The sequence below is a fragment of the Funiculus sociatus GB2-C1 genome, from assembly GCF_039962115.1.
GTDB classification, from domain to species: Bacteria; Cyanobacteriota; Cyanobacteriia; order Cyanobacteriales; family FACHB-T130; genus Funiculus; species Funiculus sociatus.
Window position 1 is genome coordinate 1 of sequence record NZ_JAMPKJ010000034.1, and the last position, 57,671, is coordinate 57,671.

The 57,671-nt window shown below is 46.3% G+C and carries 42 protein-coding genes and 1 pseudogene (1 of these 43 running past the window's edge); 16 read left to right on the forward strand and 27 right to left on the reverse strand.

The features are described 5' to 3' along the window. Positions 1–1,345, reverse strand: a 1,345-nt coding sequence (locus NDI42_RS16470; RefSeq protein ID WP_190450750.1) for a hypothetical protein, incomplete at its 3' end; no start/stop codon positions are given. A 1,306-nt stretch (positions 1,346–2,651) separates the two neighbouring features. Here NDI42_RS16470 and NDI42_RS16475 point away from each other — a divergent pair. Next, the gene (locus tag NDI42_RS16475; RefSeq protein ID WP_190450752.1) at positions 2,652–2,882 is read left to right on the forward strand and encodes a hypothetical protein; all 231 of its coding nucleotides are present in this window, start codon (positions 2,652–2,654) and stop codon (positions 2,880–2,882) included. Between the two features lie 55 nt (positions 2,883–2,937). Here the strand turns inward: NDI42_RS16475 and NDI42_RS16480 are convergent, their stop codons facing one another. Then, the gene (locus NDI42_RS16480; protein ID WP_190450753.1) at positions 2,938–3,129 is read right to left on the reverse strand and encodes a hypothetical protein; all 192 of its coding nucleotides are present in this window, start codon (positions 3,127–3,129) and stop codon (positions 2,938–2,940) included. Between the two features lie 198 nt (positions 3,130–3,327). On the opposite strand from NDI42_RS16480, the gene NDI42_RS16485 reads away from it, so the two are divergent. The 7 genes from NDI42_RS16485 to NDI42_RS16515 all read left to right on the forward strand — a co-directional run bounded on the left by NDI42_RS16485 (position 3,328) and on the right by NDI42_RS16515 (position 11,644). Beyond that, the gene (locus tag NDI42_RS16485; RefSeq protein WP_190450755.1) at positions 3,328–3,918 is read left to right on the forward strand and encodes a ParA family protein; all 591 of its coding nucleotides are present in this window, start codon (positions 3,328–3,330) and stop codon (positions 3,916–3,918) included. Then, positions 3,915–4,163 carry a hypothetical protein gene (locus NDI42_RS16490; protein ID WP_190450757.1) on the forward strand — a complete coding sequence of 83 codons (249 nt, stop codon included), beginning with the start codon at positions 3,915–3,917 and terminating at the stop codon, positions 4,161–4,163. Before NDI42_RS16485 ends, NDI42_RS16490 begins: the two co-directional genes overlap by 4 nt. A 351-nt stretch (positions 4,164–4,514) precedes the next feature. Continuing rightward, a complete protein-coding gene (locus NDI42_RS16495) occupies positions 4,515–4,913 on the forward strand; it encodes a GIY-YIG nuclease family protein (protein ID WP_190450758.1) in 399 nt (132 codons plus the stop codon). Positions 4,914–4,994: 81 nt separating this feature from the next. Further along, a complete protein-coding gene (locus tag NDI42_RS16500; protein WP_277876781.1) occupies positions 4,995–5,093 on the forward strand; it encodes a ribbon-helix-helix domain-containing protein in 99 nt (32 codons plus the stop codon). Between the two features lie 156 nt (positions 5,094–5,249). After that, entirely contained in the window at positions 5,250–6,845 is a 1,596-nt protein-coding gene (locus NDI42_RS16505) for a helix-turn-helix domain-containing protein (protein WP_190450762.1), read from the forward strand. 359 nt (positions 6,846–7,204) lie between these two features. After that, entirely contained in the window at positions 7,205–7,363 is a 159-nt protein-coding gene (locus tag NDI42_RS16510; RefSeq protein WP_190450763.1) for a hypothetical protein, read from the forward strand. A 492-nt stretch (positions 7,364–7,855) separates the two neighbouring features. Continuing rightward, positions 7,856–11,644 carry a plasmid replication protein, CyRepA1 family gene (locus NDI42_RS16515; RefSeq protein ID WP_190450765.1) on the forward strand — a complete coding sequence of 1,263 codons (3,789 nt, stop codon included), beginning with the start codon at positions 7,856–7,858 and terminating at the stop codon, positions 11,642–11,644. 4 nt (positions 11,645–11,648) lie between these two features. Here NDI42_RS16515 and NDI42_RS16520 read toward each other — a convergent pair whose 3' ends face one another. Both NDI42_RS16520 and NDI42_RS16525 read right to left on the reverse strand, forming a co-directional pair. Then, positions 11,649–11,915 carry a hypothetical protein gene (locus tag NDI42_RS16520; protein ID WP_242017447.1) on the reverse strand — a complete coding sequence of 89 codons (267 nt, stop codon included), beginning with the start codon at positions 11,913–11,915 and terminating at the stop codon, positions 11,649–11,651. Between the two features lie 10 nt (positions 11,916–11,925). After that, complete coding sequence (locus tag NDI42_RS16525) at positions 11,926–12,021, reverse strand: transposase family protein (RefSeq protein ID WP_348231436.1); 96 nt, start codon at positions 12,019–12,021, stop codon at positions 11,926–11,928. 301 nt (positions 12,022–12,322) lie between these two features. On the opposite strand from NDI42_RS16525, the gene NDI42_RS16530 reads away from it, so the two are divergent. Continuing rightward, a complete protein-coding gene (locus NDI42_RS16530) occupies positions 12,323–13,291 on the forward strand; it encodes a tyrosine-type recombinase/integrase (RefSeq protein ID WP_190450767.1) in 969 nt (322 codons plus the stop codon). An 87-nt stretch (positions 13,292–13,378) separates the two neighbouring features. Here NDI42_RS16530 and NDI42_RS16535 read toward each other — a convergent pair whose 3' ends face one another. The 3 genes from NDI42_RS16535 to NDI42_RS16545 are packed head-to-tail and all read right to left on the reverse strand — an operon-like array spanning position 13,379 to position 20,702. Then, on the reverse strand, positions 13,379–16,267 hold the full coding sequence (locus NDI42_RS16535) for a pPIWI_RE module domain-containing protein (RefSeq protein ID WP_190450769.1): 2,889 nt from the start codon (positions 16,265–16,267) through the stop codon (positions 13,379–13,381). A gap of 20 nt (positions 16,268–16,287) precedes the next feature. After that, a complete protein-coding gene (locus NDI42_RS16540; RefSeq protein ID WP_190450770.1) occupies positions 16,288–19,500 on the reverse strand; it encodes a pPIWI_RE_Z domain-containing protein in 3,213 nt (1,070 codons plus the stop codon). Positions 19,501–19,502: 2 nt separating this feature from the next. Beyond that, entirely contained in the window at positions 19,503–20,702 is a 1,200-nt protein-coding gene (locus NDI42_RS16545) for a restriction endonuclease-related protein (RefSeq protein WP_190450771.1), read from the reverse strand. 198 nt (positions 20,703–20,900) lie between these two features. On the opposite strand from NDI42_RS16545, the gene NDI42_RS16550 reads away from it, so the two are divergent. The 3 genes from NDI42_RS16550 to NDI42_RS16560 all read left to right on the forward strand — a co-directional run bounded on the left by NDI42_RS16550 (position 20,901) and on the right by NDI42_RS16560 (position 23,779). Further along, on the forward strand, positions 20,901–21,035 hold the full coding sequence (locus tag NDI42_RS16550; protein WP_348231437.1) for a hypothetical protein: 135 nt from the start codon (positions 20,901–20,903) through the stop codon (positions 21,033–21,035). A gap of 122 nt (positions 21,036–21,157) precedes the next feature. Beyond that, positions 21,158–22,120, forward strand: coding sequence for a XamI family restriction endonuclease (locus tag NDI42_RS16555; RefSeq protein ID WP_190450772.1), 963 nt, complete (start codon positions 21,158–21,160; stop codon positions 22,118–22,120). A gap of 12 nt (positions 22,121–22,132) precedes the next feature. Next, the gene (locus NDI42_RS16560) at positions 22,133–23,779 is read left to right on the forward strand and encodes an Eco57I restriction-modification methylase domain-containing protein (RefSeq protein WP_190450773.1); all 1,647 of its coding nucleotides are present in this window, start codon (positions 22,133–22,135) and stop codon (positions 23,777–23,779) included. A 7-nt stretch (positions 23,780–23,786) separates the two neighbouring features. Here the strand turns inward: NDI42_RS16560 and NDI42_RS16565 are convergent, their stop codons facing one another. The 20 genes and pseudogenes from NDI42_RS16565 to NDI42_RS16660 all read right to left on the reverse strand — a co-directional run bounded on the left by NDI42_RS16565 (position 23,787) and on the right by NDI42_RS16660 (position 49,401). Continuing rightward, positions 23,787–23,966: a hypothetical protein gene (locus NDI42_RS16565; protein WP_190450774.1), complete on the reverse strand. Its 180-nt coding sequence runs from the start codon at positions 23,964–23,966 to the stop codon at positions 23,787–23,789. 806 nt (positions 23,967–24,772) lie between these two features. After that, positions 24,773–25,042: pseudogene (locus tag NDI42_RS16570) on the reverse strand (serine/threonine protein kinase); the annotation flags it as partial. Positions 25,043–25,563: 521 nt separating this feature from the next. Then, positions 25,564–28,500 carry an NHLP bacteriocin export ABC transporter permease/ATPase subunit gene (locus NDI42_RS16575; RefSeq protein WP_190450777.1) on the reverse strand — a complete coding sequence of 979 codons (2,937 nt, stop codon included), beginning with the start codon at positions 28,498–28,500 and terminating at the stop codon, positions 25,564–25,566. An 11-nt stretch (positions 28,501–28,511) separates the two neighbouring features. Further along, the gene (locus tag NDI42_RS16580; protein WP_313930563.1) at positions 28,512–30,740 is read right to left on the reverse strand and encodes an NHLP family bacteriocin export ABC transporter peptidase/permease/ATPase subunit; all 2,229 of its coding nucleotides are present in this window, start codon (positions 30,738–30,740) and stop codon (positions 28,512–28,514) included. Beyond that, on the reverse strand, positions 30,727–32,172 hold the full coding sequence (locus NDI42_RS16585; protein ID WP_190450779.1) for an NHLP bacteriocin system secretion protein: 1,446 nt from the start codon (positions 32,170–32,172) through the stop codon (positions 30,727–30,729). Before NDI42_RS16585 ends, NDI42_RS16580 begins: the two co-directional genes overlap by 14 nt. 577 nt (positions 32,173–32,749) lie before the next feature. Further along, a complete protein-coding gene (locus tag NDI42_RS16590) occupies positions 32,750–32,998 on the reverse strand; it encodes a hypothetical protein (RefSeq protein WP_190450780.1) in 249 nt (82 codons plus the stop codon). Between the two features lie 280 nt (positions 32,999–33,278). Next, positions 33,279–34,373 (reverse strand): cyclic nucleotide-binding domain-containing protein, encoded by a 1,095-nt coding sequence (locus NDI42_RS16595; protein ID WP_190450783.1) that lies wholly within the window; start codon positions 34,371–34,373, stop codon positions 33,279–33,281. Between the two features lie 70 nt (positions 34,374–34,443). After that, entirely contained in the window at positions 34,444–35,610 is a 1,167-nt protein-coding gene (locus NDI42_RS16600) for a DUF7005 family protein (protein WP_190450784.1), read from the reverse strand. A gap of 43 nt (positions 35,611–35,653) precedes the next feature. Continuing rightward, the gene (locus NDI42_RS16605) at positions 35,654–36,427 is read right to left on the reverse strand and encodes a MinD/ParA family ATP-binding protein (RefSeq protein ID WP_190450786.1); all 774 of its coding nucleotides are present in this window, start codon (positions 36,425–36,427) and stop codon (positions 35,654–35,656) included. 134 nt (positions 36,428–36,561) lie between these two features. Continuing rightward, complete coding sequence (locus NDI42_RS16610) at positions 36,562–38,295, reverse strand: Nif11-like leader peptide family RiPP precursor (protein ID WP_199310913.1); 1,734 nt, start codon at positions 38,293–38,295, stop codon at positions 36,562–36,564. Between the two features lie 258 nt (positions 38,296–38,553). Then, positions 38,554–38,886, reverse strand: a complete 333-nt coding sequence (locus tag NDI42_RS16615) for a Nif11-like leader peptide family natural product precursor (RefSeq protein WP_190450788.1) — start codon at positions 38,884–38,886, stop codon at positions 38,554–38,556. 425 nt (positions 38,887–39,311) lie between these two features. Further along, entirely contained in the window at positions 39,312–41,045 is a 1,734-nt protein-coding gene (locus tag NDI42_RS16620; protein WP_190450790.1) for an ABC transporter ATP-binding protein/permease, read from the reverse strand. Positions 41,046–41,275: 230 nt separating this feature from the next. Next, a complete protein-coding gene (locus NDI42_RS16625; protein WP_190450792.1) occupies positions 41,276–41,581 on the reverse strand; it encodes a PLDc N-terminal domain-containing protein in 306 nt (101 codons plus the stop codon). Positions 41,582–41,769: 188 nt separating this feature from the next. Further along, the gene (locus NDI42_RS16630) at positions 41,770–44,028 is read right to left on the reverse strand and encodes a TOMM precursor leader peptide-binding protein (protein ID WP_190450795.1); all 2,259 of its coding nucleotides are present in this window, start codon (positions 44,026–44,028) and stop codon (positions 41,770–41,772) included. A gap of 267 nt (positions 44,029–44,295) precedes the next feature. Next, a complete protein-coding gene (locus NDI42_RS16635; RefSeq protein WP_190450796.1) occupies positions 44,296–44,622 on the reverse strand; it encodes an NHLP leader peptide family RiPP precursor in 327 nt (108 codons plus the stop codon). Between the two features lie 460 nt (positions 44,623–45,082). Next, positions 45,083–45,889, reverse strand: a complete 807-nt coding sequence (locus NDI42_RS16640) for a hypothetical protein (protein ID WP_242017449.1) — start codon at positions 45,887–45,889, stop codon at positions 45,083–45,085. A gap of 88 nt (positions 45,890–45,977) precedes the next feature. Continuing rightward, positions 45,978–46,487: an NHLP leader peptide family RiPP precursor gene (locus NDI42_RS16645; RefSeq protein ID WP_190450798.1), complete on the reverse strand. Its 510-nt coding sequence runs from the start codon at positions 46,485–46,487 to the stop codon at positions 45,978–45,980. Positions 46,488–46,849: 362 nt separating this feature from the next. Continuing rightward, the gene (locus NDI42_RS16650) at positions 46,850–47,662 is read right to left on the reverse strand and encodes a response regulator transcription factor (RefSeq protein ID WP_348231438.1); all 813 of its coding nucleotides are present in this window, start codon (positions 47,660–47,662) and stop codon (positions 46,850–46,852) included. Between the two features lie 108 nt (positions 47,663–47,770). Further along, on the reverse strand, positions 47,771–48,142 hold the full coding sequence (locus tag NDI42_RS16655; RefSeq protein ID WP_190450801.1) for a response regulator transcription factor: 372 nt from the start codon (positions 48,140–48,142) through the stop codon (positions 47,771–47,773). 584 nt (positions 48,143–48,726) lie between these two features. Then, complete coding sequence (locus tag NDI42_RS16660; RefSeq protein WP_190450802.1) at positions 48,727–49,401, reverse strand: PAS domain S-box protein; 675 nt, start codon at positions 49,399–49,401, stop codon at positions 48,727–48,729. A gap of 417 nt (positions 49,402–49,818) precedes the next feature. Here NDI42_RS16660 and NDI42_RS16665 point away from each other — a divergent pair, with 417 nt between their 5' ends. From NDI42_RS16665 to NDI42_RS16680, 4 genes are all read left to right on the forward strand, one after another. After that, entirely contained in the window at positions 49,819–50,103 is a 285-nt protein-coding gene (locus NDI42_RS16665; RefSeq protein WP_190450804.1) for a hypothetical protein, read from the forward strand. A gap of 55 nt (positions 50,104–50,158) precedes the next feature. Beyond that, positions 50,159–52,606 (forward strand): two-partner secretion domain-containing protein, encoded by a 2,448-nt coding sequence (locus NDI42_RS16670; protein ID WP_190450805.1) that lies wholly within the window; start codon positions 50,159–50,161, stop codon positions 52,604–52,606. Positions 52,607–52,796: 190 nt separating this feature from the next. Next, positions 52,797–56,780, forward strand: a complete 3,984-nt coding sequence (locus NDI42_RS16675) for a two-partner secretion domain-containing protein (RefSeq protein WP_190450821.1) — start codon at positions 52,797–52,799, stop codon at positions 56,778–56,780. A gap of 176 nt (positions 56,781–56,956) precedes the next feature. Further along, positions 56,957–57,671 carry the start of a CHAT domain-containing protein gene (locus NDI42_RS16680; protein WP_190450807.1) on the forward strand. 1,946 nt of this gene lie beyond the right edge of the window, so the window shows 715 of its 2,661 coding nt (coding positions 1–715); the start codon lies at positions 56,957–56,959; its stop codon lies off the right edge, out of view.

Consider the following 57,671-nt stretch of genomic DNA (forward strand, 5'->3'; position numbering starts at 1 on the left):
ACTCCTCAAGCAACGGATAAACATTCGCTGGAAGCTCAATAATTCGTTTCTGACCATTCTTGCAGTAGCTGTCTCCAGTTTTAAAGTCAGCAGCAGTGTGTTCAACGAACCACTTACCATCCCGATTAATTAAAGTTCGTCCTAGCTCCAATTCCCGAATCGTGCGTCCCCGGTCAGGGAAAAAACTTAGCACCAGAAAAATTAAAGCGACTTGATTACATTGAGCCACAGTGCGCTCCGAACGTTTTGTACCGCATTTAGTTCGGGGTGCACATTCTTCTAACAAACGCTGTACACAAGCTTTAAACGTCGGCCATGTTATCCATTTTTTCGACTCATCTGATTTGCGAGGCGTATTATTAACCCGCACCATAATATCACATTCCAATCGGCGCAATTCCTCAATAATTGGAATATCTCTGTATCCAACCCGCTTGTTTGAAACCTCGTCGCGAGATTTGCATTTAGATTCCTTATGATAGAGAAACTTAGCGATTGCCACACTAGCTTCCACAACTTTTAATTCAGTATTTGGGGATGCCTCGCGAGTCTCTCGTAACCATTGCAGGTGTTCGTCGAGCAAGTCCATTGTTTTATCGATAGTCGCTTCATCTCGCTGACCATCAGGCATTAAGCCACTACCAGAAACGAGCTGTTTAAGGTTTAACTCTTCCAGGAGTACGCCTTTGTAATAATGAAGCCAACCCAACAATCTTTTGGCTGAATTAACGTGACCTTTAGCGCTACCTTCACGTAGGGGTCCATCTTGGCGTTTGCGAGTGCCAATCACGCTGGTCTGAAACTTAAAAAAATCGTTAAGAGAGGCTTGTAATTCCCTGGGAATTTCCGGGTCTTTTAACCCATAAGAAAAGTTAGGAGAACTAGGCGTTAGCTTTTTATTAGTGACCCGAACATTATCGCCGACTCGACCTCTGCTGATCCGAATGGGGGGACAATATTGGTGAGCATCCGTTTTAGCAGAAACTTTCCACCAAGACTGCTGATGGCACCAATCCACCATTCTTTTTAGATGCAAGCGATAAGTACGAGAGCTACCAGGATTGCCCAAACTGGCAAAAACTTCTTGTTGGTACTCAAGAGCATGATTCAATTCATGAATAGGAACCTGTTTCATAAAATCTAAACCAGCGTTAACATCTGCTTGTGTGAGCTTTTTCCGATTCGGTAAGGGAAATCCCCATTTAGGTAAGGTAAAGCGAATTAAAGCAGTACGAGTCGAAGCAGTTACATCAGTTTCCTTATCCAAATGTTGCGATTTAAGAGCATCGGAATAAAGCTGATAAGCATCGGCGAGAGTTTGCGGGCGGTTGATTAAGAGATCCATTTTGTTTTCTCCGAGAGTGGTTATTTGTAACGTATTGGGATAAATCGTGTGGCATTCAATTTATCCGAACTTTCTCTAACTTTTGACTGACAAGAAAGCTGGAAAAGCTTTGAGGATATCAGGTTGAAGCTACAAGGCATTTGTCCTCCGTAATAAATATTTGTTAGCAATATTTATTACGGCTATTTAGGCTAACTTCCTAACTATTTGATAGAAATTTATTTAGCCCAAAAAGCAAAAAGGGCGGCTCAATACAGAGTCGCCCTTTTTGGGATTGGATATTTAATTAGTGCTGCTATAGAGCATAACCTTTAGCCGATTAAAGTGTCAAGGGCTTGTTTGCCCGGAGATTTTTCTATCATTAGGATGGAATGCCTCGCTAACTCTTCTGACTGTTCTTTGACTCCATATTTACCGCTACCCACTCAACTTGCTTTGTAGGAAGTAGTTATACAGCTCATAGATATGTAGCGACCTGCAAGTTTACTGGCAATTGTTTGGATTTCACTAACATTTTTAAGCGTGCATAACCTTAGTGGACAACCCCATTAAGCGGCCCGGTGGAGTTTGATCTACGATGTTTATATCAGTGCGAGCGCTCACACAATAATCTACCCATCTGCACCGGGTGCAATCCCAATGTACTAAGGGTGGCTTCTTCATCTCAAAGGGCATTTCACAGCAGGGACTCCTGTCCGTAAACATTGGGTGATAATCCAGCACCTCTAGCTTTAACTCTGGCGTGAATCGTTGCCAACTTATGTCCACTGGTCTGCCGCCATAAGTTGGTTGTTCTAGCATGGGATCATCATTAGCAAACCTTATTCCCTTTTGTGCCCACAGTTCATGAGGTTCAACAGAGGGTTGAAAGTCGAGATAGCGATCTCTAGCTAGACTTCGGTGCTCCGAAGTCTAGCTTCACCTGCTAGGAGGGTCGGAAGTCGAGACAGCGATCGCTATCTAATCCCGTGGAATACACGGCACACATTATCAAAGGATTGCGAAGATTGAGCTGGCTGCGATCGCGCTCTAGCAAATTCTCTAGAACTGGGCAGATTACTGCTTCTCCAGATCCTTGGCGGTGTCAAACCGTTTAATCAAATCTGTAATGATACGCGGGAGTCTTTAAGCCCAGCTCTGGCTCTGTGCTTGTGATATCTGAAGGCAAAAAGTTGGACTTCTGGGCAGTCCATGAGCGATCGCCTAAAGGTGACAAACGCGATCGCGCTTCAACATCTGAGCGATCGCGCCTCACTCCGCCCTAAGTGTCTCTTTCGATTCCTTTGGTGTTTTCTCAAAAACTTGGATGTTTGGCTCCAGTAGCACAAAGCCGTTTTCACTCGTTTGGCCCATCCTTCCAGCGATCGCCAGTCGGGATAGGTACATTTCTCGACCGGCGATCGCCCTAGTGTCCGATCCGTTTCTACATCGTCATACACTGATTGAGCGTCCGGTTCTCAACCGCTTCAATGAAAGGGTCATTTCCTTGAAGCTTTGCCTGCCAGCAGTTGGAGACAACGAAATAGAAAGCAGCTAGATGACCCCAGTAAGCTTTCTGATCTTCTGTCTGAGCATATTTCAGAAGGCTTTTACTAGGAAAGTACATCAGGTACTTGGCTATAGATGGTTCGAGACTGGATGAGAAAGGGTTCATCTTTAAGAAGTGGTTTAAAGTTCAGAGTCAAGCGTCTTGAAGTGCGAATTGAAGCGGCAGTCTCGGCGGCTATCTTGCCGTGCGATCGCTCCCTGTTGCGACAGTCATAGGGACAACAATTTTTAAACATCCAAACATTTAAATCTTTGGATGTTTAAATGCTTTTCGCTTTGAACTGCGATAGAATCTCTCCATCAGGACTCATTGCCGCATCCCATGATTGTGACAGTGGCTCTAAGCTTTTAAACATTCAAGCATTTAAGCATTTAGATGCTTTTCACTTTGAACTGCGATAGAATCTCTCCATCAGGACTCATTGCCGCATCCCATGATTGTGACAGTCGCTTCATTTAAAGGAGGGGTGGGGAAAACAACCACGGCTTTACATTTGGCTGCCTACCTCCAACAGCATGCTCCAACTCTTGTGGTAGATGGGGATCTTAACCGCAGTGCTACCGAGTGGGCTCGTCAAGAAAAATTGCCGTTTAAGGTAGTGGATGAAAAGCAGGCAATCCGCTTTGCCAAACAGTATGAACATATTGTGATTGATACACCCGCTCGACCTGCTCCAGAAGAACTTAAGACCTTGGCATCAGGCTGTGACCTACTGGTTTTGCCCACTTCGCCTGATGCGCTGGCTCTGAGTGCCATGCTGCAAATGGTGGCGGCGCTGCATGCCCTTACTTCCAACTACCGAATTTTGCTAACTCTGATTCCTCCTCATCCCAGCAAAGTTGGAGTAGAAACGAGAGCTACGATTGAAAAGGCCTCTTTACCTATCTTTAAAGCGGAAATTCGACGGCTAGCAGTTTTCCAGAGGGCTGCCTTAGAGGGGGTTCGTGTGTGTGATGTGAAAGACCCCTATGCTAAAAATGCTTGGCGCTGTTATACCGCGGTTGGGAAGGAGATACTGCCATGAGCCGTTTTGACGAGCTATTCAATGCCGCTAAAAAAGTACCTGCGCCTGAGGCCGAGCAGACCAAAAGTACCAAACTATCTAAAAGCAAAGACCCCAACTATATCCGTACAACTGTTTACCTTCCCAAGGAATTACATCGACAACTGAAGTCTGTAGCGGTGTCGGATGAGCAGGAGATGAGCCAGATTGTTGAAGAATCCCTTGTCCAGTATCTAAAATCCCGCTCGACTCATCTAGATGTTTAAATTCTTGTGCGATCTCGCCACTACGTCCTGATAGCGGCGATCGTAGCTACCAGCGCCTATTTTTCTGCCTCATCTCCCCGAAACAGCTATTAAGCCAATTGGTATATTAATGTTCTACTAGCTGGATTTCGGACTTTTCCTGGTGAGTCAGTAGTAGTGAGAGCGCTACAGATAGGCTATAGACAAATTTGGGGAAGCAAGCACGGAACAAACATATCTCCTTTGAAGGCAGATAGCTCAGTTCTGAGCGGTCATTAAACTTCTGGCACGAATCAGGTAGAAAATGGCTTTCATTAGATCAGAGTGAGGAATCACCCATGACCTACGAACACCTCAAAGACCTAAAGCATAGTGCCTTCAAGCGACGAAGTGGCATTAATGAATCCAGCAATGATTGACCCACTAGCTCTCCCCTCACTACCACTGCTTGAACATCGTCATCTACCCAAGTATCCAGCTATTTACTTTGCTCTGAAAGGCAATAAAGTTCTATCGCTCTTGTGTCACTTTCGGGAAATTCGACGAGTTTATGTTGTATCAGCCCACGAAAAATCAAGGTTTCATCCCAGTTTGACAGAAAAGCGCTACATTGGCAGAGCTAACAATCTCTATCGCCGCTGGCTAGCTCATCATCGTTGGAATCAATTTCAGAGTCTAATAATTACTGAAAACATTCAGATAGCATGGCTGGAGTGCGATGACACCAACTTACTACCGGAGATTGAGAAGGCGTTGATTAAGTATTTTTAGCCACGCATTAACGGCGCTAAAAATCGCCTCATGCGTCGAAATCCCAATGCCTCATATGTTTGTACATACATAACCCATGAAATGGAAAAAGAGTTGGAAGAATGGGCAAATGAGGAAGAACGCTCTATGTGTTGGCTTGTTGCCAAATTGATTGAGGAAGCGCTTCTTAGGCGTCGGTAACAGAAGCGCCAACAATCGTCGAGACAAAGTGAGAAGTAGCGATGCCTGTGACCCGAACTACGCACTCCTGACCCCAACCTAGGCAGAACGTAAGCAGGTTTTCAAAAGAACTGTCCAGCACAAATTAGATGTAGTTTAGTAAAAAACTGGATATAAATGTTAAGAAGCAGACGCACTCAGATTAAAAATTCTGCTAAACAACTCCAACAAGAAAGCGAGTTGCAATCCCCGGCTTTATTAGAACTAGCTAGAATTCTTTATGCTCGTTTAAACGAGCAAGGATTTGAATTTCCCAATGAAATCAAAAAAAGCTATCCAGAATTAGAAAAGTTTTTAACCACTAAGCTAGCAACATTCGCCGCCGAAGCCTTGCTGGAGCAGATTAATTTTAAAGACCTACCTGTAGAGGATATAACTGCTCTACTAGGAATTGAAAAAAAACCGATACCCGTAACAGAACCCAAGCTGTCAACCTTAGAAGAGATTCCTTCCTCATCTCCCTTCAGAGTAGGAGTAGAATCTTGCTACCGAACTGATAAATGGAAAAATAGCCCTGACAACTGGGGAGTTTTTGAATCTCCTTGCAAAAATAAACCTAGCAATAGTGTAGAAGTTTATATATCAGGGGGAAATGATGGCGAAATATTAGCGCTTGAAGCCGCCTTGCAAATCATCGATCTAATTGGCATAGATGCAGCAAAACTTCAGTTAGTTTTTGCTTCGCATCTACTTAATCAGCCTAACCCTTGTCTTGCTAAGTTTTCTTTGAAAGGAACCGAAGTCATCAAACAAATAGGCTGGGATAAAAAACATCGGTTAACCATTTCTGAAAAGCTAGCTCAACTTGCCAGCATTTCCTTCCATTTAGGAAGAATGCTGATGAGCTGTACGTGGGTTGAAGGAAAGCCCAAAGGCAATAAAGTTAATGCCAGTGTTAGCGTCTCTCCTCTGTGGGTTGTTAAGACAGATGTGATAGGGCAAAAGAACTTACTTACAGGGAAAGTAGAGCAGCCTGATGAGGTTTATATCACTGTAAGCCCTGGCCCTTGGGTTGATAGCTGGTTAAATCGGGTTGGAGCAAGAGCTGGTACGGCGTTATGTCAGTTTGGTTGGCTAGCTACGAAAATCTTGAAAATTGACCCCTACCACGATGAACTTGCTCTCAAGCTGGCAATTCACCTGACCATGTTAAGCCGGATCAAGGCTAGGGATATAAAACCCTACGGACATAAAGTAGGTGAGCTTTTAGAGGCGGTAGAACTGGAAGCCCAAATTAACACAGCTCGTTCTGATAGGGATAAAGCCCGTGACTTAAAAAATTGCTGGAATAATGCCCTGAGCCTGCTGATGAGTCTGGGTTGGCAAATCATTTTTGACGATGCCACCTACCCGGACTGGATAAGACCCAATAGCAAAGCTGAAAAACCCTCTGGCTGGAAAGACAAGAAAATCATTGATTGGCTGTGGGAAGCCAAACTGACGATTATACCACCAGAGCCAATTCCAGCCCTGCTAGCCACCAAAACGGAGCCTAAGCAACTAAAGCCAGCCCCCAAGCTCGAAAAGCTATCACCTCTCACACCATCTCAAGTGCGGCAAGTGCGGCAGGCCAAAGGATGGAGCCAAGCTAAACTAGCGGGATTTCTGGGAGTGTCGCAATCGCTAGTGACCAAGATTGAACGCGGCGAGCGTCCGATAAATCCAGAACTAGAGACTAAACTGCGAAAACTATTGGACATTCTCCAAGGCTAGACAACGTTCCAGAGCCTAAAACCAGCCCTTTTGTGGGCTGGTTTTTTTACTAGAGGTTAATACGAATTTGTACTATAAAAAATTACCCTAGAAAATAGGCTTCAAGCCTTTACAACATAAGGCTTTCAGCTTTAGTACAAAAATGCCCCATCGTCCCACCAAAACGCCCCATCGTCCCACCAAAACGCCCCATCGTCCCACAAGGCTTTTTTGGAACCATTGCCCTATAAAGCTTTCAGCGTTTTAGTACATCCCGATCAGTTTGAGAAGTTTGATGGGCGTACAGCCCTCCTTGAATCCGGGCTGGCATAATTAGGAAAAGAAAAAACAGCGCCGCGTCGCGAAAAAAACCACCGCTGATGGCAAGGCACAAAAACCACCAAAAATCAGCCGATGGCAAGGCTAAACAGCAGCAGATGACGACTTGGGGAAACCCAAGAAGCCAGCTAACCCTTGACGCAAAACTTAGCCCATTGCCAGTCAATGTGCTGGAAGACGCCTTAACCCAAAAGCATTAGGCGATCGCCTAGTTGCCCTAAAGTAAAAACACACCTATTTAGAGGATTGTTTATGAGGTTGCGAAAAAAGCAGCCATAGTCAAAACCCTAAAACAACAACACCCCCACTCAAACGAGTAGGGGTATCGTGCAGACCTGTTGGTCTGTGGTCATCTTAATAAACGGAGCAAAGTCGCTCAGACAGTCCAATTAGGGAACGCTCTTTATCTTGGCGGATACTCGTTCTCTATCGCACTGGCTGGAACGCGGTTTTAGTGGTCTTCGATGCCTTGTAGCTATAAATTGGCATTCGTAGCTACAAATTGGCTTTGGGTAATTACCATCTAGCTTATCTCGAAATCCAAAGCCAGCGCAACACGCACGCGCCACCACAAACCGCACGACTTTGGCTCCTACAAACCCCACTATGTAAGGAGTTTAGCTCGTGCCACTACAAATATTGGAGTTATTAAAGCGCGTGTGCCGCTGTCAACCTCACTTAGAGGTGGCAGCATGAGTCAATTCAAACTCTTTAAGCGCGGTAGCTGCCCCATCTGTAACGGTCTTCGGAAAGACTGTCGCGAGAACGCTCACACCCAGATCGTCCACTGTCGAGCTGATGTTGTTTCAGCGCCAGGGTATCGCTTCATCAAGCAAGACACCTGGGGCTTCAATATGTGGGCTGTTGACCGGGGACAAGATTCTTGGAACGAGCAAGAGTGGGAAACCCACCGTCGTCAGCTAGCAGCCGGACGAGAGCGACGACTGCAAGAAGAAGCCAAACACTTTGCTTCTCTGCTTAATGTTGAAGAGCGCGATCGCCAAATCCGCAAGCTTCACCAACAGCTAGGGCTTTCTACAAAACATCGGCAGAAATTACGCGACCGAGGGTTAACAAATGCCCAAATTGACGCAGGATTGTTCTTCAGCATTGCACCTTGGCAAGAAATCAGCGGCATCAATGCGAGACTCGCCGGGGTGGATTTGTGGGGTAAAAAGCTGCTAATTCCTGCTTCTGGCATTGGATGTCCGGTAAGGGATGAATTAGGGCGTTTAATCGGCTTCCAGACCCGCTTTGATGATGCCACTGATAGCAAGTACAAGTGGCCCACCAGCCGCACAGCCAAGCGTCCAAACGGTGCCACTTCTCACCTGCCAAACGGAGAGTTACCCATCAGCTGTTGCCGTCCCGCCACGACGGGCGAGATGGGCAGAAGTTACCTCACCACCTCATCCCCCTGCTCAACTCAAAGCATCGGGTTAGCAGAAGGCTTCCTCAAATCTTACATTGCCGCCCAAAAGCTCAATTGTGTGGTTTTGGGTGCCGCTGGGGGGAACTTTACCGCCAGCCGTCAACAGCTAAAAGAAATTCTTGAGAAACTAAGAGCTGAACTCAGCACTCACACAGTTAACTTGTACCCAGATGCGGGAGCCGTTGCCAATCCCGCTGTGATGCGGCAATATCAGCTGACGATTGAGTTAGTGCAATCTTTGGGTTATGAAGTACAGGTAGCTTGGTGGGGTCAGCTGACCAAAGAATCGCCTGACATTGACGAGCTAGAAGACCTGGAAGCGATCGCTATCATTACCCCAGAGGAATTTTTAGCTAAAAGCCAATGCCAGAGACAATCCAGCATCAATCTTCCATTGGAAAATGCTCTAGAGAGCGAACCCGACCCTGAAGAATACGCCGCCTATGTGCAGCGGGAAGCGGCAGAGGAAGCCCTAGAAGCCGCACAAGCAGCCCAACGGGAACAGCTTCAGAAGGAGCAGTACGAGCAGCGCCTAGCAGCCGTACAAGCCCAACTGAGCGCTCTATCTTATCCACCGACACTTTCCCTCAACCAGCGTTACTTAGGGAAAGACATTTGGGACAAGTTACCCAACCTCAAAGGTTCTATCTGTGGCATCAAGAGTCCCAAAAACACTGGGAAAACTTGGGCATTAATCGCGCTTGTAGAAGCCGCCAAGAGAAGAGAACAGAAAGTCTTGCTGATTTACCATCGGCGGATTTTAGGACGTGAAGGTTGCCTGAAAGTCGGTGCGGACTACATTGACGACATCGGTGTAACTGGCAATTATGCGCTGTCTATTGAACTCTTGGGGCATAATCCCACCTTGGGGCTTTGCTTTGACTCCCTGTGGAAATTAGATCCCTCTGACTGGGAAGGAGCAATTCTAATTCTCGATGAAGTCGAGCAGTCCTTAAACCATCTGATGATGTCTACTACCTGTGAAGAGAAGCGGGGACTACTTCAACTGAAGTTTGCCAAAATCATCGAAACCGTACTGTCCACCGGAGGACAAATCATCGCCTTAGATGCCGATTTAACCGATTTGTCGCTCAACTACATCAAAGCCTTTGCTCCGGATACTACACCAGTACATTTAGTTTTAAATACTGTACTCGCTCCATCTTGGAAGGTGCAATTCTCTACGAATGCCATGAAATCAGGCATCGAAGCCACAATCATTCACTCTGTGTCCGCAGGTAAGAAAATTGCTGTGGCGGTGGATTCCCAAAAAGAAGCCGAAGCATTAGAGCGCGACATTCTCAATTCTTACCCTAATGTGAAAGTGCTGCGGATTGACCGCAAGACATCAGAACAGGAATTAATCAAGGATTTTGTCAAGCGCCCTAACGAGGGCTTGCAGGCGCTTGAGCCACAGGTCTTAATCTACACTCCCACAATGGGAACTGGTGTCAGCATCGACATTCCCTATTTTGATGTAGTGGTGGGAATGTTCTTCGGACGCATTACTGACCCCGAAGCACGGCAGATGCTGGGACGAGTGCGAGCGCCAGTCCAGCGGCTGGTATGGTGTAAGAAGTTTGCCTCTGACTCTGGCGTAAGTACATCGCCACTTCCCGATGTAGTTAAGCGTACCTGCCACCAGTTCCACAAAAGCACCTCCCGGATAGTCAATTTGGCAGCTGCACTAATTGAAGCTGAGGTTGACGCTGTTGAATTGTTTGAAACAGCGGCGGCACTCCTTAAAGGGAATAACTTTAATTGTCCTCATTTTGATATGTGGGCATCTTTGCAAGCGCGGCGTAATGGGTCTTTGACGAATCTTCAAGAGAGGTTAATCGCCGGGCTAAAAGCCGAAGGGCATGATGTTGAAGTGGTTAATATCGGTCAATCAAAGGAAACAGCTCATACCATCAAAGGTATTAAGGAGGAATTAGAGTGGGAAGAGGCGACAGCACTCGCCACTGCCAAGGACATTCCCTTAGAGGAAGCCAAGCGAATTCTTAAGACTGACCGCTCTACTGAGGAGCAACGCTTTCAGGCTCGTAAAGCTGTCTTGAAAGACAGATTACCAGGAATTGAGCTGACACCGGAGTTTGTTTACAAAGCAGCAATCGCCGAACATGGTCAATGGTTGCGTCAAATCAAGCTCTACTGGAGTTGTCTCAATCCCGATAAAGTGGCTTTGTTGGACAAAAAGACTTGGTTTTATCATTTAGCGAAGATTCTACCCTTCCTGCCAGACATCCGTACTTACAGCTTTCAAGTGAAGGTATTGCGAGATTTGAGACTGTTGGAGTTAATCGAGAGTGGGGAGGTGTTGTCAAATTCTCATCCCCAGGTGCAACAGAGCGCACAAAGGGCATTTAAAGACAGACGCCGAATCAAAACTGCCCTCAACCTGACAATCAAGCTGAGAAAGCCGGGAGACGCTAAGAGCAAAGGGCAGACCCCTATGCAAATTGTCAGCCGCTTGCTGGAAAGGCTTGGGGTGGAACTTGAGCAACTGGGGTACGACCACAAGCAGGAAGAATGGCTTTATGGGATTAACGAGGAATTTTGGCACGACAGCGACCGCAATGGGGTGTTACGGGCGCTGGATGAGAAATACGCAGACTTAACGGCTCAAGTGCCTGCTGCGTCTAATCTTCGGGCGGAGGAGCCAAAACAGCGCGATCGCTCGGCGCTTTATATAAATAATATGGAACGAGGCGATCTACCACAAAGCTATATAGAGCAGGCAGTCCAGACCTCAGACAATGCAGTTTTTGTTTCGATGAGAGCGGTTGAGGAATTTGGCCAATTTGAGCCAGAAGACGGATATCACATCTCGATTAAAACCTGTGTTCAATTGCTTCAGGATGCTGTTGAGAAAGGCATTGATGCCATCAAATCCCTACTTAAGCCCTGGCGCTCAGAGAGACGGTGGGGAGCTGTGCTATTGCTGGAAAGGCTTTCAGAGGAAGCTTTTAGGCGGTTAGAGCAGATGTCTCCGGATTTCTATAACTGGCTCGATGAGTCCTTTTTGCCCCTAGAAGGGGTGGGATAGCGATCTACGGAACGGAGTAACCCACTCCAATAATAGACATCTTGCATGAATCAATCTTCATCCCCACATTTGATAGGGCTTTCCGAGTAACCATCTGTGTAAATCTCGTGTACCCTACGGGAAGGCTTACGTCTACATCTGTGTAATAACCTTGGTGTTTTTTTGGGCGCTCGATTGGACTTTCAGTTACATCGACGACCACGACGCTCCAAGTGTAAGCATTTTGGTACAGTTGCTTTTTACCAGGCAGTCGGAACTTGCCAGATTGCATTAATAAGGTTTCAACCTTCTTTCCTCAAGCGACATACCGCAGATTCTCTGATTTCCCAACTGGTTGCAATGTGAAATTGAGTACGATACTCCCGCCAATACTCCATCCAACACTAGAAGTAATTGGTCTTCGACACTCAACTTTGCCTGCCCACCTCGTTTGCCGGTGCGGTCTAACTGAGGGTGCAACACTTCTACCATCTGCTCAAACGTTTCACGCTCTCACGCCACACCTGCGTTTGAAAGCACTAGGTTTAAGGAATTTGAGTTGCTCGTAGGTCATTGCTAATCCTCCTTAACCCACTTCTAACTGTCTTTTTCCTATTCACGCCAGAGGTCTATTGGCTTGAATGCACCGCCTGATGGACAATTGGGAGTAATATTTAGAAATGCTATTCTGATAAATCTATGCCTCGTCTCAAGCCAGAGGTGGCGGCAGAGCTGGTACTGACTTCCCCACTGCCACTCACTTCTCATCCAGCAGCGGTGTACCTTTCTCTTTTGGCACCCGGATCTCGACCGACGATGCGCCAGTCTTTGGATGCGATCGCGTCTCTGCTCACTCAGGGTCAGTGTGACGCGATGACGCTCAATTGGGCGGCGTTGCGGTATCAGCACACGGCAGCGGTGCAGGGAGCGTTACTGGCCTCGCGAAAGCCTGCGACGGCTATAAAAATGATGTGCGCCTTAAGGCGGGTACTCAAAGAAGCGCTGCGACTGGATTTGATGGATGCGACTGCTTATGCCAAGGCAATTGATTTACCTCAGATTCGGAGCAATCCGGAACTCAGGGGCCGTGCTTTAAGCGAGGATGAAATTGCGGCGTTATTTGAGGCGTGCCACAATGACTCGACGCCTGCGGGTGTTAGAGATGCGGCTTTGATCGCGATTCTTCGGGTGGGATTGCGTCGGGCTGAGGTGGTGAAATTAGAGTTGAAAGATTTTAAGGCGAGTACGGGAGAACTGAAAGTACGGGGCGGTAAAGGCGGGAAAAACCGCACGGTGTACCTTCCAAGCGATGCTATTGTACTGGTGGAAGATTGGTTGAAGGTGAGGGGACGATCTCCAGGTGCGTTGCTGTGTCCTACTTGGAAACAGGGTCGCATCCATATCAGGCCTCTAACGCCCCAAGCGGTGCTGATGATTCTTCGCAAACGGGCACTGGAAGCTGAGGTCGATCTGTTTTCTCCTCACGATTTTCGGCGGACGTTTTGCTCGGATTTACTGGATGCGGGGGTTGATATTGTGACGGTGGCTGCTTTGGCGGGACACTCTTCGCCTGAAGTGGTGGCTAAATATGACCGTCGGGGAGAGGAAACTAAACGAAAAGCTGTGGAGAAGTTATCAATTCCTAGCAAAGGGCGAACTACCAAATAGCGCAGTACTATGGCAGGCTCCCACGCTTTACGAGGCGTATGTCGGGAGTTACTCACCCGCTGCGAGAATGCATTTGTTCGAGATACATCAGTTATCAGATGCGTCATCATCGTCATCTAGCATGAGGACATAATCAGCCATCTGTTTAGCGTAATGAAGGACTCTAGGCACTTCCAAGAAGTCCTCATATTGCAAAACTCCATGACGGGATTCGTGAGCGATCGCAGCTAAGTCTAGTAAGTTATCCTTGTCATCCTCTTGATAATAGCCTATGGCAATCTCCACAAGAGAAGGATGTACCCAAGGTTTCCCAGGCTGCTCTATCCTAGATAAATCTTTGGGAATGTCACTCATCGTCGAAGACTTATTACCAAGACTAAAAAATACACGGTCATTGTCTAGATTTTTGAATAGACCAGTAATAAATCCAGATACTTTTTCCCCATCCATCCCAAACCACTCTGATGTTTCATCCCCAGAGCGCAGCCGGATAACACGCAGTCCAGCGAATTCCTCAAAAACGGGTTTGTCTCGCTCGGCAAACGATAATCCCTTGACTGAAATTTGTGTATCCTGTAGCCACGTCCATTGCTGACGGATATTCTGAGCTAAACAGTACAGTAATGTCGGCTTGCCCCTTAACTCTTTCTTGTTGAGAGTCTCCTGAATAAATGTTCGGATTTTAGCTTTACCTTTATCGTCATTGGTAAAGCCTTCTCCCTCCTTGTTTATGCGGGTCAAGGCTTCATCATAGGCTATCCATGATTCTAGACCGGGAAAAATAGCACTAATTTCAGCAGTCAAAGAAGACATTTTGACAAGGACGGGAATTGTTTGGGGTTTCCCATCACCGCTAGTTTCGGAAGTTCGATTGACTAGCCATAGTCCTACTTCATTGATAGGGGTATCTTTGTTTACCTTGGGAAGTGTTATGTGAGATGGAGCCATTCGCACTCCTAAAGAGCGCAACAGGTCGATAAAGCTACAGATAGCTTTTTGGCAATAATTTTTTTGTTCGGGAGTAATAAATTGGCTGACAAGTCCCTCATCAGCAAAACCAAGTCGAATAGAACTTTTGGGGTCTCCCCAAGGTGCTAGCAAAGGTTTTTTTTCATTTTCTTTACCCTCTTTATCTTTTTCTACAAATTTCCAATAATTTTTCTCATAAAGTTCAAACCAAACTCCCACTTTTCCAAGTAGTTTAGATTTAACAGGCTGCACAAGAGCAGCTATCTCATCCCTTCGCTTCTTTATAGCTATTCCTCGCTCTGTACTGTTCGGTTTGGATTCCGGAGATAAATCTAGGCGCTGTGCTAAGCCAGCAACTTCATGTACGCAGATAGCCACTGTTAAACCTTCCGGAAAGGAGTAACTTCCCGGTGCTGCCTCTGGCAACCCTAAACAGTATTTTATAGCTTTGAGACGTTCTACCAGATTCTCTTCATAGATGTACCAAATCCAAACTGTTAAATGTTCGCCAACGGATGAACGAATTGCACGCCGCAATGCTGCTTGTTCGCTACTACCTTCTTCATAAAACTGCTCCAGCCTCAACTGAAAAGCCTCTTCCGTTTCTTCAGGTTGTGGTTGCCAGCTAAGACTCTCTAACTCCTGTTTTGTCAAGAGTTCTTCGCGACGCAACTGGTAATCTGATTCTGACTCTCTTTTTTTCTTAACACATTTCTTCAGTTCGGTTTCCTGTTTGCGTAACAGTCTTTTTTTTCTGGCTGCAAATTGCTTATCCGTTTCGGCTTTTTTCCTGAGAATAGGCTCGTCAAAATTTTTTTCTGGCTTTTTCAAGTCAAAGAACTGACTTGACTGCTTGTTTGTCTTATAATCTTTACGTTGACAATCTATTGGTTGCCAATAGTCCTTTAATACATCAGCTATTTGGCTTAAAAGTTGGTGAGTATTGGCTGTCGGTAAACCTTTAGCTACTTTATGCTTGGGTTTCATCCCTTCTTTATAGGTAATGCCAATGTTAGGATTACCTATTAAAGCTTCCGAAGAATTAGCCAATATTTGTTGCGGAGTCACCGAAAGAATATCTAATTTTTTCAGCAATATAGCTAAGTTTTCATCCCAGTCGGCTACACGGTTCTTTAATACCATCCGGCAAGAGAGGAAATATTCTGTCAACTCATCAGGATTTAGTGCTTTTCCCCAATTTAGTTGGGTGCGGATGTAGGCGTTACTGCCGTGACTCTTTGACAACTTAGAATCCTTGATACTAAGCCAGCGTCTGACGCTTGGCTTAACATCTAGTCGGGGATAATGTAAGTCAGGCTCCTGCACCATCCTCAATTTTAAAACTATTGAATAATAGTAAGTTTGTCCGTCTTCTGTGTAATTTAATGGCTGCCAAGATATTAACTCGGCTCCTTGTCCACTTGATGGTATAGTTCGGTAAAATTGAATTTTTTTGCCATCCACTTCAAACTCTAGTCCTGGTTTGGTTAGTTCTGTCGCTAGAATGTGAGGCAACGAAATAAAATCATTGCCAGAGAGGTTAGCAGTTCCATTGGGATGAGTCAAAAAATGATTTGTATAGGATACCTCTCTCTTTTCCCAAACCAATTTGTCAGCAGACAGATAACTCATTGCCAATTGTCGTTCCTGAGCAGTGATGCCAATTTTCCTTCTATTGCAAGGTTCGTCGGGAAATTCTGTATCTATCCAATAAGACAAGATTGCTGACAAATATTTTTTGGGTAGTTGGTGAGGACTGTATAACCAAAAATCCTCTGGTTTGGGTGATACTTTGCCAATGTGAATTAAACCAGGAACTAGTCTTAATCCTTTATAAAGGGACTTAACAGGAAGAGCTGTTTTATCAATGGGTGTCTTATCCCTTTTGGCTGTAATCCGTCTGATGACTTCCTTTGCTTCTTCAGGGAAATTCATCACATAAAATCCTTGCAGGGGTAAGTCAGATTTTAATCTGAAAGCGCATAAACGAATTTTTGGATATACCATAAGGGATAACCTATCAGTAATTAGAGATTGACTTGGGGTAAACCAGAAAGGTTTTTAGTTTTTGCGATCGCATGATAAAAAGGACGATAGAGAGATTGCACTACCAAGCGATCGAGTAGGGGAATTTGCGAGTCATTTTCAAAATAAGGACGCAGTAAATTTACAATCCCGACAAGGACACTGGTAGCAGCAATATCTTCTTTACCATCTTGGTTTCTAGCGGTATTTATTCCAAACTTGGCGTCACACCAAAAAACTTGTGCATTGGCATTACCACGAATCAGACGACCGATTACCTGCCAAAGAGAAACAAGAATATCCCAATGCACAGCCTTTCGATCCTCTTCGGGTAGAGTCCTTAATTTCAGCGAGAGGTGCAGCAGGTGAAGCCATTGACGATACGCAGCGTCGCGAAACTCCTTACCTAGTTTCTTTAATGTTTCCCCTGTTGCTGTTTTATAATTGTCGATTGCCCAACGGTTGATGGAGTGAATCGCATAAGATAAATCGTCAGGAACAGGGTGAGGTAAAACTAAAAAGTAAGCCGCTCCAATTACCGCGATTCCATTCTCATCAACAATATTATGCCCTCGCTCAAATGCTTTGATTGGACTAATCAGAATTGGTTCAGGTCTTGTAGCAAAATCCGGCGAACGCCCCCGTTGCAACAACTTATAATTCTCTGGGTTGTCGTCCCAAATTTCCGAGTCTTCATCATCCGGAGAAAGAGCTACGATATTATCTTCCCAGCCTAAATTTTTTAGGCAATCATAAACCAACCTAACTTGTTTATAGCTATTAACCATTAATGAAATTTTCCTACCCTTCAATTCTCTGATATTGTCATTTAGATAGTCTTCTTTTACTAAATTGGTAACAATTTGTTCTAGGTTACGATGCTTATTATCTCCAGCTCCCGACACAGAGATAGGGTTTTGATGCTTATCAGAAAATTTTAAAAACTTTGAGGTTATGACTATTTCCTTTGATGTATCTGGTACAAGCACTCCATAGACAGGTACATCAACATGATAGGCAGGGGATTTCCCCGCCCAACTTGTTCCCGACATCAGCAAGAGGTGGGGACTGGCAATATTATCTCCTTTGAATAATTCATCAAAATGCAGTAACAACCAACGTCCAACGCCCGTGCAACGGAAAAACTGTAAGCTGCCTAATGACTCTCTATAGGATTTGTGGTACTGAAACGCCAATTGATTCCCCATTGGCATTGCTGGAATAATCGCGTTAAAGTCTAGTGGGGGAGCATCAAACCACATTGAATCTGATGTATTCAGATTGAGGATTCCTTGCACCTGTCGCCATTTGCTCATCATAAAGGAGAGCTTGCTTTGCAGAACACAGACTAGCAAGGCAAACTCTAGTTTTACAGCAATTTCCTTGATTTTTTCCGGGGACAAAGGAACAGTTGCAGTTTGCTCAATCCATTTCTGAATAGCTGCACGTTTTTTGTCTTTTTTAGCCAACGGAAATAAGGGATTATGCTCGTTGTCTAAATTTCTGATGTATGGCTCAAATGTACCCTTCATTAAGGCATCGCATTGTTGAGATTGTTCGGCATTATCCGGGTCTGTTATTGTTAGTAACGTAGCTACCTCTCGCAACAATAGCCAGTCCGTAAAATAATGCTTGGAGTCTCGCCATTTAGCTAAGTCATTTTCATTGCTCAATAGGTGGTATATTTTATCGGCTGTTCCGTTGGCTATACGGCAAGCGTCCCACCAATCTGAGACAATCTCATTCTCAAGAAGTATTGACTTTTCATGCTTCAATTTGGCTTCAACATAATCGTGAAGCTTGTTCAACCAAGCATCTCTAGCAGGCCTGCACAATGTCTGATCGGGGCTAGATGCTTTATCCAGATAGGCCTGGTGTTGGTCAACTTCATCCACGATGACCAAATCGCTGCGCCTACAAACCAATTCAAAATACAGGATGCTCTCTCGGTTTATTGCTTGTGGAACCCTGCTATAAACTAAGCTTCCTGGTGTGGCAATCCAGATCGAGGCGTTAACTGGATCGCAGTCTTTTTTATGAGAGGGACATACACCGTAAGCTGGACAAGCTTTGTTCTTGGATGATGGCTTTGATTCTTCTTCATTGTTTGTCTCTATAGGTTCCAAGTTAAAACATGGCTGCGTACCAATTTCAAATGATGTAGTCATCTCAGGCTTCACTGAAGGTGTCAATAGGCAAGTATTACTCAGCCATTGGAACCCCGGATGGTCTTGGTTAAAAGCTTCATTTGGATTAGAGTTGTAAACGGCTTTGTGTAATCTATTTAAGTGGCTAGCTTTGTTGGAACTCCCCAAAATAGGAGCCACGTCAGTAATTCCAACTTCGGCAAACATCTTAGTCAACTCAAAGATTTGTAGCACATCCGCTACTACCAGCGTGACGTGCAATTTCTTACGCCACGCATAGACTGCTAAAACTTTCATTAAGTTGGACTTGCCGGATGACACCATCCCTACTAAATGCAGTATTCTATTGATGGTTAAAGTCTTAGCATCAACTAATTCTTGGGTGTCATTAAATACCTGTAACTTGACTTTACTAAAACGGCTTACCCACTCCGGGGGTAGTCCCCTATTACGCCTTTGCTCATCCATCCATTCGGCTGTTTTCTTAAGTTCAGCCCAAGATACTGGTAGCGGATTCCTCAGTTGCACACCAGCTACATTGTGACTTGGTGGACGTTGAAAATTAGCAATCAGAGGCGATATTGCAACGGTTTCCTTTTTCCCTTTTACTTCGCACTTATAATTTCCAGCTTTTGCCCAGGCAAGCGCCTTTCTTTGTGATAACTCTACTGACTTATTTAAGGCATCGTTATAAATCTGGAATCGGTTATTTGCAACTGTAATATTGGTTCGCCTTAGATATTCCCAAGATTCTCCTACTTCATAAACTTCATATCCACGAATATCTGACGGAAAATCTCGATAACGCTGTAGGGCTTCTTTCCAGATAAATGGACTATCGAAGTGTGGCAAGAGATGACGAGCGAGCGCCAACATTCGATACTGATTTTCCGTCCAATTTTGACATTCTGGGTGCGAAGAAGGATAACCAGTAAGCAGCACCCACAGACTGTCAGCATTAGTGCCAGGAACCAAGACGCTCAACAAGTACAGCCCTAACTCGACTGCACATAAATCTTTATCTAAATCATCTTTAAGAGATGCATACCATTGAGCAGTATTTCTCATTTTTAAATTCCTAGTTTCTTGATAACTTTCTGTACAAATAAACTTTCAAACATTACCTGAGATTTCTTTAGCGGCACGGTACAGTAACCCCTGAATTCTTGAATGTACTCCTGACCATAACTTTTCAGTTCATCAGGAAAGACAAAAAAGGATTCATCGTAGGGCTGATGCTTGAGTTTACGAATAGGCTGATTGACTTTTTTGGCTAAGTTATATGCAGATTCCCAAAACTTTACGTCAACTGCCCAGACTGTTCCATCTGGAAAAACTAAATGTAAATCATATTGGTCGAGTTCTGGATATAACTTAACTTTTAGTAGGTTTAACTGTTTCAATCTCTCTTCTAGCCTGAGTTCTGCTTTCCCTGGACGATGAATAAAATATCGCAAATCCTTCTTAAGCCAGAAGATTTCATCATACTGAGTATCGGCTAAAGGGACAGGATTCTTTTTTTCCTTAGCACAATGTTTGTTTTCACACTTTAATTTATCATCTTTGGTCAGATACATTAGACCACCACAATGACCGCAACAGTAAAATTTTTCACCTGACTTGTAAGACTCTGGAGCTTTTTCATAGCTATTTAGCAGAAGGTCTTGCACTGGCTTAAAATCTACTGCACTATCAACAAAAAATTGTCCCTTTGTTACCACAGGTGTTTCAATAAGATACTTCCTAAACCTCGTATATAGTTCAGGGTTTTGTGCAGCTTTAGTCATTACCTCATTAATCACTTTCTTTTGGAAATTCCCCCAGTCATCGAAGTATTCCCCTGCTGTTTCAATACAAAACCCACTCGGCTTTTGGTCTTCTATTAGTTGCTTATCAAGCCATTCTTCAGGGCAATCAATTTCTATATCCCAATCTTTTAAGGGGCGCTGCGCCCATCTGGACACAAAATCAGGAACTCCTTGTATCGGTTGACGCACTCCCGCTATTAAACAAGCAAGTGCCAGCTTCTCTACCCCTAATTGCAAGGCAGCCGGATATGCCCAGAGGCTTTTGGGGATTTGCTGTTCATACTCACATAAACCCTTGGCTATCTGTTGCAGGGTATCCTCTCCTAGCAGACTCCCCTTTTCAAGCGTTTGGACTTCCTCGCTACCCGTAACTAATGAAGTCATGTCGTACCTTCTGTGTCCTGTTGGCGTCCTCATGGCCTTAATCTTTCCCGCCGCCTCCCAACGCCTGAGAGTATCCACGCTAACCCCAAGGCGCTCCGATGCTTCTTTCGGACTAACAAACTCTGAAATTGGTTTTTCCTCAACGAGACTCCTCTAATATATCAGCATTACTAGATTTGCATAGATATTTATTAGAATATTGGTTAAGTAGTTTGGCGGCATTGGATGTAGTCCATCTAGACGGCTATCTTTAGAAACGTGGCTCCCCCAGGACGAATGCCAGCGCGACGCTTGTCTCCCACCGGCGACGCTCAAAGTGGCTATGTGTCTCAAAGAAAAAATTCCCCGTCATGTTTAGCGCGATCGCCTCTTTCCATCAACCCCAACCAGCGAAGCACTCACACTTTATAAACAGCCTAAGCTGTCACCCAAGACAAGCACATAGCAGCGACTCTAGCCTCTGAATGGGCAATAGTGACTCAAATGAGGCGACAATCAAGGGTTGTCTCACTCAGGTCATGTAGAGGAACGCAGTGTCAGTCAATGCCGATAAACCACACTTGTGGAAGCCAGATATCGCCCAGTCAGTAGACTTCTACAACAGTTGGTTCATGCAGTTCGCTCCCACCGCATACCGCGATACTCGCATTGCCACCACTATCTCTGTCGAATCCGCCTTAGCCCGGACAGCTAATCTCACCAACATCACACCCGCCGTGTTACGGCAACATCCAGAAGTTCTGCCTATGCTACGCATGGCGACAGCACCGCCTATCGCCCGCGATCGCTTGATTGGTCTAGCGGGAGTTCCGCCCAACCTTGTCAAAAACATGGAAGAGAAACAGCGAATTCCACCCCGGATGAGCAGTATATTATTTGATGCTGAACTTCAGAAAATCAGCCAAATCCTTGCAAGACTGGCAGACAAAGACATCTTTTCATGGTTGGACACGGGGCAGGAACCGACCGATACACAAGTTCACCGAGCAGCGACAATTGTTGCAGATCGTCTATGTGGTGCGCTTGCTGACCCCATTGTTCGCAATGCCCAAGAGCGCAGACAGCTGGCTACAATTAGGCAGTGGCTGGAACAGCGTGGCTATTCATACATTAGGGGAGGGGCTGGGTTAAGCTTTCAGACGATGCAGCCTGGAACTTTCTCGTTTCGGCTCAATATTCCGGTGAGCTTACAGGGAGGCATTAAACAGGTTAATATCCCGATTGACACTGTAATTAAGCCGCTTCAGTCCAGCCCTAGTGACTTACCGTTACTGATTGAAGCAAAATCCGCTGGGGACTATACCAATCCCAACAAGCGACGCAAAGAAGAAGCTATTAAAGTCGCTCAATTAAGACTCAACTACGGCAATAATATCCGTTTTATTCTGTTCCTTTGCGGTTACTTTGATAGTGGCTATTTGGGCTATGAAGCAGCTGAAGGAATTGACTGGGTGTGGGAACATCGCATTGATGACTTAGGGTTGTTTGGAGTGTAAAACATAAGCGGAATGTCAGCGACTGAATTAACACGAGCATTGCTAAATAAGCAACTTGATTCTGCCAAAACCCAAACTGAGCGAAATCAGCTTGGTCAGTTTGCCACATCAACGGCACTGGCAACAGACATTCTGGAATATGCCAGAGGGCTATTACCATCAAACTTCAAGATTCGTTTTCTTGACCCGGCTTTTGGGACTGGCTCCTTTTACTCCGCATTATTGCAGCGATTTTCGTTATCACAAATTGTTTCGGCAGTAGGTTACGAAATTGATCCACACTACGGGGATGAAGCGATTAAGCTTTGGGGTGACACGCCGCTACAACTCTCTATCGCTGACTTCACCCAAGCTAAACCTCCCAACTCTGACGAAGCTCTAGCTAACTTGCTCATTTGCAACCCGCCGTATGTCCGACATCATCATTTGACCAGGCTTGAGAAGCTGCGGCTCAAAAGGACAACGGAGCAGACATCTAGTATAAAGCTGAGCGGGTTAGCCGGACTCTACTGCCACTTCCTCTGTCTTTCAGATGCCTGGATGGCTTCTGATGCTCTGGCTGGGTGGCTAATCCCCAGTGGGTTTATGGATGTGAATTATGGACAGCAAGTAAAGGAGTATCTGCTCAATCGCGTTACGTTGCTGCGCGTTCATCGTTTTTATCCTGATGATGTGCAGTTTGAAGATGCACTGGTGTCTAGTGCAGTTGTTTGGTTCAGGAAGGCTTTGCCACCAGTAAATCATGCTGTTGAGTTCACTTATGGCGGGAGTCTGACAGCACCAAAAGTGAGAGAGTTGGTTTCAGTGGAGGTGTTACGCCATACGGTCAAGTGGACTAAGTTTGGGCTGGGGTATAGTAGCAGGAATTCCAATGGTCAGCAGTTGAAGCTTAAGGACACCGCCTCTACTGAGGGAATGCTGCTTTCCTCTGAGGGCAGAAATTCCGAATTTCTGTCGTTGAAATTGTCAGACTTATTCACGATTAAACGGGGTTTGGCGACTGGAGCTAACCATTTCTTCGTGCTGACACCAGAGCAAGTTTCTACTCACCAACTGCCTCTTGAGTTCTTAAAGCCGATTCTGCCGAGTCCCCGGTTTTTATCAGTTGATGAGATTGAAGCTGATAGTGTTGGTAATCCCATTTTGAAAAGCAAGCTATTCCTGCTGAGGTGCAACTTGCCTTTATACGAGGTGAAAGCCAAGTATCCGTCGCTTTGGAAATATCTCCAAATGGGAGTAGAGAATGGAATTAGCGATCGCTACCTGTGCAAGCATCGCTCTCCCTGGTATTCACAGGAAAAGCGTCCTCCTTCCCCTTTCCTCTGCACCTATATGGGGCGTCAGAATACCAGCAGGGGCAGACCCTTCCGATTTATCCTGAATCACTCAATGGCGACGGCAACCAATGTCTACTTGATGTTGTATCCGAAACCAGCTCTGGAGAAGGCACTCTTGAAGAAGCCTGAGTTGCTACGGTTGGTGTGGCAGGCTCTCAATCAGATGGATGATGAGACACTGATGGGTGAGGGTCGAGTGTATGGGGGTGGACTGCATAAGCTGGAGCCGAAGGAACTGGGTAACGCGATCGCAGAGAAATTTCTTGAGATTTTACCAAGTTTAAGCTATGTGGCAAATCCACTGTCGGAGTCGTTACTATAGTTGGAATTCATTCATCGTCTTTTTCCTCCCTACTGAGTCGCTCCAGTTGCTCCACATACTCCTCCAGAAGTAGTTCAGGAATCAGCCTGATGACGTTTTCCCCATCTCGGAATTTCCATGCCTTGCGGATACCGATGCCCACTCGAACAGAAGGGTTGATTTCTGTCCCTCTCGTAAGTTGTGGCACGGGCGTCGTATTCCACCGAGAACAGAAAGTTATTAATCTCACAGCTTTCTCGCGAGAGCCATGACCAGAGTTCCGTGGCTACTAGGTTGGTCGGTAACGGGATACCAAACTCCAAGGTATACCACCTCAAAGCTTTCCCCGTCCGTGGTGCGGCAACGTTAGGGTTCTATGGTTGTCCACTGTTGGAGTTGGGATCTCAGATTGGATTCGCTCATGTGCGCTCTTTATTTAGAGCTTTTTAAGCCTAATTATCTAGGTCATAGAAAAAATGTACTATAAATTTTATTCATTAGGGGACGCGGGTTGTGCGCTTTTTGTGTGATTCTAAACTCCTAATCCCTTACTGCCAAACTTCAGTTCCAACCTGAATTCAAGCTTAAATATGTACTCGCATAGCTGGTCAGTACCTATTTAATAGGTATCGTACATATTTCTTCCGATGACGAGCATCCGAACCTTGACCTAGACATTCAAGCGCCCACCCGATGGAACCAACCCAACAATCAGGCTCTCAATCAAACATTCCACGTGGGGCGTAATCAGAATATGGATGTTGGATATTCTGAACTTGAGAGGTAATGCCCTACTCTCAAGCACGACGCAGAGACACCCAAGTAAAAGCAGAGAGGCACTGGAAGTGAAAATTGAAGTGATTGACGATCGATCCCCCCATTTGCCAGATGTCATAAAACTGGGGGATGCCAATAAAAAAACTGGTAGTGGTAAACAGGTAGTGATATTCAATGGTCAAAGCCTTATACGGTAGGGGGTGAAAGTAGATTTATCACTACTTCTATACCACTACCAAAAAACTCTTGGTTTTCTTCAAAATAGGCTAACAGCCGGGGAATTTGGTCATGGTAGCCCAATTTTTCCAAGATTTCGGCTTCGCTACAGAATAGACGCTGAGCAATTTGCAAGCATTCGGAATCGCTACTAGCAGGTTTGAGGTGTTTAACAACACAGGTCGGGTTTCCAGGGCGACGAGTATCTTGGGCAATGTAGGTTTGACCAAATCCACCTCTGCCCAGGCTATCGATTATCTGATAGCGTCCGTCTAGTAGCTTGCCGAGCATTGGGTGACTTACTGAGGTAGATAAATCAAATCATCAGTAGCAGTATTTCTGGGCAAAGGACTTTACTCTCAAGACGTATGGAGCTGGCGTAAGCTTTTGGTGCCTTAGCTTGAAGTTCATCAGTCTGCTTTTCGGGTAAACAAGTGAGAATTTAGGTTCGATTACTAAGATGAAACTGGCAAACGTCTATTTACCTCTCGGACTCAAAAGTCCAGAATTATGCGGCTTTTTACAAAAGTTCACATTTAGTTAAACGGTGAATCGATTTTAGATTTTCGATTAATTTCGCCCTTACTGGAAGGTTTGCAGATTTAGAAAAGTCGATTTTCGGCTTATTCCGAAACAATTCGTAACGTATATAGAGCGCTCCTACCGTTGGGTCTGCATCTACGATCAAGGGCGAACGGGCGTTGTGACTAGGATGATTCCCAGCGGTCAGAGTCGGGGCTGGCAGTTAGAACTAGGGACTTGGGGAAGTGTTTTAGATGTGTTGGAGCAAACTTGTTACGAATGAATATCAACTACGCCATCTGGCGAGTCATCAACTGGGCAAACAGCCCCTCCTGAGAAGCCAGCTCGTCAAAATTGCCCTGCTGCACGACCCGACCGCAGTCAAGCACATAGATGCGGTGAGCGTTGCGGATTGTGCTTAGCCGGTGGGCAATCACCATCCGGGTAACTTGCAGCTTGTCTAGACTTTCACTGACAATTGCCTGTGTTCTATTATCTAAAGCACTGGTAGCCTCATCAAATAGCAAAATTCGGGGTTTCAATACCAAAGCTCTAGCAATGAGAAGCCGCTGCCGTTGTCCCCCAGAGAGATTGCTACCCCCTTCACTAATGACTGTGTGCATTTGCATTGGCATGGCTGCGACATCGTCAGCAAACCCAGACATTCGGGCGGCTTCCCAAGCTTCATCGAGTGTAATCCGAGCACCACTAGCGATGTTGTCGAAAATGGAAGCAGATGTAATCCGACCCGCTTGCAGGACTACACCCAACTGTCGGCGCACTGCGTCAACATCCAACCCAGACAAATCTTGACTATCGTAATAGATGGTGCCATCTTCGGCAGTTTCAAATCCTAGTAACAATCTAAATATGGTGGATTTACCGCTCCCAGAGCCGCCTACCAGTGCAATAAACTCTCCAGGCTCCGCATATAAGCTCACATCATCCAGCGTCAGGGGCCCATCTTGTCGGTAGCGGAAGGTGATATGGTCTACGACGATTCTGCCCATGAGCATGCCTGGATCAGCTTTGCTCAGATCCACTTCCGGTATAGTCTCTAAAATTGGCTGAGCGCGTTTCCACTGAGGGACGACTTGCAAAGCGTTAGTAACTGTATTGCTTACGTCCGTGGCACCTTTGATAAAAGTGCCAAAGGCGCTGTTAAAAGCGAGGAAAGTGCCAATCGTCAGTCCGATACCGCCTGTAGTTTGAGCCTCCTCCAGAAGCTTGATAGTAAACCAAAAGAGGACTCCAGAAGTCAGCGTCGGCATCACTGTATTGAACAGTGCGACAAGGTCTTCAACGTTCTGGGTGCTAAGTTCTAATTTTATTTGCCGACTGTAGTTTTTACTCCAAGCGGCGAAACCGCGCTCTTCAGCCCCAGCGACACGCAGTTTAGAAATGCCATTGATAAGCTGCACCGTCTGCCCAAAGATATTTCCCTTTACTTCCAGTAGTGGGCGAACCTTGCGGACGAGGAACACGCCAGAAAGTGTGGTGATAGCGATCGCAACTATTGCCACAGCCACAGCGACTAGGGCTAATTTCCAACTGTAGTAAAACAAAAGCCCTAAGTTCAGTAATGAGAACAGCCCCGTGATCAGAGTAATTAGGGTTGTGCCACTGAGTTGACGACGAATTGTACTAATTGATGTAACGCGAGACTGAAGATCTCCTGTAGTGTACTCGCGGAAAAAAGATACTGGAAGGTTCAGCAGCCGATCCCAGACAGCGGCTTGGGTAGAAGCATCCGAAACCGTTTCCACCCGCAGCAGGGCAAACCCCTGAGCCAGCCGAAATAGCGCTATCCCGAAGGCAGCAACCAGCAGCCCCAATCCAACTTGCAGCAATAACCCTCGGTCACTATCCGGAATCGCGTTATCAATCAGAATGGCAGTAGCGTGGGGTGTCAGCATCCCCAGCAGCGTAGCGGCAATGCCTGTTAAAAAGATAACAAGCAACTCTCTCCCACGACCCTTGAGCGCGAATCGGAATATATCTATAGCTTTGAGGACTTTATCGGGCAAAGACCGATAAAACATATAAGCACAAGGGTTCAGCGTCGAGGCACTACGGGCATCGACAGGAACACGGGTTCTATTGGCTGGGTCAAAGATTTCGTAGTGAGTAGCCGAAACAGGCAGCAGCGCTACTGGTTGGTTGTCCTGCTGGGTATAGGCGACTAAAGAACCACAGTCCCTCTCCCACCAGTTGTCCCGTAGCAGAACCTGCCGCATCCTAAGCCTTGAAGCCCTGACAATTGCCTCTAAAGGGTCTTTAACCCGCTTGAGGTCTTGTGAGCGAGCAGGGGGACGAATTGTCACACCGAGAGACCTTCCCACAGCACCCGCAACAACTAACAAAGGCGTGCCTTCCAGGAAAAATGTCGCTTCTTGAGTTCCCAGTGACGAGGCAAGTTCACCCAGAGCCTCTGCTGTCACCTGACGATTGAGACGTTCCCGATCTTGAAGGCGCTGTAGTTCTTCCTGTGCTTCCTGCTGCTCTAGGAGATTAATATAGTTAAGGAGTTGAGTATGAAGTTGGGACAGTCCCCCAAGCAGGGTATCCGGGTCTCGAATTGCGATCGTCGTTTGGGTGGCAAGTTGAACTTCCCCCACAGCTTCCAACCACATTCCGTCGGTTAGGGGAAAAATTCCTGCTGCCGAATCTAGAGTTACTTCTTCAAATCCCATCCAGCGGACATTTCCTTGGCTGAGGAGTACCCATGCGATCGCACAACAGAACTTGGTAGCGTCCTTCGCCTCTGACTCAGGCTGAAGCGTCTCACCATCAACCAGGGAAAATCGCGCTTCTCCTGAAGCCTTTACCTGAATCACTGGCGTAGTGACACCGGAAAGTCCAGCATCGATTTGCTGGAGCCAGCTCTCTACCAAGGCAACCACTCTTGTATCCCCATCGGCAACTAACTGCCTAAAGCATTCTCGATCTACCTTCAGCAGTTCTGTCTCGCCAATCGGCACTGCCAAGAGTCGGCGCGGCTGATTGCCACTAGGCTGAGTTCCAAACAGTGCCTCTCCCGAAGCGCAACTGAACAGATAGCGGCGAGTTCCTTCTACAACGCCATTTTCAACCGTAACGGCAAACAGCGCTACAGTGCCAGATTGAACTACCCAAACGGTCTGTGGTTCATCCAGTAGTATTGGCTCATTGCCTTTAAGACAGCACAGTTGCCCTTGTAAGTCTGTGTTCGTAAGTTGGTTGACCATGTTTAAACTGCTTAACCCTCACTGCGTATCAACCGCGAGTACACTCCCTCCACTTGCCACAATTCTTGGTGGGTGCCTCGTTGCATTACCTTTCCACGTTCAAGAACGATGATTTCATCACAGTCCCGGATGGTACTCAACCGATGGGCAACAATCAGGCAAGTACACCCCCGCCGCCGCAGATTCTCGTCAATAATTTTTTCTGTTTCCGCATCTAGGGCACTGGTGGCTTCATCCATGACAAGAATCGAGGGGTTGTTCACCAAGGCGCGGGCTATTTCCAACCGCTGTCGCTGCCCTCCACTTAAATTCGCGGCACCTTCGATAAGGGACGCATCAAATCCCCCAGACATCGAGAGAACCACATCATCGATCGCAGCATCGCGGCAAGCTCGCACCAAGCTTTTATCTGATACTGTGGTATCCCATAGGGTCAAATTGTCTCTAACAGTTCCGCCAAACATTGAAATATCCTGCTCCACCATAGCGACGGAGTTAGTTAGTACCGATTGCGGAATCTGATGCCTAGGTAACCCGTCAAAGCGAATTTCTCCCTCCCAAGGTTCGTAGAGTCCGCTTACGAGTTTGGCAATGGTAGACTTGCCAGAGCCACTCCCGCCTACCAGGGCGACTCGCTGTCCAGGCTTGACCGAGAGCGTAAAGTTTTCAATTAAAGGTGCTTCTAAGCGGCTATAGCCAAATGTGATGTTTTCCAGCTCGACGTAGCCTTGCAGACGTGAAGACTGAATGGTTTCATTATCCTTGTGACTTCTGCTTTCTACTTGTGGATCGACCGGATTGTCCAGCACATCATCCAGGCGAATCAAATTACCTTCCATTTCTTGCAGGGTACTGCCGAAGCTAACAAGATTGTTGACAGGTAGCAGAAAGCTCTGCATCAGTCCTTGAAAGGCTATGAGCATCCCAATGCTAAGGTGTCCGTTCATCACCCGTAAACCACCAACAACTAACAAAGCCATAGATGAGAGCGAAGACAAGAGTGCAGGTAACACTGAGAACGTCTGGTTGGTCACCCCCAATTCCTGCTGTGAATTGATTGCCTTGGTGTAGTAACCTGACCACCGGGCAAAGAAATCTGACTCCAACCCAGATGCCTTTATGGTTTCTATACTTTGGAGAGCGGCAATGGACGCGCCAGCCGCTTTGCCATACTCTTGGATTAATCGCTGATTTGCATCTACGCGCTGACGGGAAATCCACTGCAAGGTGAAGACATTCACGGCTGCAAAGCTGACTACAACCGAGGTTAGTACCGCGTCATATTGCAGCATGACTAGCGCGTAAAACATGACCATCACCGCATCAATAGCTGTAGTTGCCAATCTCCCTGAAAGAACATCAGCAACTTGGTCGTTGAGACTAGTGCGGTTACTGATTTCTCCGGCAAACCGTTGGGCATAGAAACCAACAGGTAAACGCAAGATGTGCCAGAGAAAGCGGCTAGACATCCCTACAGACAGCTTGACTTTCAAGCGGCGCAGATATCGCAACCGTAGTAGCGTCAGTATTCCCTGAAGTATAGCTGCGATCGCCATCCCCAAAAGTAGTGGTCGCAACCAGTGCTGCCGCCCCTGAACGAGGATTTCATCGACAAACACCTGGCTAAATACAGGTACTACCAGCCCGACGAGCGTCAGTAGTAATCCCGCCAGTAAACAGTAAGCTAGGACACCAGTAGCACCCTGTAGCCGTTCCCACAGCGCTCTCAACAGGTTGGGTTTACGCCCCCCTGTCTGGAACTCCGGACCCGGTTCCATGACCAGCACCACTCCCGTATACCCCTCGTCAAATTCCTGTCGAGACACTTTTCGTGGTCCAGTGCCGGGGTCATTGAGATAGACCTGCTGCTGGCAAATTCCCTCCACGACCAAGAAGTGGTTGAAGTTCCAGAAGACAATGTAGGGAGGAGACAGGTCTTGAAGTTGCTCCAGTTCCTTCTTAAAGCCTTTAGCTTCGAGTCCATAGCTACGGGCAGCCTTCAGCACGTTGGAAGCCTTGCTGCCGTCGCGGGAAACCCCGCACTCTCGACGAAGTTCTGGCAGTGGCACAATCCGACGGTAGTAACCCAGAATAATTCCTAGAGCAGCCGCCCCACATTCGACGGCTTCCATTTGCAAAAGCGTTGGGGTTTTTACCCGCCTGCTTTGACCTCTCAGCAGTTTTTGCATCTGCTGCAAAGGATTAATCGGTGCCGTTAAGGTCGGATTAGTTGATGCCACTGACCGACCTCAGGATAGGTAAAACAAACGTAATGGGAGCCCGCTCTTCCACCTTGACTCGAACAACAGTGGTAGTTCCAGAAGAGATTTTCAGTTGCGGTCCCTTGGAAGAAGACCAGTTGTAGCCGCTAAAAGTCGTGGAATCCAACTTTAGGTCTGCGGATACTTGCATTACTCCCTCCTGCTTGTCAGACATCAGACCTTCAACCACTTCTGGATTGCCCACCACATTGGCTGCTGACTCCTTTGTGATTGGAAACCCAGAGACAGTTTTGACAGTACCTAGGATGCCGCCAAAGCGTTCCCGTTTCACGGTTTGTGGCGTAATTTGAAGCGTCATGCCCGGTTGAACTTTCTTGCCATCCCCAACCGCAAAATAGGTTATGCCAACTAGCAAGCTGGATGGATTCTCTGCGCCTATGCTCCCCAATCGGGTTCCCGCCTCAACAACCTGCCCCGGGTTAGTAGTGATTTCTAGTATGCGTCCGCTGTGTTGACTAATAATCTTAGTGTTGTTACCTAATTGCAGTTCCAGTTTGGTAATCTCTCGCTGGACTTCTTGAATCTCTTTTTTTCGAGTTGTTGAAGTTTCCAGGTTTTGTTGAGCTAGAGTTGCTTCCCGGCTATCCTGCTCTTTCAACTGAGTTCGGAGGTCGGAGATCATACTGAGGTTGTCACGATTAGCCTTTTCTTGCTCCGTTTTCTTAGCATCTAGTTGCTTTAACTGGGCTTCGAGATCGGCGATTTTATCGCGGTTTTCCTGGTCTTTTACTTGTGCATCCAGAAGTACATCATTCGTAATCACTCTTTCCTTGTAGAGCTGCCTACGAATCTCCAGTCTCTGCTTGTAAATAGGAGTCATAGCCTGGGCTTGCCGTAGGCTTTGCTGGAGGCTCTGGCGTTGCTGCTGGATCGATTCACTGCTTGTTGATTGGAGGAGAGGCATCAGGGATTGGAGTTCCCGAATGCGTTGCTGGAGGTACTGGCGTTGTTGCTGAATTGTCCGTTTTTCCTGTTCGTTACGTAGCCCTTGGAGCGAACCGACCGCTTGGTCTTGTGACTGTAGTTCCGCCAGTTTATCGCGCTGCTGCTGTAGTTGCTTCCGGAGTTCAATTTGGTCAAGTGTTCCTAATACCTGACCCTTTTTGACCATATCTCCAACCTTGACATTTAGAGCTAGTAACTGCCCTGAGCTTTTCGATTGTAGCGGCACAACTTGGCTGGGATAAATTAGTACCCCTCGACCCTCGACAGTAATTGGAATGCGTCCATAAATACTCCAAATCAAAGCTACCACTACCAAGGAAGCCAAGGAGGTTAAAGGCAGCCAGCTCTTGGGACTGACGACCTGCATCAACTGATCTAGCCTTTCAGGAGAAGATAGACGCTCTAGTGACTCTTTTCGGAATAGGTTTTGCTTTTGTTCAACCATTTACCCTCCTGTAAAAGTCATGAAGATAAGTAGGTACTTGTAAATAAACTGAAAATGGCTTTTAGATAGAAAGCGCTGTCTGGAGTTAAGCGCTTCACGTTAAATTTGACCTACCTACTTAAGGCAATAACTAAGTAATAACGAATTTTCAGAGATGCTCACGATACACAATTATTTGGTAGGACTAGCAATTTTTTCGGTTTTGCTTGGTGCTGAACTGAGAGCTGCACGTTTATTTGAGAGCTTCACGTGAAAATTACAAACCTCAAGGCGTATTGAGCAAATCTTTTCGTTTTAAACAGCTTTTGTAGCTTAAACACTCTTAGTTTAGTGTTTACATTCAGACTAAAAAAAGCAGCTAAGCAGGTACATTTAGCTGCTTTCTCTATATTTACAGCGGTTTTCACTTTGCTGCAATACGGTTTGAACTCTCCCCCCCTCCCCTACGAGGGGAGCAAGACTGGGGTTCCCCTTCCCTAACAGGGTTCCCTGTTAGGGGGTTAGGTTTTTTGATGTACTTCACGTAACTGAAAACCGCTATAGTTATTATTTGGAATGTCTGCCAGCATACACTTGCTTAGACTGGGCCTGTGATAGCGCCCCCTATACCGGCACCGGCAGCAGCCCCCTCTAATACGTCCTTGGCTGACACTCCTGGATCGCCACTGGCGGCTCCAACTACACCACCAATTACTGCTCCCGCGATAATACCTCCAAGTCCTCCTCCGGCAACTGCTTCTAGCTCTTCAGTACTTAGCTCATTTGAAGTTTGAGCTTCAGCTTTATCTTCGGGTAGTGGCGAGTTTGACTCTTCAATCTTTTCCATTGTTCTTTATCCTTTTGTAAACGACTTGCAGGTTGCTGATATTTGCAGAATAGCTAGTTACTGCTTTTCATTGATACCTGCTCTACTAATAAAAGCTTAAAGAATGCAACTTCTGATAACAATGCACGATTCTTCGGTAAGACTAACAATTTTTTTGCTAAACAAATGTCAGTTGTAAGTAGCTGCCTGAAATTAAACTAAGAACTCCGATTACAGAAATTTGAACATAGAAATAGGTGTTAAGCCAAGAGCTAACACCTTACACTCTATACCGAGCAAATTAAATTCCTCTCAAACGGCTCAACATCCAATCAAATCTTGTTCCAGCTAGTGCCATGCTATCTAAAACATTGGAATCTAGTTCATCCTCATATTCAACATTGTCATCGAGTGGCTGACCTTTGCTATAAACACGCCTACCATATCCAAGCCGACTGAGCATCCCCTGCAATCTATTTGAAAGCAAAGTAGCAATTACTCGATAAAAACGGGAAGCAAACCCTACATCTTGCTGCAATTTTGCTGCCAATTGCTGTCGGGGAATCGACAAGACAATCGAGTCTTCAAGGGTTTTGACAGTCGCAGAAGGTAAGCGAGCATCAATGAAAGGGGTTTCTCCGGCAATTTCACCCCTTGATAATCTCGCTATCTCTCGACCTGAAGTTTCGCCATCCTCCAAGACGGCAAAAGCACGGGCTAAGGGATTGCGCTTATCTTCACAAACAGAAACAGTCATTGTTCCATTCAGTAGAATATACAGCGCATCCACAGGTCCTCCTGAATGGATGAGTACGGTATTCGCTGCAATTTTTTGCCGACTGCCTGTAGCAATCATCCAATCGATGTCACTGTCATTCAATCCCCCCAAAACAAACAGCATATCCCTCAGTGCCTGACCTTGAGCAAGCTTGCTACGAGTAAGCTGAGTGACAATGCTCTGTAGTCTGTCTGAAAGTAGAATAGCGATCGCGCGATAAAAACGGGAAGCAAATCCTACATCCTGCTGCAATTTTGCTGCCAATTGCTGTTGAGGAATCGACATCACAATCGACTTTTCGATCGCCTTCACAGTGGTAGCGGTTGGACGAGTACCCAGGAAGGGGATTTCTCCCACTACCTCACCACTTGACAACCTAGCTATCTCCCGACCTGAGATTTCGCCACCCTCCATAGCCGCAAAAGCACGGGATAGAGGATTGTTATCAGCTTGAGAAACCGTAACGGCTAAGGTTCCATCCAGGACAATATGTAGGGTATCGGCAGCTTTTCCTTCCTGAACAAGGACAGTACCCGCAGCTATCTCCTGCTGACAGCCCGTAGCGCTCATCCAATCGATGTCACTATTACTTAATTCTTTCAGTAGAACTTCTGTCATAACTTTATCTCCCTATTTCTTCTAAGGGGAGGGTGTCCCGAATTACCTCACATCTCATAACTTTGATGCTTTACACATATAGGGTTGTTCGTAATTCATCTATAGTCTTTTTGAGGCGAATCTTCGCTTCTAGGGAAGCCAATTCCTCTAATGTCAAATAGGTCAATGCTATTAACATCAAAGGTTGGTTATTAAGGCTAATTAACTCCCCTACATATTCAGCATCAAAGCGCTCCAAATTTTCTCCAGCAGTCTTTACTAGCGCCTGTAAAATCTTAAAAGCCCCTTCTGAAAGTGGTGGCTGACCTCGGTAGTTTTGCAGCCTGCCCCCTTCTCGGTAATGCGGAAACGCTTCCAACCCCAGAAAGCGTAAGAACCAATCAGCCCGATAGTGTCCTGTAGCAGCTACAATGCCTCTGTAGTCGGCAATCAGTTCATCGAGTAGATTATTTCGCATCGAGTCAAACAAGCGGCGTGTGAAGTAGTGGGTACATTCATGTTCCAGCCGAATTGTTAGGGATAAGTTCCGCCACTCCGATTCCGAGAGTCCCATGTTGCTGGCTGGGACATCACTGTAAGCACCATCGCTCAAAATAATCAATCGATCCTGATAAAGCTCCTTATGGGGGATGATCCGCCTAAACTCCTCTGCCCAACTCGATTCCGAGCAATTCAAAGGGTTTTGAACTTCCCATTGTTGTCGATACTGGCGAATCCGATCCCAGTTGTTGAAACCAGCAACCATGCAGGCTCCCATAGACGAGGGGACTGGTTTTGGTTCATTACGCATTGTTAGCGCCTGTACCAGAGAAACAAAATCCTCCCGGTTTCCGGTGAGCAAAACTGGGATAGCTCCTGCGAGACTTTGATGTATTATCAACTGGAGTTTCTCTGGTTGCTTTAAGACCAAACCAGTCGCCTCAGCCATACCATCCACTAGCACACCCTTACGGGTAGCACAGCGATATGTCTCGGTCTGACTGATGCCCTCCTGGATGGGAAACTGTAACTGAACCAATACGCCCTTGAGTGATTGAAATGCTCCGACTACTCTCGCTTGGGCGGCGTATTCCTCCCAGGCGGCTACATGGGCTTCGGGTGCAAGGGGAAATTGAACGAGACGTGTTAAACCGCTACGGTCAAAGACGTTTTGATTGTAAATCAGCAGCTCTTCGGTTTCTGAGGCACTGGCACCATAGGAGGTCAGTATGCTCTTGCGAAATTCCTGTTGGTTCATCAAATGCGATCGCCTCCAATCAGTAGTTTCCTTAACTCAACCCTCAGTCTTCAATCTGAGTTGCAATCTTTTCCACTATCTGGCTGAAGGGATGATCAGGGTAGCGTAGACAGAAAAGTTCTTTACTCCCTAGCAAAATCATTTCTTCCGAGAGCGGTATAATCCCAGCCACGGCTGTGTTGTAAGTTGCCTCTAGCTGTTCCCGCAAGGCATCGAAACCTAAGGCTGGCAGTACCTTGTTGACGACCAGCAGCATCTTGGGCACCTCCAGCTTTCGAGCCACATCCACCGTCACAGCAGTACCTTGGAAGTCTTGGCTGTCTGGACGCAGGATGACGACTAGAACATTAGAGATACCGATAGAAATTAGAGTTTCTTCGTTGAGTCCGGGGTGAGTATCAATGAACAAGTAGTCCAAGTTCAGACAGCGAATAATTTCCTGAAAGCCATCATTGAGACGAACTACGTCATACCCCTGGCGCAGAACGCGGGAAATTTCTCTAGCTTTAGTACTAGAGGGAATGAGGTAGAGGCTACCGTTTGCTACGGTTGTCTCCCCCTGTTCCGCCTTGAGAAGATTGCTAACGTCGTAAGCAGCCTCTTTAATGTGACAGCGACCCCATAGGTAGTCATTGAGGGCAAAGTCGATTTTTTCAATGTCTAGACCGAAAATGACGTGAATCCCTGGCGACTGGATATCAGTGTCAATAATGCCTACCCGTTGCCCGTGACGGGCTATAGTAGCCGCTAGGTTAGCCGTCAAGTTTGATTTACCAGTTCCACCACGGAACGAGTGAATAGATACTATTTTCGCCACAGTGTACCTCCAGGTATAAAACACTATCAAAGCTTTGATATGACCCCTCTCGACGACGTGCTGAGTTCTGGTGCAAGCTATCTGCCTGATTACAGCCACCCAAAAGTGGGAGTAGGTGTACCTTGGTTGCGGATTTATTGACCATCGTCTACCACTCGAACCTTGAGCTGTTGAACCCTTTGTTGCAATCGCTGATAGTACTCCGTCTCAGTTTCACTAGCTGTTACCGATTGATTTCTGAGCTTTTGCACTTTTTTCTGCAACTGCTGAAAGTCATCCGTTTCCGTAATTTCAGCGACTTGGCGAACCTTTTTGGCTTCGTCAATCTCGACGCGCAGTTCCATCACCTGCTGTTTCAGGTTCTGCTCTCGCGCCTTCAACTTTTGAGCCATCTGTAGGAAGACGCGCACCAGTTGACCAATATCGTCCTGAGAGTGAGACACCTCAGCTAATCCTTGAGGCTCGAAATCGTCCTCTTCCAGTGCTTGTGCTGCCTTGGTGAGGGCACGAATCGGTCTAACAATGCTCCGTGCTAGGAGCAGCGCTATGATTGTCGCGATCGCTCCTACTGCCAGTAAGCTGCGGCTATTTTGCCAGATTAGATGATTTAGGGGAGCGGTAAACTGTGCATCAGTTTTGTTCACTGCCAACACCCAGGGTTGCTCGTCTAGGGGAGCGAAGCCAACCATCTGGCGTGTCTGCTCCTGTGGGGAGTAATAACTGGTGTGACCGATTTCTTTAGTCCCCACCATCGCCGCTGCCAACTTTGGAATGTCCAAGCTCTCAATTTGCTCGATGCCATAAAGCCTGTCGGTCTCGACCTGCTTACGTTTCTCTGGCGGTAAGGGAGCCAAACTATGGTAGAGGAGAGACTTATCCGGGTGGCTGATGATTACCCCCTGCTGGTCAACCAAAAAGGCGTAGCTCCCAGAGCCTGCCTGTAGCGCATTTACAATCGCCCAGATTTCCTCTCCCTTGATTTTTAAGACTGCTACTCCCAGGATCTTGCCACTCTCAGACCGCACAGGGTGGGAGAAGTAAATGCCTGGTCGCCCACTGGTTGTACCAACTAGGACACTAGAGACGTAAGGCTGTCCCTGGATTGCCTGTTGAAAGTATTCGCGAAAGGCGTAGTTTTGACCCATGAATGTTGGATCGGTGGAAGCGAGGCCGCGCCCCTCTTTGTCTAGGAGATAAACAGCGTCATAGTCGGGGTTGGAGCGGAAGATGTTATCTAGCGATCGCTGCACGGAGGAGCGGAAGGTTCCTTGCTTCTCAGGCGTGGTAGAAGTGAGGAAACCTACCACATTCTTCTCAGTACTGACTTGAACCACAACGCGCTGAATATCGATGATTAGCTGGTCGAGACGACTCGCGTTACTGGTAGCTAACAGTTCCAGTTTGCGGTATTCGCTATCCTCTGCACTCTTCAGGCTCTGTTGGAGGTTGTAATAGGCAGTGAAGCTCATCGGTATGAGCGTAGCTAAGAGTAGTGCGACCGAGAGTTTAGTCCTGATAGACCAGGCAGAGGGGTTAAACAACTGACGCAAGTGCTTACCAAAGCCGATTGATTGCTCTAAGCCCGACCATACTCTGCTGAGTGGTTGGTTGTTGAACGATGCCTGTTCATCAGGGACAGCCCCTAACCCTCCAGCGATCGCCTCTAGCTGTGCGTCACTGAGTTTACTGTCATCTGACTTTGAGATTTGAGCCAAGGCAGCTTCCCCTTCTTGCCGTGTAAAACTGTAGCCAGCAATTCGTACAATCTCTAGGCGTTTATCATCACTGGCAGCGTTTCGGAGTTGCTTTTGGAACGCTTCATCCGTGGCTACCCTCTCGTAAAAGGCTCTTGCGCTTTCAACAGACATACATTTTAAAGAGGCTATTAATGGGTTGCCTCAATCCCAGAGAGTGGCAGTAATCTCTGCTACGTCCAGGGACTGCTTCGCCCTGATAAGAACGCTTAAAAAGGCTCGTCGGTTTTGCCAGCCAGAACGCGGTAGGAGAGGAGGCTGAGCGTTTAGCTGACCGTCTGAGCCATTTTTTTTCAACTCAAAATTGTCAGTTCCCTACGAGGGATCTGAGCCATTCTCTAAAGCAAGGGAATCACCAGTTATTTCTTCTGTCTAGGTAATAGTATTGCTTACAGCTTTGTTATAAGGTTCTACTATGTAAGTATCTACTGCATCACCTACAGCATCAACAGCGTCACTAACAAAATCAAATACACCCCCACCACTGACTGCTGCTAGTTCCTCGTCGTTGAGTTCGCTGTCAGATAAGGCAGACGCTTGGTCTTTGGAGGTGACATCATGCCATTCTTCCGGGGTGAAATCGTAACCAGCAGCTTGCAGAACTTGATTGCATTCCTCCTTATTTGCAGCCTGCTTTAGTTGCGCCCGAAATGCTTTATCCGTGGCCATCCTTGAATAGAGTGCCTTTGCGTTTTCAATAGACATATATTCCTCCGGTTGATACCTACTTAATAAGGGTAAAAAATTAAAAAACGGGCAACCTTCAAACCTGGCAAAACTTGGTAAATACTAATTCTTTTGTCAGCTAAGACTATTCGTTTTTTCTGTAATAGTATTTAGCTTAAATGGTACTGGTTCCGTTCACAATGCACAATTTTTCTGTGAAAATAGCATTTTTTTCGCTCCTGCTTGATACCTAATGGAATGCGCTCAATTTTGAGCAGTTAGTATTAATTTTTACAAAATCAAATACTCTAGTGACGTTGAACAAAGCTTGGGAATATCTAAATTCTTACATCAGTAATTCGCTAAAATTCCTCGGTGATTAATTTTGAAGCACTATCTATATCAGGCATTCAACGAAACAGTATGAGCGGGATATAAGGCAAGCTTTTGTTACTTAAAAGCTTTCACTTCAATACTTCTTCAAATGTGTTGTATTCCCTTACGGGTAACAGACGCCATCGTGCTTCCCCCAGCAGTTCCAACACCGAGGAGTGGTATTTCAACAAACTTGATCGATGACCGACACTAACATAGGTGATGCCAGAGGACAGCAACTGTTGGTAAAGCTGCTCTTCATTCTTCAGATCTAACGCCCCTGTCGCTTCATCCAAAATGGCATAGTGTGGGGAAGCCAAAAGCAGACGAGCAAAGGCGAGGCGTTGTTGTTCGCCTAGAGAAAGCACATTCGCTAAATCTAGTTGTGCATCCCATCCACCTATGCGTTCGGCTAAGTCAGCCAAGTTTACCTGTCTCAACACTTCACGCATAGCATCCTCTTCAGTATCCCGGTCAGTGTTGGGATAAAGGAGTTGCTCACGTAGGGAACCCAAAATCATGTAAGGGCGCTGGGGTAAAAACAGCATCGACTCAAGCGTTGGTCTAGCGATGCGACCCGTTCCCGCCTTCCACAACCCGGCGATCGCTCTGAGTAACGAACTCTTGCCCATACCACTTTGACCGATAATGAGCAATCCCTCCCCAGGTGGTACCGCTACAGATAAATCTTCAACCAACCTTTTTTGATATCTAGGTGTCTCCAAGGTCACATGGAACAGTTCCAACTGGTCAGCAGGTACTGTATCAATTGAAGTTGCGCCTACAGTAAGAATTTGATACGGGGTGTCTAGAGTCTGATTAAATAAAGCCAAACGATTCACCCCAGCAGCAAACGCACTTAAGTCTTCAAACTGAGTGACAATAATTGACAAAGCCTTTAACACGGCGGAAAAGGCAATACTCGCCTGAGAAATCACGCCAAACTCCACCTGTCCGGCAAAAAACAGCGGGGCTATCACCACAATTGGGACTAGCTGAATGAAAAAATTGTAACCCGTCTTAAAAAATCCCAGGTTGCGCTGCCAAGCAATCAGACGGTCAAAGTTTCTATATAGCTCGTCAAACCGACTTCTTACTGTAGCCGACTCCGGTGCTTCGCCCTGATAGAAAGCGATCGCTTCGGCGTTGTCACGGATATGGACTAAGCCATAACGAAAATCAGCTTCTTTCTGGAGTTGAAGGAAGTTCAGACCAATCAGTCGTTTGCCGAAGAGTACGGTGACAACTGTACCGACAAAGGCATAGCAGACGAGAATCAACACCAGCGGCACAGAAATTGATATCAGTATCCCAATAAACGCAATCAGACTAAAAACTGACTGGAGAACTAAGACAAAAAACTTTAGAGAGTTTCTTGTAAAGGTATTAATATCTTCACTAATTCGCTGGTCAGGATTGTCAACATCTGCGTAAAAATTAATGTCATAGTAAGCCCGATTGTGAAAATATTTATCCAGAAAATGGTTAGTCAGCCACCGCCGCCAGTACAAACTTACCTTATCAATAAGGTACTCAAAGAAGACGGCTAAGGGTGTGACAATGACTACAAAAACGACAAAAATCAGCACAGTTTGCCAGAAGTTGCCGATATTCCGTTGCTCCAGGGCAGTGAACAAATTTCGGTTTAGGAAGCTGACACCCACATCGATGCCACTGGCAACTATCAATAACAACAGGACAAGTGCCAACAGCCCTCTCGCACCCCATTTTTCCTTACTAAACCAATAAGGTTTAGCGATCGCCCAAAACCGCTGCCACAACCGCCAGTCCACTCGATTAAGTGAGGCTTTTCTTTCTAACATACAACTCCCTAGAAGGTAAATAATTACTGAATCTACACATCAGACATAGCTTTTTCTCATATACAGCGGTTTGCATTTGAATGCGGGACACCTCTATGTACGGGCGCAAAGCTTCGCGCCCCTAGTGATGTCCCTCACTTATCTGAAAATTGCGGTAATTAGCTCTGTTAAATAAATTGTTCTGAGCTATAAAAAACTGCAACAGACAGAGTAGAAGTTTCAATCTGTAATCATCTTCCTAACTCTTTTATCCGTTGTGGTCGTCTTACAAAGTAGTAAATTAAAGCACCAATACCATTGGTGAACAGAATGACGATTAGCCAAGCAAGTTTATTGCTTCTATCATTAGGTTCTTTGGTAATACAGTCAATGAGTATCCATAGCCAAAAAAAGAGTACCCCCACAAACAATATTGCAAATAATACAGGTAAGATTGCATTAAGTTCTAGCTTTTTGCTCAAAATAAAGCTGAGAAAAACAAAAATGAGAATTCCTAGAATTCCATAGGAAAATGCGCTTATCTGCCATCTGCTCATCGCGGTTAATCCTCTTAAATTTAGTCTTAGCTACTAATTTTTGATTCCCCAGCCATTTTAGAAAATGTCTTCAGCTCTCAATTGAACATTCTAAATCTGTGTTCAAAACAGTTTTAGTCTTAATTCAAGCGTGCTGGAATGGGGCAAATTGTTACTCTATTAATAAACTAAAGTTTCTATTATTGGCATTAATAAAAAAATGGGATTGGATTCAGTTTATCTTCCCTCAACGGTTCTTTTAACCAACCTAACTTGACGGGAACATCGTAAAGCCGCCCAGTGCCAAATCTAGCCCAGAAGTGGCGCATTCCAGGGACGATAACCTTTACAACACTTAGTCCTATATCAGGACGTGTCTGGTCTAAAACCAGTGTTTCCATACCGTTTTTCTCTGCAATGTCTACACAAGTCATGACATCCTTCAGCAAATCATCACTCCAAAGCTGGGGGTAGTCAGAACGCACTTTCGGTACTGCGCTTTCATCTGGAACTAGATAAGGCTGATTTTCCAGCGTTGCTGTTTTCCACCAGTTTATGGTGTCACTATCGTCTATAGCGTATTCACCACTTCCATCAGCGGTAATTGGTAAAACAGCAGGAAGAGACTGATTCGCCTCCGTCAATGCCCGAAGGATGGCGATTTTAGGGTCAAAATGGGTACCACAGCCTAAGATAATATCCTCTATCGTTTTATCAGTTCTCCTTGAAACAGCAATAAAAGTAGGAATATTTAAATCGCTAGTGATGTCGAGAACCCAAATATCACGCTGAATTGTTTTGTAATAATCCTTCAATGATTGAAAATACGGCTCATCGAAATTATCTAAATCGACCACTGGCCTCTTGAGGCGGTTATACCACCACAAACAGACACTATCCCGTTCTACCAATTCCATAAATCCCTGAAGGATAGCTTCCTCTATTGTATTACCGGCTGCATTGCCGTTTGAACAGGAATTGCAGAAAGCGTTCTCTCTATCGGAAACGGTATAACTGAAATAGCAGTAAGCGGTTGGCAAGTATTTAAATTCTTTGTAAGTCAACGACCAGACTGGTGTCCACTCAATTTCTACTTCCTCATCAAAGGGACTTGGAACCCAGTGAAAACCAGCCGTTAATTTTGCGTTCCATTCCCTACGATTTTTGTATTGTGCTTCACTGAAATTCATGCAGGTATTTGGGTGGATTGCGGCTTCCCCCATTTCTTTGTAACTTGCTTTTTTTCTAACTTCGTCTCCCTGAAATACGCCAGAATATCTCTCAAGCGATTCGCAAAGACAACTTACCTTGGCTTGGTAGTCGGTCATACCCTTGCCAGCGCTTCTGCTTCGCAAACTTCGGCGCAAAGAGTGAAAACTGTCGTGCGTTAGGGCGAGATTCTGCCCAGCAGAATAAGTATGGGTCAAACCATTCTCCCCTTCGAGCAAACGCCTCAGTCCATTGACAATGCCCGTAATTGGACTAATGTGGTGTTGATATTGCTTCAAAGTCGCCTCAGGGGAAGAACAGCGATGTCCCCCATCCGCAATGAAAGTTTTCTTCCGGCTCTCAAGAACAAGAGGTTGTGGTTTCCTGTTTAAAAGATATTTTGCTTCGCCACAATGAGGGCACTGAGGACGCCGAACTAAAGTATGGTTTTGTATCTCCAGAGTTGTCACATCAAAGGTAGCCACAGTCCCTTCAAGCCGTTTATTCTCTTTATTAACAATCCATTTAGCAGCTTCCGTTGCCGCCATAGTTAGCGCTGTTTGGGATGTCGAAGGCAAAGCAGCTAGAGAAGTTGCCAAAGGTGTCGTGATGCCCTTCTTTCTCTGTACAAAAGTTTCAACTTGGCGCTGTGTTTGAAGACGTTGAGCCAAACACGCCCAGCAACCAGTTTTCCCAGGGTAAAATATAGGTCCAATCCAAACAACAGTTCCTACTGGTTTAACGAGCATCCAAGGGCGTTGAAATTTCAAAGCTTTCTGGTTAAAAGCATCCAACTCTGATTGAAGGTAATCATCGCTTAATACTACCGAAATATCTCCATCATCACATACTTGAATACCCAGCGATTTTAGTATAGAAATAAACGGTTCCGGTGTGATATTACCAAATGAAGTCACGGTAACTCTAGTTGCATGCAAGCGGGTTGCAGCTACCTTTGATTCAACGCCAAGAAAATTCCAGAAAGCCGCCATTTCATGAGGTATAATGTTATCCGTTTCAACAATGTACCCCTTGTTTTCCAAGGACATCAAAGCATAGTAAATTTTAGCAGTAGAGGCTTGTCCTTGAAGTTTGTCAACTATATCGTCAACCGTATGATGGCCATCTATCAACGTTGCTAATAGATAGTAGAGACGACCTTTTAGAAAAAAATGCCCCTTCTCTGACAGTAGAAATACATGCTCTGGCTCTAAACTTTCGACACGGAAGTAAGCTTTAAACTTTGGTTTGTTAATCATTATTTTAGCCTCTGTTTTTCAGTTGCCCTTTTGCTGCTTTCAGGTGATCTATTTGGTATCCTGACTCAGTAATTCCATCCTAATAATTCTTTGAGGAGTTGTGGACTAGTCATTGAATTGCTCGCTGTAGGTAAAAGACCCGAAGTGCATTTCTATGGACACTTGCGGGTCTTCACTAATGATGCCGGAATCGTACTAGCTACCAAGAGTACAGATGACAGTTTGCAGCTCAAGGTTTGCTCTAGCCAAGCTTGAGTTCATTAAGTCTTAATCCCATCCCACGGTAATGGAAAACAGGCTAACCTCGCCGTAATCGGGAAGCAAATCATCACCACCTCCTCCTGCAACGGCTTCCAACTGTTCTTCAGACAATTCCTCTACACCAGGCTTTTTGGGAATTATAAGATAGAAAGTATCACCCGTTTCCTCCAGCACTTGAACGTTGGCACCTTCTGGCATCTTTTGCCCAAGTTCTCTTTCAATTGCTGCTTCAGGATTGCTAACCAGTTCTTGCTTGAACGCTTCATCCTGCCAAGCATGAGCAACTAGTTTTGCTTCCAGCTCGTTTCTGGTCATTTTCTGTTGTCCAGCCATTTTTTTATCTCCAATAACGGCTTTATAACTAACAATTTAGAGGATGCAACCTTTGCTCACAATGCACAATTTTTAGGCAAGCATAACGTTTTTTTCGCTACTGCATTTTTAGTCTAAATCAGGAAAAAACTAGGTCTAATAGCTCAGTTATGTGTTAGCTTTCTCGACGGTTTGAGTTAGAGCTTTCTTGAAAACAGAATTTTGAATTAACTTGAATTTACTTTCCGGGTCAACCTTATTATGGCAAGCGAATGACTTTAAGCAAAAAGGACTGACAAGCACTTGTGTACACTTGCAGCTTTTCCAATTTTGTTGATAGCGGGGGGTTGAAGTTAAGGAATTTCAATATCTACAAAGCTAAGCACGTAGTCAACAGTCCTTCTCTCCCCAAGCGACCTGACTTACCAAGACCTTGACCAGAGATATTGGAGATTAGTGGAGATGGTCAATTGCCACAGCGTTACTCTTCCTGCTGAACCGACTGCCAGGATTCGTTTGGAGCCGCTACTTGCCGTACTAGGTCGGATGCATAGTAGTTGTCTGTCACCAGTTGAGGACAGCGCTGGCAAGCAGCTTTTCCTTCTTGCTGCCACCACCGGCAATGCGGGCGAATCTGGCAGGCTGGCAGTGCTTCGACAACAGAGGGTAATTGCTCCACAATCCGCATAGCTAGGCGGCAGTGAGAGCCGTCAAAGTGCTTGCAGCCATGACCAGCACAAGTTGAAGCCATGCGGAAGACTTCTGTAGGTTCCACTGAACCAGATAATGCCAAGACATCCTCATTAACTGGCACTGCCTTGGTGAGATATCCAACCTGCGGCGCGGCTACGGTTCCTCCCACTACACCAAACACAACAGCCTCGCCAGCTTCGGGTCGTCCACTAGGGCAAAGAGGCATTGTAGCCAGATCAGGGACTGATGAGGTTGATTCACGACTACTGGAATCATTGCTACTTCGACTCAGGTGAGGGTCGGCTGATGTGGAAGTCTCTACAGACGATGCCGGATTTGCGATCGCGCGATCGCTTGTTTCAGGATTTTGAGGAATAGCATTCGCGCTAAAGGGTTGCAGCACATACTCTTCAAACAAGCTTCTCCACCCACCAAGGCTGTAGGAGGATGCCTGAACTGACCTGACAATCCCAACAGAGCGAGCCTGAATCGCTCTTTTGCGAACCTCAAAGGCAGTAGGCTCTAACTCTTGCGACCTAATCCGCTTAGTTTGGCAAGTCAAGTCATTTTGAGATGAGGAAATTGATTGTTCCACAGGGTTACTCCTCTGGTAAAGGTATGGGGGCTTCGATATACTTGAACACCCCCAATAGTTGTTGAGATCGAGCCTTCGGAGATTAGAACTAATCAACTGCAATTAGACCCGCAATTAAGGGCTTGATAGGGAGTGGTGCTGCTATACCACCTGCGACCATCTCCAGTTGGGAGTCACTCAGTTCTTCGTTAGTTGGATTTGCAGGGATGACCAGATGTTTGACAGTTGGCGTGTCTTCGTGAAAGCAAATGGTTAAAGCGTCAGGCACGTCTTCGCCGGTTGCCTCTTTGATACCAGCCTTTGAGTTTTGGAGCAGTCTGGCTTTGAAAGCCTCATCAGCTAAAGCTTGTTGTATTACTTGGCTGATAATCGGATTTTGTCCTTCCAAGTTGTACCTTTCCAAATGCTCCTTTCTTGGCAAAATATAATTCTGTCGGTCTGTCCCATCTTCATGCACTTCAACCTTTACAGAATCGGGAACCTTAGCGCCGATCTTAGCCAGTGTGGGCTTGGGGTCTGCAATGAAGCCGTTTTTAAAGCCTTCATCAGCCCAGACTCGTTCGAGAAGAGCTTCGTAGGAGTTGATCAGATTTGTCATGATAAACCTTCGATGAATGCAAGTTAATTTGAGAGAATCTTTCCTTCTGCTCATAGGCAGTGGCATTTACGAGAATAACTACGCGGTGAGCGATCACTACCGACTTTACCAATCGCTGCTCCCTGCTGTTGGGAACTTGCGCTCCTCACATTCAGAACTGCTAATGGTTCTTAAGCCTGAAAGCTTCGCCTAGACAGGCTCGTTTAAACCTAAGCTTAGAAGTCAACTTAGCGCGATCGCATTGACAGATTTTTCGCTCCTGATTGATGATTTTTTCGCTGTTTCGTAAGTAGTCTTTTGCAAAAACTTTTTTGAGATGTAAAGCTCCTGTAAGACGTGAGCTACTTCTGCTAGATACTGAGCTAATTACGCTGCGCGTTGCGCCAGCCTTGGGGAGTAGTGCCGTGATATTGGCGAAACTGGCGGAAGAAATGACCTGCATTCTGATAGCCCACCACCTCGGCAATCCTATCTACTGAGTGGTTAGTCTCCAAGAGCAAGGAACACGCCTCTGCCATCCGGCGCTCGACGATCCAGAGGTTAACCGTTTTTCCGGTCTGACGTCCTACCAAATCAGTTAAATAAGCCGGAGAGTAACGGACGGCTTTAGCTACATCCTTGAGGGTAATCGCTTGATGATAATTGGCCTCAATGAAGTCGAAGACCTCCCTCAGCTTTGGACAGGCAGGAAAAATTGACTGAGGGGCTGTCGGTTTTGCCGTGTCAGCAGGAGGTGGCTCTACGATTCGTTGCACCTCAACAGCACACCATTGCCTGAGGGCAGCCTGTTTTTCCAGTCGGGCTGCGATCGCCCTCAGTAATTCCTCTACCGTAGTGGGCTTGGTGAGATAGTCATCCGCTCCCAACTCCATCCCTTGGCGAAGCTCAGCCTTGGTACCCTTAGCAGTAAGAAAAATGAAAGGAATCATTGCTGTGACAGGGTCTTGGCGGAGCGTGCTTAGAACGCCGTAACCATCAAGTTCCGGCATCATAATGTCGCAAAGCACTAAGTCGGGAAACTGTTCCTGTACTCTCTGGACACCGACACGGCCATTTTCCGCACCGATCGCATCGAACCCTTCTTCCTCTAGGCTTTCTAGATAGATATCTCGGCTTTGTGCCTCATCTTCAATCACCAGAATCTTTTTCATTGTCTCCTCCTGATAGTTAGTCATTGTCAGTTGGAAAAATGAACAGAGGAGTTACTTCTGACGCCACTCGAAGAGCGCAATAGCAGCGTGACAGTAAACCTAGTGCCTCCGTCCTTCATCACGGCAATTTCCTCACCGTGTAAGTTCACAAACATTTGCGATCGCTCTCAATAAGTCCTCAGCTGTACAGGGCTTAGTGAGATAATCATCCGCTCCCAACTCCATGCCGTAGCGGCGTTCCGCCTCAGTAGTCTTAGCCGTGAGAAAAATGACTGGAATAATTGCTGTGACAGGGTTTTGGCGCAGATAGGTTATAACCCCATAGCCATCGAGTTCCGGCATCATAATGTCGCAAATCACCAAGTCAGGTAGATGTTCCTGTGTCAGCTGGACGCCAACAAAGCCATTTTCTGCACTGATAGTGTAAAATCCTTCTGCCTCCAAGCATTCTAGATAGATATCTCGGGTTTGCGCCTCATCTTCGATTACTAAGATTTTTTTCATCGTTTTATAGGTTCTCAATGTTTGTTAATTCATGTAAAAGGAACAGAAACCCAGTTCCAATTTAATCAGTTATTTGTTCAACCATTGGTTCTGCTCTACGCTGTTGTTGACATAGTTAATTTGCCGGATATAGCTTTCTGAAACGCTTTTTTCTGTTACCAACCACAAATTTTTGCAACAGAGTAATTCAAGTTCTCTAATCAATTTTTCGTTGTTCTTCAACCATGTTGAATTCTTCGCAAACGCCTTTACAACTAAAAACTAAAGGATGCAAAGTTTGATGACAATGCCTAATTCTTTGATAAAACTAACACTTTTTTCGCTTCTACTATCTTTAATTTGAAAGAACACTTCTCTATCTCAGCGAGAGTTCCAAATCAACTGCGCTGTCTAGAGGGGAATACTTGCTAGCTATTCAAGAGTAGATTCGTGAGAATGGGCTACAGTAGTTCTTCATTTACGCAGGTTGTTGAGCCAAGGCTTGCAAAGATAACAGTATATTGACTACTGTCGCTCAGTAGTATTTCTGCAACTAAGTTACAGCAGAATGAATGGGTTTAAATCAATTGCTCTTGGAGTGAATGTTAGTTTTCCTGCTTCTGCTCTACGGATGATTTAACTTGATCTAACAACTGGCTGAGCTGTTCAACAGCTGTTCGGATGCGCTCGATATACGGTTGTTTTTTCTCCTCAGTCCATTGGTGGCTGTGACGCCTCAGTAAGCTGGTAGAGAATGAGACGATGTTTAGCAGGTTGCGGAATTCATGACGAAACACAGAGATAAAGTGCGCTCTCTGTTCGCCGAGTTCTTTTTCGTGTTGCAGAGTGGCGCGAATTTCTACTTCTGCTTGTTTGCGCCTGGTAATGTCACGGACGAAGATATAGCCACACTCCCTGCCGTAGAATTCTAGATAGGTGACGGCGATCTCCACTGGAAAGCTCTGATCATCCTTAGCCAGATGTAGAGATTCAAAGTAGAGGGAACCTTGCTGCTTGATAGTTCTCCAATACTCTGACCAAACTTTTGGCGAAAAGTCAGGGTCTACGTCGTGCATAGTCATGGAGAGCAATTCCTCACGGGAATACCCAAGCAACCTACAGATCGCATCGTTGACGTATAGAAAGTGCGCGTCTGGTGCCACACAGAAAATAGCATCTGTGCCACGATCCATTAGGAACTTGGTTAATTGCAATTCCTCTTCTGTCTGTAGTGTGACTTGAGGGTTGCGTTGATCTGAAATACTGTTGCCAAAAACCATAATTCAACTCACTGCAATTGCTGATTACTCAGGTTTATCCGTCTGCCGTCAAGTTAATGGTTGTACTTGAAACTGAGTTTTCCCACCATCTTTTTTTCCAGAGATAAATTAGTCGGATTATCACGATGTGACTTGTAATATTTCTGGCTAAATGTGGCTTATACAGTCTGACCTCCTTTTAGCTGAAACTTTTGTGTACATAATTTTCAGTGCATCAGGTTGAAGTTCATAAGTATGCTCCTTGAGTACCGGGGAAAATTTCGATTTTATTGTGAAGCAGAAACTTGCAAACCTCTATTAGCTTCTCTGGCTCTGAGCAGACAAATTATGTAGAATGTTAAAAAACTTTACACGAGCCGGTGGAAGGTCAGAGAGGAAGTGCGAGGTTAAGGGCTTGCTGACAATAGGCGGCAGTTGTTGAGATACTTTGCTCCTGAATATGTCTTCTCATCTACAATCCACCCACAACACCCACCATCTGTGCATAAACACGCAGACGCTCTTCGGGAGACGGACAAAGGCGCTCTAGCCCAAACTCTCTGCAACCAGATATTTCGCAAAGCCTTTTCAGATGAGATATCACTAGAAGTTGAGAATCTGCCTCAATTAGAGCGATATAGCACTCAACAACGATTGCAACTGCGATCGCAATTATGCGTAGCTATACCAGCATCCTACAGTTTGCTTTCCTGTTTATCCTGATTGGTAATAGGCTGTAGTTTGCTCAACAACTGTTGCTCTTGAGGAGGCTTTTGCTGTGATAGCTCAAAGTAGTCGGAGTTGGAAGTTAGGGCTAGTGAGTGGGTTAGCGATGGCTGGAGCGATCGCTTTCTCTGGAACTGGCGCTTTTGCCCAGGTCACTCCCGACCCTTCTTTAGGAAGTGTAGTTACTCCTAACGGCACAACCTTGGAAATTACAGGGGGGACAACTGCTGGCGATAGCAATCTATTCCATAGTTTTGAGAACTTTAGCATTCCCGACAGAGGCATTGCTGATTTCCTCAATGCTCCTGCGATCGCCAACATCCTAGCCAGAGTTACGGGTGGCTCTCCTTCTGATATTCAAGGGCTGATTCGAGCTGGAGGCAATGCCAATCTTTTCCTCATCAATCCTAACGGCATTATATTTGGGCAGAATGCTCAGCTAGATGTTGGGGGTTCATTTGTCGCGACAACCGCGAATGCGATCGCATTTCCCGGTGGTGGAGAGTTTTCCCTAACTTCAACGGTTTCCCCCAATAATTCCTTACTAACTGTCAATCCTTCGGCATTGCTGTTCAATTCAATTGCCGCCCAGCCGACTAATTCAATCGAAATCAGAGGAACTCTAGCGGTTGATGAAAATCAAAGCTTGCTACTAATTGGCGGTAATGTCTCTCCAACTGCCACTTCAACCGGGAAAATCTCGATTCAGGGAGGTGCTTTAAACGCTCCAGGAGGTCGAGTGGAACTGGGAGGATTATTAGGAGTAGGAACCGTTGGGCTAAATGTTGATGGCAATGACCTGCGTTTAAGTTTTCCCGATGGCATCACGCGAACCGATGTATCTCTTACCGATGGTGCAAACGTAAATGTACGCGCTGGTGGTGGCGGGAGTATTGTCGTCAACGCCCAGAATTTGAATATGACAGGAGGAAGCCAACTTCAGGCGGGAATAAATTCACCGTTAGGGTCGCCTGAGAGCAAAGCGGGAGATATTGAAATTATTGCCTTGGATACGATCTCCTTTGATGGGGTCGGGAGCAATGGATTATCGAGTGGTATGTTCAGCACTGTAGAGCGTGGGGCTGTAGGCAACGCGGGGGACATCAGCATCACAACAGAATCTCTTTTGCTGACCAATGGTGCTGTAGTGTCTGCTGAGACTTTTGCACAGGGGGATGGGGGTAATATCAGGATTATTGCTTCGGATACCCTCTCCTTTGATGGCTTGGGGAGCAATGGATTATCGAGTGGGTTGTTGAGTGGCACCAGGACACCAGCCACGGGTGAGGGCGGTGATATTACAGTTACTACTAATGTCCTGCGCTTAGCGAATGGAGCCGTTTTAAGTGCGCGAACCTGGAACCCCTCTAGTGGCGGTAGTATCAAGGTTGACACCAACAACCTTGAGCTTAGTGGTGGCGGACAACTACTCACAACCGCCTACAGCAGTGGAACAGCAGGTAACATCACTGTCAATGCAACTAACGGCATTACCATTTCTGGCTCTGACCCCACCTTCAATGAGCGACTTGCCCAACAGACTGATCCGTCAAGCCTCAATCAGGCTGACGCGGCTAGTGGGGTATTTGCTAACACAATTCAAATTCCTAATCTTGACCCCACAGGCGAGGGGGGAAACTTAAGGATTACGACTGAAGAGTTGATTGTCCGCGAGGGAGGTAAAGTCGCTGTGAGCACTGAAGGGTCAGGGGATGCAGGCGACCTTTGGATACAAGCTGACTCTATCCGTCTAGATACTGCTGCACGTCTTGAGGCTGAAACCAGAAGCCAAAAGCCTGACAGCTCAGAAGGGCAGGGGAATATTAAACTGATTTCTCAGGAATTGGTGTTGCGTCGTGGCAGCAATATCACCACCAACGCTACCAACACAGCTATCGGCGGCAATATCACCATTGACACAGATGTAATAGGCGCCTTGGAAGATAGCGACATCAGTGCCAATGCTCAAGATGCCTTTGGGGGTCGGGTCATTATCACCGCTCAAGGCATTTTGGGTACAGAATTCCGGGAAGAACAGACCGCCCAAAGTGACATCACAGCCACTTCTGAACTTGGATCTGAGTTCAGCGGCACTGTGGAAATCAATACGCCCGATGTTGACCCCAGCCGTGGATTGGCCAACTTACCAACTATACCAGTTGATACTGAAGTAGCACAGGGTTGTAGTGCAGGTGGAAGTCAAGCTCAAAGCGAATTTATCATCACTGGTCGCGGCGGCTTGCCCCCTAATCCGGGTGAAGCACTCAACAGTGATGCCGTTCAGGTAGATTTAGTTACTCTCAACCCTAGAATAGAAAATCGCTCTATTCCACCTCAAGCCACCAATCCAACTAGACCCACACGAGTTCCTCTCGTAGAAGCTCAGGGGTGGGTAATGGGTGCCAATAGCAAAGTGCTACTGACAGCGAATGCGCCAAATGCTCCCGCCGTCACGTTCCATCGTTTCTGGCAGAAACCACCTGAGTGCGGTGTCAACTAAACTTTCCTAAAGCGGCGATCGCAATTATTCGTAACTATACCAGTATCCTACAATTTGCTTTCCTGTTTATCCTGATTGGTAATGGGCTGTAGTTCGCTCAACAACTGTTGCTCTTGAGGAGGCTTTTGCTGTGATAGCTCAAAGCGGTCGGAGGTGGGGCTGGAAATTGGGGCTAGTGAGTTACTTAGCGATGAGTGGGGCGATCGCTTCCTTTGGAGATTGCGCCTTTGCTCAAATTACTCCTGATGGCACTCTACCCAATAATTCCCTCGTCAGGGGACAGGGCAATATCAGAACCATTGAAGGAGGAACGCAAGCTGGTGGCAATTTGTTTCACAGCTTTAGGGAGTTTTCTGTCCCTATTGGTAGCGAAGCTTACTTTAATAATGCTGTTGATGTTGACATCCAGAACATCATTAGCCGGGTAACGGGTGGTTCAGTTTCTAATATTGATGGTTTAATTCGTGCTAATGGCAATGCCAACCTATTTCTAATTAATCCCAATGGAATTGTATTTGGTGCAAATGCCAGCTTAAATGTTGGTGGTTCGTTTGTGGCGAGTACAGCGAATGCACTGCAATTTGGAAATCTCGGATTTTTTAGCGCTACTGATAAAAATATCCCTTCACCGTTGTTGACTATTAATCCTTCAGCATTGGTGTTTAATCAGATTAATCAAAACGCAGCGATTCAAAATAACTCAATTGCACCCGCCGGAACAGATCCAGCAGGCTTAAACGCATCTGGTTTACGAGTACCAGATGGTAAGAGCTTACTGCTGGTGGGTGGTAATGTCAGCATAGATAGGGGACGATTAACTGTTAATGGTGGACGAGTTGAGTTAGGAGGATTGGCGGAACCTGGTACTGTAGCACTGGGTGTGGATGGCGATAATCTCAGATTGATATTTCCTGAGAATGTTGCGCGAGCTGAGGTATCTCTTACTAATCGTTCAGCTATATATGTAGCTGGCGCTGGCGGCGGTAATATTGCAGTCAATGCCAGGAATCTAGAGATTTTAGGAGGAAGTGTCCTAAGCGGTGGTATTGGGCAAGGTTTGGGGACACCTCAAACTGTTGCAGGAGATATTACGCTGAATGCTACCGGGGAAATCAAAGTTGCTGGCACTGGGAGCGTAGTTAGCAATCTTGTGCGTTTGGGTTCACAAGGTAATGGGGGTAACATTACTATCGATTCGGATTCCTTTTCGTTACGAGATGGCGCTCTACTTTCTGCCTCAACATTTGGACGAGGGAATGCAGGGAATGTGACAGTGCGAGCACTCGATGCTATTGACCTTGCTGGTAATGCAGGCATCTTTAGCACAGTGGCAGCAGGAGGTGTCGGTAAGGGAGGTAATATCGACATTAATGCTGCAACATTATCACTAATTGATGGCGCTCAATTGCTAACCATTACTTCTGGTGCATCTGATACGCAGCCAGCCGGACAGGGGGATGCGGGGAATGTCAATGTTAATGTTACTGGCGCTGTTGATATTGCTGGGCAGAAAAACGGATTAGCCAGCGGGATTCGCAGCAGTGTGCAAACGGGGACAGTTGGCAATGGGGGTAACATTACTATCAATTCGGGTTCCTTTTCCTTACAAGATGGCGCTCGACTTATTGCCTCAACATCTGGACGAGGGAATGCAGGGAATGTGACAGTGCGAGCACTCGATGCTGTTGACTTTGCTGGTAATGCAGGCATCTTTAGCACAGTGGCAGCAGGAGGTGTCGGTAAGGGAGGTAATATCGACATTAATGCTGCAACATTATCACTAATTGATGGCGCTCAATTGCTAACCATTACTTCTGGTGCATCTGATACGCAGCCAGCCGGACAGGGGGATGCGGGGAATGTCAATGTTAATGTTACTGGCGCTGTTGATATTGCTGGGCAGAAAAACGGGTTCCCCAGTGGGATTCGCAGCTTGGTGGAAACGGGGACAGTTGGCAATGGGGGTAACATTACTATCAATTCGGGTTCCTTTTCCTTACAAAATGGCGCTCGACTTATTGCCTCAACATCTGGACGAGGGAATGCAGGGAATGTGACAGTGCGAGCACTCGATGCTGTTGACCTTGCTGGTAATGTAGGCATCTTTAGCACAGTGGCAGCAGGAGGTGTCGGTAAGGGAGGTAATATCGACATTAATGCTGCAACATTATCACTAATTGATGGCGCTCAATTGCTAACCGTTACTTCTAGTGCATCTGATACGCAGCCAGCCGGACAGGGGGATGCGGGGAATGTCAATGTTAATGTTACTGGCGCTGTTGATATTGCTGGGCGGAAAAACGGATTAGCCAGTGGGATTCGCAGCTTGGTGGAAACGGGGACAGTTGGCAATGGGGGTAACATTACTATCAATTCTGGTTCCTTTTTGTTACGAGATGGCGCTCAACTTATTGCCTCAACTTATGGACGAGGGAATGCGGGAAATGTGACAGTGCAAGCACTCGATGCTGTTGACCTTGCTGATGGAAATATCTTCAGCACGGTGGAACGAGGAGCCGTAGGTAAGGGAGGTAATATCGACATTAATGCTGCAACATTATCACTAATTGATAGCGCTCAATTACAAACCCTTACTCGTGGTGCATCGAATACGCAGCCAGCAGGACGGGGGGATGCGGGGGATGTCAATGTTAATGTTACTGGCGCTGTTGATATTGCTGGGCAGAAAAACGGTTCTTTCAGTGGGATTTTCAGCAGTGTGCAAACGGGGACAGTTGGCAATGGGGGTAATATTACTATCAATTCGGGTTCCTTCTCGTTACGAGATAGCGCTCAACTTTCTGCCTCAACATTTGGACAAGGGAATGCGGGAAATGTGACAGTGAGTGCACTCGATGCTGTTTCTCTTGCTAATGGAAGTATCTTGAGCCCGGTGGAAGCAGGAGGTGTCGGTAAGGGTGGCAATATCGACATCAATGCTGCAACCCTATCACTAATTGATGGCGCTCAATTGCAAACCGTTACTCGTGGTGCCTCTGATACGCAGCCAGCCGGACAGGGGAATGCGGGGAATGTCAATGTTAATGTTACTGGCGCTGTTGATATTGCTGGGCAGAAAAACGGTTTTTTCAGTGGGATTTTCAGCAGTGTGGAAATGGGGACAGTTGGCAATGGGGGTAATATTACTATCGATTCTGGTTCCTTCTCGTTACGAGATGGCGCTGGGCTTACTGCCTCAACATTTGGACGAGGGAATGCAGGCACAATTAAAGTTAATGCTGCTGATTTTGCTACCATTTCTAGCAATAGTTCTAACTTTAACACTGGCTTATTCGTTAACTCCCAAAGTACGACGGGTATTGCTGGAGATATTATCGTCACCTCATCTAGAGTTACCCTAGACAACAGTGGCACACTCAACGCCCAATCTGCATCGGGTAACGGTGGCAACATCAACTTACAAACTGATTTACTCCTTCTGCGTCGTGGCGCTCAAATCTCTACCACCGCCGGCACGGTACAAGCTGGTGGTAATGGTGGCAACATTAATATTGATGCCCCGTCGGGCTTCATCGTCGCCGTCCCTAGGGAAAATAGCGACATCACTGCCAATGCTTTCACAGGCTCTGGTGGCAGAGTCCAAATCAGCGCTTTTGGGATTTTTGGCATAGCACCGCGTAGTCGAGAAGACCTGGCGAGGCTGTTGGGAACCCAAGACCCAACCCAACTAAACCCGCGTCTGCTGCCAACAAGTGACATCACAGCAATTTCGCAAACCAACCCCTCCCTCAATGGTCAAGTGACCATTATCACGCCGGATGTTGACCCCAGCCGTGGATTAGCAGAATTGCCAACCATACCAGTTGATACTGAAGTAGCACAGGGTTGTAGCGCAGGTGGAAGTCAAGCTCAAAGCGAATTTATTATCACTGGTCGCGGCGGCTTGCCACCGAATCCGGGCGAAGCACTCAGCACTGATGCCGTTCAAGTAGATTTAGTTACTCTCAACCCTAGAATAGAGAACCGCTCTATTCCAAATATTTCCACGAATCCAACTAGGCCCACACCAGTTCCTCTCGTAGAAGCTCAGGGGTGGGTAAGGGGTGCTAATGGCAAAGTGGTACTGACAGCGAATGCGCCCACCGTCACGCCCCATCGTTCTTGGCAGAGGCCACCTGAGTGCAGTGCGCTTCAGTCGAATTCTAAGCTTTGATGTAGCAGATATCTCCGAAAATTAATCTGAAACCCTTGCCTTGCCTGAGTCGATATTTAATTTTTGGAGATGTCTAGTAGTTGAGCAACTAAATTCACAACTTGTTGCAGTTGGAGCATTCTTTTCGCCACCACTGCTTTTTCCAGCAAAGACACTCTGCGAACGAAGGCAAGAACATGACAAGAAAACGGTCTGTATTTTTCCGTAGAGTCCGTCGCCTGCTGAAGTACGTGCAGGCAAGAACGTACCGCCTCTTAACCCTACCGCTCCTTTTGGCTATGTTCTTGGGTACGGCAATATTGCCGCCCGCTTTCGCCTATATGGTTGCCGAAAACACCATTGTCCAAAGTAGACCCGATGCCCAAGAGATAGATCGACAAGCCAGAAAACTCTACGAAGCAGAACGGTTTTCTGAGTCAGCTTCCCTCTGGGAACAAGCTGCTACTGACTTCAAAGCCTCTGGGGATGGACTTCAAGCAGCCATGTCCTTAAGCAATCTATCATTAGCTTATCAGCAACTTGGACAGTGGACTGAAGCATCTCAAGCGATCGCCCAAAGTCTAAATCTATTACAGACCGGACAAAATCTCGGCACCTCGAAAGAGCGATCGCTTCTCCTCGCCCAAGCCCTAGATGTTCAAGGTCGCCTGCAACTAGCACTCTCGAAATCTCAAGAAGCCCTAACTACCTGGCAACAAGCAGCTAAGGTTTATGCACAAGTAGGCGACACCTTAGGGGTAACTCGTAGCCGTGTTAACCAAGCCCAAGCCCTTCAAGCTTTGGGGCTTTACCGTCTGGCCCAGCAGACGTTAACCGAAACTACTCAGCTTCTGGAAAACCAACCCGATTCCCTTCTCAAGGTTACAGGGCTGCGGAGCCTCGGCAACGTCC

Coding starts and splice junctions, on each gene's coding strand:
- NDI42_RS16585 (WP_190450779.1), bottom strand. CDS start 32,172: ATGGTTGAACAAAAGCAAAACCTATTCCGAAAAGAGTCACTAGAGCGT.
- NDI42_RS16525 (WP_348231436.1), bottom strand. CDS start 12,021: ATGGAGTATTGGCGGGAGTATCGTACTCAATTTCACATTGCAACCAGT.
- NDI42_RS16500 (WP_277876781.1), top strand. CDS start 4,995: ATGGAAAAAGAGTTGGAAGAATGGGCAAATGAGGAAGAACGCTCTATG.
- NDI42_RS16535 (WP_190450769.1), bottom strand. CDS start 16,267: ATGGTATATCCAAAAATTCGTTTATGCGCTTTCAGATTAAAATCTGAC.
- NDI42_RS16675 (WP_190450821.1), top strand. CDS start 52,797: ATGAGTGGGGCGATCGCTTCCTTTGGAGATTGCGCCTTTGCTCAAATT.
- NDI42_RS16645 (WP_190450798.1), bottom strand. CDS start 46,487: ATGACAAATCTGATCAACTCCTACGAAGCTCTTCTCGAACGAGTCTGG.
- NDI42_RS16575 (WP_190450777.1), bottom strand. CDS start 28,500: ATGGTCAACCAACTTACGAACACAGACTTACAAGGGCAACTGTGCTGT.
- NDI42_RS16485 (WP_190450755.1), top strand. CDS start 3,328: ATGATTGTGACAGTCGCTTCATTTAAAGGAGGGGTGGGGAAAACAACC.
- NDI42_RS16540 (WP_190450770.1), bottom strand. CDS start 19,500: ATGAGAAATACTGCTCAATGGTATGCATCTCTTAAAGATGATTTAGAT.
- NDI42_RS16655 (WP_190450801.1), bottom strand. CDS start 48,142: ATGAAAAAAATCTTAGTAATCGAAGATGAGGCGCAAACCCGAGATATC.
- NDI42_RS16510 (WP_190450763.1), top strand. CDS start 7,205: ATGGCAAGGCACAAAAACCACCAAAAATCAGCCGATGGCAAGGCTAAA.
- NDI42_RS16595 (WP_190450783.1), bottom strand. CDS start 34,373: ATGACAGAAGTTCTACTGAAAGAATTAAGTAATAGTGACATCGATTGG.
- NDI42_RS16480 (WP_190450753.1), bottom strand. CDS start 3,129: ATGTTTAAAAATTGTTGTCCCTATGACTGTCGCAACAGGGAGCGATCG.
- NDI42_RS16520 (WP_242017447.1), bottom strand. CDS start 11,915: ATGCAATCTGGCAAGTTCCGACTGCCTGGTAAAAAGCAACTGTACCAA.
- NDI42_RS16530 (WP_190450767.1), top strand. CDS start 12,323: ATGCCTCGTCTCAAGCCAGAGGTGGCGGCAGAGCTGGTACTGACTTCC.
- NDI42_RS16660 (WP_190450802.1), bottom strand. CDS start 49,401: ATGGTTTTTGGCAACAGTATTTCAGATCAACGCAACCCTCAAGTCACA.
- NDI42_RS16590 (WP_190450780.1), bottom strand. CDS start 32,998: ATGGAAAAGATTGAAGAGTCAAACTCGCCACTACCCGAAGATAAAGCT.
- NDI42_RS16505 (WP_190450762.1), top strand. CDS start 5,250: ATGTTAAGAAGCAGACGCACTCAGATTAAAAATTCTGCTAAACAACTC.
- NDI42_RS16550 (WP_348231437.1), top strand. CDS start 20,901: ATGCCAGCGCGACGCTTGTCTCCCACCGGCGACGCTCAAAGTGGCTAT.
- NDI42_RS16650 (WP_348231438.1), bottom strand. CDS start 47,662: ATGACTAACTATCAGGAGGAGACAATGAAAAAGATTCTGGTGATTGAA.
- NDI42_RS16600 (WP_190450784.1), bottom strand. CDS start 35,610: ATGAACCAACAGGAATTTCGCAAGAGCATACTGACCTCCTATGGTGCC.
- NDI42_RS16610 (WP_199310913.1), bottom strand. CDS start 38,295: ATGTCTGTTGAAAGCGCAAGAGCCTTTTACGAGAGGGTAGCCACGGAT.
- NDI42_RS16615 (WP_190450788.1), bottom strand. CDS start 38,886: ATGTCTATTGAAAACGCAAAGGCACTCTATTCAAGGATGGCCACGGAT.
- NDI42_RS16560 (WP_190450773.1), top strand. CDS start 22,133: ATGTCAGCGACTGAATTAACACGAGCATTGCTAAATAAGCAACTTGAT.
- NDI42_RS16490 (WP_190450757.1), top strand. CDS start 3,915: ATGAGCCGTTTTGACGAGCTATTCAATGCCGCTAAAAAAGTACCTGCG.
- NDI42_RS16475 (WP_190450752.1), top strand. CDS start 2,652: ATGTTTGGCTCCAGTAGCACAAAGCCGTTTTCACTCGTTTGGCCCATC.
- NDI42_RS16620 (WP_190450790.1), bottom strand. CDS start 41,045: ATGTTAGAAAGAAAAGCCTCACTTAATCGAGTGGACTGGCGGTTGTGG.
- NDI42_RS16625 (WP_190450792.1), bottom strand. CDS start 41,581: ATGAGCAGATGGCAGATAAGCGCATTTTCCTATGGAATTCTAGGAATT.
- NDI42_RS16515 (WP_190450765.1), top strand. CDS start 7,856: ATGAGTCAATTCAAACTCTTTAAGCGCGGTAGCTGCCCCATCTGTAAC.
- NDI42_RS16630 (WP_190450795.1), bottom strand. CDS start 44,028: ATGATTAACAAACCAAAGTTTAAAGCTTACTTCCGTGTCGAAAGTTTA.
- NDI42_RS16635 (WP_190450796.1), bottom strand. CDS start 44,622: ATGGCTGGACAACAGAAAATGACCAGAAACGAGCTGGAAGCAAAACTA.